This is a genomic window from Lederbergia sp. B243.17 (assembly GCF_057657925.1).
Genome location: NZ_JBWBKF010000038.1, coordinates 1 through 50,597 on the forward strand (window position 1 = coordinate 1; position 50,597 = coordinate 50,597).

Sequence of the window (50,597 nt, forward strand, 5' to 3'; positions counted from 1 at the left end):
ATTAACCATTATATGGTCTATTATAATAATTATCGTTATCAGTGGAATTTAAAAAAGATGACCCCTATTCAATATAGGAATCATCTTCAAACTGCTTAATCTCTTTTTTTATTGTGTCCTTGACATAGGTACCACTTTAGTCCAATCCGTTGTCTCAGTTCTTTTTCTTATATGCCGATAATGAACTTGCCGGATATCTGAAAGTGAACACCGGCAGCGCCCAGACCGAGGAGATGGGGAATGAAACGCTTGAGGTTGAGAGGATTTATATTCGAAGCAAATTCCAAAAACAAGGACTCGGCAAGTGCTTGCTCAATAAAGCGATAGAAATTGCATTGGAAAACAAGAAAGATAAAATCTGGCTCGGTGTTTGGGATCAAAATGAAAATGCGATCGCTTTTTATACAAAACTGGGTTTTGTCCAAACGGGGGCACATTCGTTTTATTTAGGCGATGACGAACAAATCGATTTGATCATGGTCAAATCGATTCAGTAAAACAAGAAAAGAGGCTTTCCAAAGCGAGCTTTCGGAATGCCTCTTTTCTCTGTTTTGTCTAAAGCTCCATCATTTCACCTTACCGTAGCGGCCGCCTCCGCCCCGTTCAAACTGGAGCGTGCCGCCCCTTGCTTGCATAATAAGGCCGGCGAGTGTTTCCTTCACAACCTCTTTCAATTCTTCTTCAGGGACACGGTGGAGGATGTTCATCTCGCTGCCGAAATGGGCATACAGCTTCTCCATTGTTTTTGGTCCGAGACCTGGGAGAAACTCGAGCGGCACTTGATGGACATACGGAGGACGGGATGGCGGTGTGGTGCCTGTTGCCAATTCGGCGATCCGCTCAGACACTCCCTGTGTCCATTTCTGTGATCCGCACACTGTGCAGCGTCCGTCTTCCACTGGCCCAAAGCATTCTTCGCATGCGGAGCGGTAGTATTTTCCGAGATATGGATTCAGCCCGTAATTCGCCACAATCTTGTTCCCACCCTCGCCTCGCAATGCTTTGGCAAGCGAACGGAAATCCGGCGATCCCAATTCGAACACCTGGTACTCACGCGCCAGCTTTGGCAAGGAATGGGCATCAGAATTGCTGACAAACGGGTAGCGGTGCAGCTCCTCAATGCCATCGGCCATCTCCGTATTGGAACTGAGGCCAAGCTCGATTGCATCAATCTTCTCCGGATCGAACACTTCCGCCAGCGACTCCTCTACCCCTTTTCCGTACAAACTTTTGAACGGGGTGAACACATGAGCAGGGATGAACAGGCCGCCAATCTCCTTCACCTTCGCCTGTACATTCCGGGCGGTTTCATAAATCCGCTGCGTGCTCAACCCGTTATTCTTCACCCGCTCCCCGAGCCACCGTGAAAAATCCTTCAAGGAAGCAAGTGTCGGGAAGTAGCCGAGCACATGCAGCGGACCGCGGCAATGCTCATCATTGATTTCGATTTCCACCCCTGGAATCAATGTCACTTTGCCTCTGTATCGGAACCCGCCTTCCTCAAGCTCAACAAGCTCTCCGCTTTCCAGTAATCCTTCAAGCTCCACAATCACTTCAGGAGAATGGCAGTCGATGACGCCGACGATGTCGAGACCCTTCGGAAAACGGGCCGCTTCCAAAATGTTTGTCAGCGTCAGATTCTTCGCTGCTGTGATTTTCACCGGTTTTCCCGTGAAGGTCCGGCCGATATGGATATGCAGATCGGCAAAATAGGCGGTCATCTCTGCTTCAATCCTTGCTGGCTTCTCAAATAGGCGACCGCATAGGCCGTTTTCGCATCCATAATCCTTTCCTGTTTAACGCACTTTTCCGCTTCTTCAAGCGTAAGTTCGAACAGATCGATGAATTCATCCTCATCCCCCTGGGCAGGAGTCTCCACCTTTTCAAGCTTTGTCGCGACATACACATGGAGAAGTTCGTCCGCGAACCCTGGAGATGTATAGAAGGAAATGAGATGCTCCAGTTTCCCGGCACGGTATCCTGTCTCTTCTTCGAGCTCACGTGCCGCAGTGATCTCTGGTTTTTCCCCCGGCTCAAGTTTCCCGGCCGGGATCTCAAGTATCGTCCGCTCAAGCGGCTTGCGGAACTGTTCGACGAAAATAATTTTCTCATCCTCGGTCAGGGCGATCAACGCGACTGCTCCCGGATGCTTGACGATTTCACGTTTCGCCTTATTCCCGTCAGGAAGCTCAACATCTTCCACTTGCAGTTTGATAACCTTCCCGTCATATATATCTTTTTTTCCGATTGTCTTTTCATAAAATTTATCCGCCATGGGCTGAGAGCCTCCTCTGAACTTTTCTACCGTATCATCTTACCACACCTCGTCCCGAACAATCCTTTTGTTTCCTCTCCCCCTTTTCCGGTAAAATAAGAATAGTGAAAGAAAGGCGGGATCTTAATTGAAAAAAAGGAAACTCGGCAATTCCGATCTTGAAGTATCCGTTTTGGGGCTCGGCTGCATGTCACTCGGGACAGATCGGGACAAAGCGGAAAAAATCATTGAAGCAGCGGTCGACAACGGCATCAACTATTTCGACACTGCTGATTTGTATGACTTTGGTGAAAATGAAAAAATCGTTGGAAGCACGCTTGCAGCAAAACGGGACAAGGTGATCATCGCGACAAAGGTCGGCAACCGTTTTAATGACATGAAAGAGGGATGGCGCTGGGATCCGTCGAAGAATTATATTAAAGAGGCGGTGAAAGATAGCCTCCGCCGTCTTCAAACCGACTATATCGACCTGTACCAGCTGCACGGCGGGACAATCGAGGACAATATCGAGGAAACGATCGAAGCGTTTGAAGAACTGAAGGATGAAGGGCTGATCCGATACTACGGCATCTCCTCAATCCGCCCGAATGTCATCCGCCAATATGCGGAGAAATCCTCGATCGTCAGCAATATGATGCAATACAATCCGCTCGACAGACGGCCTGAAGAGCTCTTCCCTTATCTTGAAGAACATCAAATTAGCGTCATAACAAGAGGATCTGTCGCCAAGGGATTACTGAGCGACAAGGTGCTTGATCGCATTTCCGAACAAGTGCCCGAGGAAGGGTATCTCGACTATACTCGAGATGAATTGATTGAACTGATCAGTTCCCTCGAAGCAAAGCTGATCCATGGGGGAAGGACGATGAACGAGCTTTCCCTGCAATACATCCTGAGCCATTCAGCCGTTGCCTGTGCGGTTACAGGAGCGAGCTCTGAAAATCAGCTTCTCGACAACATCCGCGCAGCAAACGCCGACCCGCTCTCCCTAGAGGAGAAGGTGCTGATGGAAAAACTGACGAAGCCATCGATTTACGAGCAGCACCGAAAGTAAGTGTCATGCCGGAGTCTATCACGTCTGGACTCCGGTCATTTTGTATGAGGAGGAACCGAAATAAACCGGATCTTACTAAGCAAGCTCACTTGTACCCTACTATTCATTTCGCTTGTTGTTTTTATCCAACTCAACAGCATTCCCCTGCTCGTTCTATGGACAGCTGTAGCAGCTTTGGCATTTGCAGCTTTGGGAAAAAGAGAAAAATCAATTGTGCTCTTTACAGCCTGTTTTGGCATTGGCTTCTATTTGTACATATACATCATCCCTGATTATATTCCAGATATGGCGTCAAGAGAGATGGGGATTTTTCTAAATAGAATGTCTCTGTCAGCCATCCTGCTTCCATTGGCTGCCTTCTCGCTTTTCTCCCATTTTCGCTTCAATGCATATTGGAGATCGCCCGAATGGAAATCGACGATTCGCCTGCCGTTCATTTGGTGGGGATTCCATCAAGCTCCTGTCTTCCTGTTTCTGATTATTGCAATAATGATTAACGTTATCGTCTTCCTTCCTTTTCTTTTTTTGCGTGAGTTAGGCCCGCTGAAAGAAGTCCTTATACTGGGTTTGTTATTTTCAATTCCAAATGCTTTTTTTGAAGAATTGATTTGGAGAGGCGTCCTGCTCACCCGCTTTTCTGAGCAATTGGGCGAAAAATGGGCTGTCCTGATCACAAGCCTGGGCTTCGGCCTGCAGCACTACTCACTCGGCTTTCCGTGGATCGTTTGCCTGTCTTTCGCCATTGGAGGACTGTTTTACGGAGGGATTACGGTCAAATCAAAAAGCATCTTCCCGGCGATGGGATGGCATCTTGCAATGAATTGTCTGATGGTGGCGAGCGGGATGGTGTTGGCGGATTGATTCCTCCTCATCCCGTTCTAAAGAAAGTTACCAATTTATGAATGACTTTTTCTATTTTTACTCGAATATTCATAAACAATATAACCAGCCAAATAGCCGATTGCAGCTCCTAAACTGACGCCTGTCAGCATTGAAACTGGAACAAACAAGCTTACAACGGTCCCTATGGCGCAACCAAAAAGCATTCCTAAGGGGATCAGACTGTCCAGCAAACTTTGCTCCTGCTGTGAATCCTTCCTGCCAAGTGTACCGTTATTGTATTTAGATTTTAGCCTGTACACGACAAATACTACGATCGCGCCAACGATCAGCAAAGGCAGAAGGACGCGGATGATTTCCATGAATGTTTCCATATTGTAGTCCCCTTTCTATTGATTTACTTCCATCTATGATTGCATTGATTAATAAGAATGTCAGCATAATCCCAAATTTTAATTTAATTATTTATAAATGCGTAAACTCGGTGAAAATGTGGTAAACTAAACATATACTAAAAGAGACCGGGTGCGCGAACACCCAGTCGTTTGCAGCTGACATCCGCAATGAGCGGTCGGCCAAAGGTAAAGAGTGTTTTAAAGAAGTAACCATCTCATCTACATGGACCGTAGCGGAGGATGGTTACTTTTTTCTATTGATGAACAGAGCAATAACCGCAACAATGGCTGTTACCATTGCTGCAAGAAGCATTCCAAATTGGAATAGCATATTTATTGACTCGTATGTCACCATAATATCACCCCCTTTCCCAAGGGAGTGCCAACCGTCCATCCGCTTTTATGCAGCTGCTTATACTAGTTTATCACGTTAGTATGAAAAATTAAGTAAAAAATCAAATTGCTTTCACATCTTTTGTTTTATGCTATGAAAAATAAACGATCTGCTTTCGCAGCTCGCTGCCTCAAAAGTCCAATCTCCATACACATTCATTTCCGAAAAACCCGCTCTCTGCAAGGATTCACGTATTTCTTCTTCTGTCCGGAACTTCAACTGCATTTTTTCATGGATAAGCACTTCATTTGTACGGGCATTTTTTACCGTTTCATAGAATGTGTAAATATCATCGACAAACCCATCGTATGTTGTCCATATTTCAAGCGGCTCGCCGTTCTCCTCATCCGTTGCGAGATCAGGTGTGTCATCCTTCTCCCACTGTTCCCAAACCTTTGCTGATGGATTCCGGGTGTCAAAAATGAAATGCCCTCCCGGTTTCAGCGCCCGATAAGCATCCTCAAGGACATGCTGCCAACTTTCATCCTTAAGAAATACTTGCGCAACATTTGCCGTCATGATCACGGCATCAAAGGCATCGGTTTCCAGGTCCGAACTGTCGCCAACGAGCCAGGTCACGTCACCCGGGTATTCTTTATTTCTCGCATACTCAATCGCTTCTTCATTCGGGTCAATGGCTGTAATACAGTAGCCCGCTTTCGCGAAATGGGCGGTCAATCTTCCCGTCCCACAGCCTAAATCCGCAACGTCTTGAACGTTTATTTTTTCTAAGAGGGCTAAAAAGAACTCATCATCCTTGGCCCACTGGTTAATTTGGTCATATACTAATGGAATCAATTATTTACCTGCTCTCAAAGATATTGTTATTAAATCGACTGTCATACTTATTCGGCATCATTTTTTTCCGGCAGCTTTTCTGAAAGCACCAAACAAAGTGTTGCTATCGGTCCAAGGAAAATGGAAAGCAAAAACCAATTCAAACCCGATCTGTTTTTTCCTTGTGCCAACCCCGCATTAATGAGCATGAGAGTGCCCCAACCAACAAAATATTCGTTATCCAAGCCAAATCCTCCTAATTATGCAGCATTCTTTTCAAAATCGAAAAATTTTGCTCCAGAAAAGCAGCATGTTTTTCGATTCCACGTCGTTTGCACCAGCCAATGCTGTTAAACGCATCGGTAAATTGATAGAAAGGCAAGACGACTTCTAAATCAATTAATGGCCGAATGGTATTATAGCCATCTTGATAGGAACGGTACAGGGCAGGATCGAAGCGTAGAAAATCACGGTACAGCTTCGTAAAATCAACTTCTGTAGAACCAAAGCGCACACTTTCAAAATCGATCGTTCCCGATACTTTGTCTCCATCAACAATGATATTGGCTGGACGGAAATCCATATGAACAAAGCTAGGTCCGTCTGAAGGGGGAAGCTGTTTTTTCATCTTCTCAAACTTTTCAATCGCCTGTCTGTACAAATCGTCATCCAAAACTTTCTTAACATCCTCAGCAAAGCTGGTAAATTGTCGTTCCACAAAATGGGACCAGTTCGGAAATTCATTTTGGATTCCGGTTAACTGCAACGCAGCAGGCGGCTGAATTTGATGCATGGAAGCATGAAGAACCCCGACCTGATATGCAACTGCCGGTGAAGCCTTGGGTGTCAGCGGCCGCCCTTTCAATTGGGACAATAAAAACGCTCCCGGACACTCCTCATCACCAGGCCAATAATCCAACAGTTCAGGAATGGAAACTCTATCTTTTAAAATTTTATAGGCTTCCAGCTCCCGCTGATACTTCAACTTTGTATAAGGTATTTTAATATAAACACCTTTCCCATTATGCAACGTGCATTGATAAACCGTTGAGCTATGGGAATCTTCAACCTCGTTCATAGATAGCATATTCAATTTGAATTGTTGAATGACTCGGTTTAACACCCAATCCCCCCTTTTCGTTATTGTGATATACGCTATTTCATCATCACACTTATTATGTAAAATTGATACAGTGCGGGCGCCAACAAACCGATTGCAAGGAAAAGAACCGCCGCTGTCTTTGACAGCTTAGCCATTCGTTCATTGTCCGATTTTACATGCTGAAAAAACGTCAGGGTATAATAAAAACAAAGTACGAAAGAAATCGGGGCGAGCATCCAAATCCATTTTTCCGCTCCCATTGCATATAGGTTATCCATTCAAACACTCCTCTCCTTTGATTTTTTTTCCCTTCGAGAAGAATCATGTAGAGCTTTTGTTTTCCTTCAGATTCAACCATCAACATATGCGTATCATTGTTGTTGGTTGAAAATATCTTTGTTCCGGCGGATAACTTAGTAGCGTAGAAGTTTTTGAAGTTCCAGATGGATGTTGTGGTTTTTTTCACTTCACCCAAATCCTACTTTTTTAAACTCACTTTCATTTATATGGTCTCGGGCCTCAACATGAATGTAGATTAAGTCATTATATTGCAGTATGTCCGCTTTCGGATTTTCCGTTAAAATAGATCGTGCAGTTGGGTTTCCAATGGACGATGAACATCCAACTAAGGTGAAAAGAATGATTAGAAAAGAGACGATAATATTCTTTTCCATAACCAAATACCTCCCGACTTATCCGATCCTCTAATATATTGAGAACTATGCTTTAGCAAAGTGCTTATATGGATTTGCTATAGTTTATTGCTCGGTCTAGCTGATAGAATTGTAATAAAATGAGGAAAAACTTAACCTAAAAGCGTTATCTTATCCTAATGTTAAAACCACACTATATCTACTTTGAGATGAAATTGGCTAAAGTCTAATATTTTTTTTTATACAAACAGAATATGCCTTTACAGAAAAAGCGATTACATTGGAACCCTTACTGTTATGTAGGTAGTCCATCAGTCAGAATACCTTTGCTCATCTTTACTTGTTCAATCATATGCCCAATATTACCTTCACCTGCAAATAAGGTCATGTCAAAAAAGTCTTGATTCAAATCTGACCAATACAATTCATTTTCATCTCCTGCTACAACTACATTACTTTTCAATTTGCCGACATAAACTTCAACGTAGCAACGTTGTATGTATTAATGAAAATCCATTAGGTGATGTAAAGTGATATTTTCTTTTGCAATATTTGTTTCCTCAAATAGCTCTCTATAAGCAGCTTCCATTCCTGTTTCTCCATTTTCGATCTTACCGCCAACCAGGTTACTTAATCCTTTATAAGGGTTCTTCAAACGTTTGCACATTAGCAATCTATCCATATCTTTATTGAATATCATCAGAACATTATATCCTTGCATCCGATCATCTCCATTTTTTTAGGTTTGAGCTATCCATGCTGCCCGCATTCCATTCAGACCCTTTTTATCTACAGATATTGAGATAGGCGAATCATATCTCTGCACTGGATGCCGTTTTCGTAAATTTCCTCCGGATAATGCCTGACGAAAAAGTCTAAATCGACGCCAGTAATTCTGAAGCCGCATTTTTGGTAAAGAGCCAGTTGTCCTATGCTTGAATTCCCCGTTCCAACCTCGATGGTTTTATAGCCTTTTTCCTTCGCCACCCTTACTGCATCCAGAACCAACCGTTTGCCTATGCCCCTGCCCTGTTGGCTTTCCGCGACCGCAACATTGACGAGTTCCACTGTCTCTGGCCTTGTTGGCAGCAATACATAGACTCCGATCGTCTGTTGGTTAATTTCCGCTATAAAACATTCGCCCCGCTCGACATATTCTTCTACTATTTCCTGTGAAGGATCGGCCAGCAACAATAGTTCGATTGGAAGGTTTTCTCCTTTTTTAACTTTCCGAATGTCCATTTTCATCTCTATGAATCCCTTCCAGATTTCGCTTCTCTAATTACAAGCGTTGTAAGATCGTAACATGGCACGCATGATGAATATCGTGTTCGAACCCTTTGTATTCACTCTCCAAGTACGTATAAAGTTCTTCTATTATAGTGGCTCTTTCTGTTTCCTGAAAACCGGATAGCCAAGACAAGGAACTTACCCTCAGGCATATGCCTTCTAATCAATTCGAGTGTATCAACAACAACTTTACTCGAAGAAAGAAAACCGGAATCCATCACAAGCAACGATCCATTTTCCTTAAGAATCCTTGTGATCTCGGCCAGAGTTTGATTCCTGTCGAACCAATGCCAGGCTCTTAGCACCGTCACAAAATCAAAGGCATTGTCGGGTAAAGAGGTTGCTTCGGCATAGGCATTAATATAGTCGACGCTGCCCCTTCTTTACTATCAATCTCTTTGGCTTCAGCCAGAAGCTCTTTCGATGGCTCCACTCCTACAACAGCTGCCCCTTCCTTATATAAAGCCCTTGAAAGTACCCCTGTCCCAGCCCCTAAATCTGCTGCTTTTTTCCCCTGTAACACAATGCCTCGCCGTTTTACCCCTTCTAAAAGTTCAGCAGGCAAATCATTCCGATATCTGGCATAACTTTCAGCGACATTCCCAAAATTAACGTTCATGTGCATTCCTCCTGCTACTTTTTGTTTTCCTAAAGAGAACAGGTTCTCCGTAAAAAAATACCGCACAGCAAGCGACTGTTATCGCAACTGTTGATAGGGTCGATGGGTATTTTACGATCCCTATCGCAAGAGCGATAATAAACATAGCTAAATGCAAGAAAAACCGGGGTTTTTTCATTTTTAGTTGCTCCTATCCATCTTCGTCAGTGCAGCCACATCCCCATGACAAACAACGACCAAAGGGATACAAAGAAACCGACAGCAGTATTGACTCAGAATAATTCGAAGTAAACTTTTCGTTTTTCTTTTTGAGTAATCATCAACCTGATCGTCATGACGAACACAAGAACAAACAGACTGATGCTTGTTACCGTAATCATTACAAGTGGTATGACCGGAGAAGCAAAGAACAGGAGAATTTCTAAAAAATACGCCAAAAATTGCGCGCACCACCCTAAAAATGCTCCCAGTAAAGTGATCAATAAAAGAAAATCAGGTTTATTTACCCTTTCCATCATACATCCTCACTTCCCATCGTTATTGCACACTGAAGGCCGTTTTAAGCAAGGTTGAAGGTTGAAAGAATTGCAGCTCGCATCCCAGTTTAAAGATAGTAATAGAACCGTAAGATCCTGAAATACAGGCTATTAATTTATTTTTCGTATGATGTCATTTTCTAAACGATATACTCTATTGCCCTCAATAGAGTGAAGATGTCCGTTTAAAAAGTAAGCACAAGCATCTTCATCTATACCGTAATATGCATGGTTATTAAATGTATTGGCCGCGTTTCGTAAATGTGATTCATCATTCCATTGCGTGAAGTGTACGGCAATCAATGCATCAGCTAGTAAACCCAATCCTTTTCTATATTGAAATTCCTTTTGTTCATTGTCTTTAGGGGAAATAATACAAAGTTCTGGACTTATTAAAGCACCTGCCGAAAACCCAGCAACTGGGATACCTAACTCATAGCATTCTTTTATTGTATTTGAAATTGCGCTCTCAACAATGTAATTAGCATATAAGTTCGTATTTCCTCCTCCAATAATGATACCTGAACTTTTTCTCAAACAATCGATAACTTTTTCTTTTGACGTTGAAGGAAGGGGTAGAAAATAGAATTTGTTTAATCCTAAACTTTCCAATGCCTGTGTATATCGGGGCATAAATTGTTCCCACCCCTCTCTCTCAACAAATAAAATAGAAACGGGAACACTTGTTGAAGCATTTATTACAAACTCTTTCGCCATATTTAACGTGAATGGAGGACCACCTCCAAAAAGAAACAGATGTTTATCCATAGTATCACCTTTGTTTATAGAATTTGAATTTTATCTAAAAACCGTCTAACTTCTTTTGGGGATTTCAATATAATGACTTTCTTTTCCGTCTGCATGTGATTCAATTTATTAAGTATCTCTGGAGTTTTCGTTTCAGGGTAGTTCCAGATCCATTTGAAAAACTCTGGATCAAATCTTTCTTCGCAGCCCTCTGCCATAACGGGTCTTGTTTTCTTTCGATACTTAATAATGCTATAGGTGAATAAAAAAAGGAAACCGAGATAAAATGGTAGTTTCTCTGTTTAACTCGCTGTCTTGTTGCATAACATTCGATTCTATATGAATTTAGTATGAAGTGTAAGTTTTTAAGGTTTTACCTTTTTACCATTATAAAATACCAATAGGGATCCAATAATCACGCAAACAAGTCCACCTAAACCAGTTGTTATAATTGATAGTTCTTCTTTAAAAAAGAAATGAATGATACTTAACAAAATAATATATATCCATCCAATAACATTGACCTTATTGAGTTTCATTCTGCCACCTCCATTAATGAATCGCTTTATTTCTGTTTTTCATTACTATGACTATCTATAAATAGGAACCAGCAAGGTACTTCGTTCTTATCTGTATGTGATAATTTATCGATATGTTTTAATAAATTGCTGAACGCTCATTTTCGCCCCTCAGAAAGGTATCAAATACCACAGTTACCTTTAACAGGGCCAAATACTTAAATTTATCGAAACGACTGCTTCTTTAGCACTATTCTGGTGGGATGTTGAAACAAAAAAAGACCGAGGAGCGTATTAGGAAATGAAAAAGATGTGATAAAGGGATGATCTATGATGAAGAGAGATTTATCAAAAAAAGCATGGTTGAAGTTCTACCTGACCATTGGCGCCTTTTCTGCGTTATGGTTTCTTCTATTTTACTTGATCAACAGATTGGCGAATAACATGGATGACGCTCTTTACTTCGGCACACCGATCAGTGCCTACATTACTTTTTTTCTTTGTGCGGCTCTCTTCGGGATTATATCACGGGGTATTTATTCTTCCATCCAAGAAGGAAAGCGCCAGAAATTCAAGCAGGAGGATTGGATTGGAACGAAAGCAATCTTGAAACGTGCCCGTATTCCAATTCTGATTTCACTGCCATTTCTCTATTTAGGATTGACAAATTTCATTGTGCTCACGGAAGAGGATATCGCTTTTCAACCCTATTGGAGTCTGAACAAAATAGAGTATTCATGGGAGAGCGACATTACAGCGGCAGTTGTAGATTACTCGATCAGCATTGATTCCGATTCACGGAAAGAATCCTTTGACGGGAAGTATATACTCCACTTTAACGATGGCAAAAGCATTGATCTGTGGGCTGATACATTCGAAGGTCATCTTGGGACCATCATGAAAGTCGACAAACTTGTCCGCAAGAAGAACATTCCTTTTTATGTAAACCGAGCGCCTTCAGAAGCCATGATCAATAAGTTCTTTTCTACTGATGCAGAGAATATACGAAAGCTTTATTACGAACGATGAGCAAAGAGAGCAGCAATTTGTTCCTGCTCTATTACTAGGCGATCCGGTACAACCACAATTGGATTGATGCTTATATCGGATTGTAGGTATTCATTTCTCACAGTTTTTCATTGCCTTTGCCTAATCCTTCGAGCACCATTGCAAGGCATTCGTAAAAAAGATCTTCTCTGCAGCTTGTTCATCAAATAGCTCGATCGTTACAAAGCACAATCAAGTATTCCGAAAAATCGATCACCGCGTTTACCCGCTCTTCGTCAGATTCGAAGAGTTTTGATGCGTCTTTATTTCGTATGTTCAATGCCTCTTTTATAATACTGTGCCACTCCTCTGGCAACTGCAGTAAACCATACTCACCTGCACCCGTTTTTGAGATAATATCGTTTCCTTTTAACGTGTAATATTGACGCAGCAAACCAAGGACGGTCCATTCAATTTCTTCATTGATGAGATGCTGGGGCAAATTCATTATTTGTTCTTTGGCATTTTTTATCACTTGAATACGATTCGCCCAATATGAATTCATATTGGCCAACACATACGACAGTAGTTGATCCGGTTGAATATCAATCTGAAATTCGACAGCATTGGGACCCACTATGTTGATCCCCTTTTCCTTGAAGATCCACCAAGTGACAGGATTGAAATTGAAATAAGGGCCGACTGTCAGCGTCCCATTATTGTAATATGGACATGTAGTATCATCATTATTGATCTTGCCCATGTCCTCCCAAGTCACATACACGCCATCCATCTCTGGCTTTGGATACTTTTTTGCCAGCTCAGCATGGATGAAAGATAAAGTCTCAGTATCTTCCCCGGTCAATCGGCGGCCAGTTACTGCGATAAAATCAATATCACTGGAGCCATCCACATAAGCCTGCAACGCAATCGAACCGTGAATATATAGTCCCTCAAGCTCACCGGGATAATGTTCGTTAAAAAGAGAAATATACTCGCTTAATACAGTTTCTACGGAATATGGTACGTTCAATAAAATCTCCTACTCTCTTAAAAAACATGAGAAAGCCCAGTCCTCCACTGAAAGTTTTTTTGATAATCCCCGTCTTCAAGCATTCCAGCTTACAAGTTCTGAATTCATGATATATTCCTATAATTATAAGCCACCACCAGATTCTTTTCCATTCGATTACCAACTAACACTAAGAAATACCCTTATAAAACAAGGGAGATTTCACCATACCACTTTTCCATCTTGGATCCTGTGGCTGGCAGAGGGGATATATTTGCTCTAATCTAGCAGCATCTATGTCAACTATGAGAACAATTTTTATGAAATCAGTTTAAGGTCTACATATTAACAAGGAGCATATTGATTTCGCTCTTTTTTTGTACCATAATATAACAGGGAAAAATAATCCATAATGTGAAAATACATACGGCATGAAAGGAAAGTGGAAAGGTTATGGCAGCAGAAGGAAGTTACACCATGGTAGTAAACAATCTAAACAAGACAATTGATATGACAGTGAGCGGAACATTTACGCCAGAGAAGGCACAAGCGTTCATCTCTGATTATCAAAGAAAGGTATCCAGCATTCCGGCAAATGAGTTCACTTTGAAGTTTGATTGCAGGGATTTGGAAGTTGTCACGCAGGATATGATTCCTAGTTTGATGAATTGCTTGGAAATGTACAAGCAGACTGGCTTTAAAAAAGTTGAGGTTGGTATCAAGCAAAGTCCTATTATTAAGATGCAGCTTAATAGATTGGGGCGTAATGCTGGGTTAACGAATATGGAAGTTGCAGAGATTTACTGACAAGTGATTGTAATTACATGAATGCAAAGGAAGTTCTAGTCGTAATAAGTGATGAAGTAGAACACCGGCTTGGACTGTTGAAGCAGTTAGCAAATAAATATAAAAGCCAAGTCGATTCTGATGCGTTTATCTAAATAAAAGCGAGTCGTGACAAATTAGGACGACTGTTAACCTAATTGAAGGGATTCGAAGAGGGCTTGAACTCGAAGGACCCTGGTTAACGTGAGCATTTTTATGTGAAACATGGCGAAGTGAGGCTCTCTAGAGCTTCACTTTTTCTATGTTATATTTTCCATCTCTCTATCTCCCAAGTCCATTTACTATTCTCTCCTTGTCTCAAGCAGAAATTATGTTTATTTATCAGTAAAAACATCAGGAGGCGCATTACAGCGATGACAAATATTAAAATTAGTGAAATAGAAGTTTATCACCCTACCAAAACCGAAGGGAACGAGTTCTATGTCAAACATTTTCTAGACAAAACCGGTAAAGATATTACCAACTTCTTAAACATGATGGGGAGAAAACAACGTTATTTGGTAGAGGGAACGGAAGAGAACTCTGCATCAATGGCTATCGAGGTTTCTCAGCGAGTCTTGAAACGTGCGGGGTTGACCGGGCAAGATATCGACATGATTGTTTTTTCTTCTCAGGTTCCTGAAACGACAGTCCCGACCAATGCGATTTTTGTCCACTCTGCTATTGGGGGTAAGAAGGATATGGTTATCTATGACATGAATGCCAACTGTGCCGGTATGACAATAGCGGTTGAGCAGGCTTCCCGGTATATGCTGTCGAGCCGGCACGTAAACCGAGCGCTTGTTGTTGGATCTGACTACCTTTCCTTGGTTGCAGACCCAGAAGATGCGATGACGTATGCCAATTTTGGTGATGCCGCTTCTGCAGTTATTTTAGAGAAGACGGATGAGGATACCGGATTCATTGATGCCATGTTCGAAGTGGATTCATCAAACCGAGACAACATCCGTTATCCGAAAGAAGGGCTTTCACAAGCATTAAGAGGGAATGGAAATGTAGATTCTATGCTGTGGCTTCCTTTTGATGGGAGCATGTCTTTGCCTTATACTTATGAAATGTTTGAGAAAATCTTAGAACGAAATGAACTCACTATCCATGATGTAGATCGTTTTTGTTTATCTCAATTTGCTCTGGCAAACATCAAGAAAATCCAGGAACATTTTGAGCTTCCGGATGAAAAAATGGTGTATGTAGGAGACCGCTATGGATATACCGGAACAAGCAGTCCATTTGTCGCTCTTTATGAAGGAATACAATCAGGAAAGATCAAACGAGGAGACCTTGTATTATTCTGGACAATCGGCGGAGGTCACGAGTTTATTACCATGCTTTATAAATACTAATATATATTGAAAAGAAGCTTGCCCGAGAAGGTGAGCTTTTTTAGTTGGCTCTCTGTTAAAGTATCTATCTTTTTTCAATCGCCATCCGCAAGTTCGAGATAACTCCAATAAGCAATACTAACGAACAAACCATTTTTTCAAAAGGCGTTCCAAACAATTGTTGTATAAATCCAAAAGACCAAAGTACAACAAAAAACCAACATATAACGGTTATTCCTCTTTTGTATTTATATAGTTTAATTCTACCCGCAATCAACGTAAAAACTACTCCAATAATAGAAATAACGATACTTATAACTGATATTGGTAGCTGTTCAGCGAATGATTCAGACCTTCCACCATTAACCCATGTGAATGGAATACTTTTGCTTATAATAAGAAAGTGGAATAAGATCGTCAAAGAGTAAAAAATAATTCCCATAAATACAGCCGTTTTCATATTCATTTTCCTGAGTTTTTCTAAAATAAAATCACCTCATTTTTATTCCTTTCTCATCCTCGAATGTAAACACTCGTCACTCCGCCTGATGTCCCCAGTTTTTTTGTCTAATCCAAACTACATATCCAATTCATCACAAGGAATACATAACGGGTCGGACAGTTTTCTCGCGAAGGTTGTTTTCCGCTTCCGATCGACCCGATAATATGTATCCTCTTCGGATGAATCCCTTCCATTAAATCCTCCACTCTTTATCTATATGTTCTACTTGAAACATTTCTTACAAGAACAACGCCATAAGTTCTTCATCATAATAGATATTGTTATATTTCAAAGCCCTTTTCTCTTTTCCATATACTTCAAATCCGCAAGAGGCATAGAGCTTTTTAGCAGAATCATTTGTAGTTACAACCGTTAAGTAAATCTGCTCGACCCCCTCCAACTCTTTTGCTTTTTCAATTGCTTTCGTAAGCAGTGCCCGGCCTAATCCCTCGCCGCGTTTTTCCGGTTTGATATACATCGCGGCAATCGTTGTGCGGTGGCGGAGCTTCACAATCTGCTCCCTAAATAAACTAACGACACCGACTAGCCTCTCCCCTTCAAATGCACCGAATGTAAAGCTGTCTACTGACGCCTCAAATCGGGTTTTATAGGTGTCTGCTGTTCTATTTTTCTCTTCTTCATATGTCGACCCAAAAGCATCCGGACGATCCTTAAGGGCTTCAAGCCTGATGGAAAGATACACCTCGGCATCATTTGGGTTTAGCTGTCTAATCTCCATTTTCGTTCCCCCCATGTTATACCCAGCTTGATAATGCTTTTATTGTAACACGATTATTCAGTCTTTTTATTCACCTTTTTCATTTTGCAGTTCGCATAAGAACAAAGCGAGAGTCCCAGATTGGCGACTCTCGCTTTTTCATTGTAAAATATCTCTTCTCTTCTCGCGTTTCCATAGGAATATGAGAAGGGCAATACAAACCAATACCAATACACTGTATAAAATGGGTGCAAGCCATTTTGGAGTCCAGATGAGTATCATTTTCGGCAACAGCGGGTTCAGGCCGAATATGAGGAAGCCGGCGATGCACGGAATTTGAATGCCGATCAGTGATACCATATTCGGAACCACGCTTGAAAAACTGATCGAGAGTGTCACAAATAAGAACCCAATCACGTAAATCGCAGCAACACAGAGCAAAATGAATTGCAAGAATGTCGGATCGAACCAAGATTCATTTGCGATAAATGTGTTGATGTGGACATTGAAAAACATCGACGTGTTATTCAAGGAATACAAGCTGAAATAGACCGCCAGCAAACCAGTGATTACGATAAAGGCGGCGATGTATCCTGCCAATAATTTCGTCTTGAACAGGTTCCGCCCCTTTTTCGTCGTGTATTGAAGCGGCAGAAGATCCCCCGAACGGTCCTTCAGCATTGTTGGGGAAACCATTAATACAACACTGAACAGGATCGCAACCCCAACATATGAAATGAAGTCTTTAAAATTTCTGATGACAATTTCTGTATATACACCGAACTTCTTTTGATCAATCAATTCCTCAAAACGATGTCTTTTGCTATCGGGCAGCACTTCGGGGATTGTATATCTCCTCTCGTAGAATTCAATCAACCGCTCTCGCTCTTGCAGCTCCCAAAAGAGATCAGGGTGATCTTCGGCAAAAAATAAATTGTTACGAAGACTCTCTTCCTCTTCGGAGGAGCTGTGCCAATCATACTCCTGAAAATCTTCGTACGAAACGATGCCTACTGCAGCAAACTCTTCTCTTGTCAGCAAAAATCGGTCTGCCTCTTCCACTTTTCCTTCGTACTCCTTTTTAAAGTCAGCGAACTCCTCTTCATCCATCGATTCGCCATACTTTCCAACCATCTCTACACCAAGATTATAAGAATAAATCCCACTGCCATTTGGGAAATTGGTAATATAAAACTCAATCAATAAGAAATAGAGGACGGCATTGACAAATAAAAGCAATAGCATCGCCTTCCAAGTAAAGATTTTCTTCACTTCATTCCATAAAATCCTCATTGCTGCACTCCTTACTACATATCAGTTTTTAAGAAACGTTTATACGAAAGTAAACAGATGACCGCCGCAATGATCGTCCAACAGCCGATGGTCACTGCTTCAAAGTTTTCGAACATGATCAGTCCGCTGCTGCCCATGAACGAAGAGCTTACCGCCAAGAGTAATGTCGGCAACGTGTAAGCGGAAACGAATAACAGGACCGAGGATTTTGGCATGAAGCTTGGCAGCAGCCACATCAGTATGAAGAGCGCAGCCATCAGAAAGAAACTGATGTAACTGTTTTTCGTTTTAATCGAAAGCGCAAACGTCAAAGCAGAAAACAACAAGAGGGCAATGAAAACGAGCGCGATAACACCGGCTAAAAAGGCACCGACAGATAAGTCCCACCACGCCACATAGGGGAAATTGTATTCCCAGTTGAATGCGCTGCTGATCGATGTTTTCCACACACGCGAGTAATCAAAGACAGTGAAATACGTGCCGAGCGTGATGGAAAATAGAAATACTGTACTCGCTGCTGATATTGCCAAAGACGCCAAGAGCTTGTCCTTCATCAGCTTCCTTCCGCGCTTTGTCGCAAACCCGACTAGATGGGTTTTGTTTTCAAACTCGTACGTCGTGATCAAGGCTGTCGTTAAGATGATCAGCAGCAACGCTTCCACGATGATATGGAGGAATACCGTTTTAAAGAGAAAGCTATGCATGAGGTATATTTTTCCGGCGAAAAACCATTGCTTATGCTCCTTGTTGTTGACCATCGCCGTAAACCGGTCTGCGAACTTTTCGCTTTCGTTCGCAAACATATCAGCCGCTTTGCCAGAGAGACCATACTTTTTTATTTCTGTATTGGCGAGGGACTCCAAGTCAATGGCCGCATAGTCTTTATCAATCGATTGAGCGATGCCAAAATACATTTCCTTCAACTGCAATCGATTAATGAACTTCCATTGTTCTTCGCTGTATCTATCTTGATCCTCAAATTTCAAGCCATCTAGAAAATCATAGACACTCTCAAACTTTTGCCCGGTCATTTCCGTTAAAACCGAAAGATCGGATTGTACATCCTTTTCAAATTGCTGCAGCGACGCATCGGTAATATCCCTGCCATACTTGTCAATGATTTCATTCGTCATTTTCAATTCTTCTTTGTGTCCGGATGAACTAATGATGACAAACAGATTAAACCCTAAAAAGAGGATGAGCAGGCCAATGAGGATCGGCGAAGTCATTGCCTTTTTGCATTCATACATGAAAATACGCATCATACTTCCCCTTCGATTTCATCACGGAATTCGTAAAGGAATACATCTTCTAATTGTGGTGGTACAGCAGTCCATTCAGCCTCTTTCGCCCCTTTATGAATGAAGCGGACGTACATATTCCCATACTCCTGTTTTTCCGATAGCAGGACATACTTCTTTCGGAATGCGTCCAGCTCTCCGTAAGGGATTGTCGTTTCAAACACATCCGAGTTCAATGTCGCGCAAATCACCTCGACCGAATCCTGATAAAGCAGCTGCTTGTCTCGAATCATAATGATTTCATTTGCAATCGTTTCGATATCCGATACGATATGCGTCGAGACGATGACAAGCCGATCCCGGGCGAGTTCGGTGAGCAAATGGCGGAATCTTGCTCTTTCTTTCGGGTCAAGGCCGGCTGTCGGCTCGTCCAAAATTAAGATTTTCGGATCGTTCAGCAAGGCTTGCGCGATGCCCACCCGCTGGATCATCCCGCCGGAGAATTTCTTCATTTTTTTATTGGCAACCTCCTGTAAGGCAACTGTTCCCAGCAATCGATCGATTTTTTCGAGTGCCTCCTGTTTTCCGATTCCTTTCAGAGCCGCCAAATAGAGCATATATTGCTTGGGTGTATAGTGTTTGTAATAGCCGAATTGCTGCGGCAGAAAGCCGAGCAGTTCGCGGTATTGTTCCTCCATTTCTAGAATGTTTTTCCCGTTATATTGAATTTCCCCTTCGCTCGGGGTGATCAATGTTGCCAACATTTTAATCAGCGTCGTCTTCCCGGCACCATTCGGGGCAAGCAGGCCATACAGACCCGTATTGAATTCCAAATTGATCCTTTGCAATGCTGTAAAATCTCCATAGCGCTTGCTGACATTTTTCACAACCAACATATTAAAATACCCCTTCCGACTGCTTGAAATCGAGTAGTTTTTTCAAATAGCTTATATAGATCATCAGAAATCCGAGCAGAACAGCCGCATAGACGAGTATCGGGATTTGGAGCAGCAGTCCGATATAAAAATCGTGATTCGATGATTTCAACATTAGGTTGCCGAGCATCCACACGGCAATCGTGACAGTCACAATCCCCTTCGTCCTCCGCTTCATCAAGGCGAGTGAAAGAATGAAAGAAAAGAGAAATAGTGACGTTCCGGAAAGAAGGAAAGCACGGAGAAAATGAATTTCTTCATACCTCATGGCGAGCAAGGCGATGGCTGCCGTATTCAGGACCATTGTTGTCGCGCTAAATGCTAGCAGCCGGAAAGCCATCACTTGATAGACATTGTACTTACATGCCATTTCAACGTCATAGGTTCCATTTTGTGTTTTATTCATATACGTGAAAACCGAGAATGCTAGAAATAGAATCGGCGACAAAAGAAAAACGAAGGCATAGAGATCCTGAATATCACCTGAGTACGGAGTGGCGAAAAAAAGACCATATAATCCGATGAGGATGCTCACTATGCAGCTAAGTTCCAATCGGTCTGAAAACAGATGCCTCCACCCCACTTGTTGAACGATGGAGCGCAAATAGGACGGAAATGACTCCTTTTTCACTAAGCCGTGTGAAACAATTTGGCTGATTTGCTCGGCGATGATGCTGTCATCCGGCATCGGGATGTTCAATTTATCTTTCTTCACAAGCTAGCGCCTCCCATTCTTTCCGAATCCATTTTAGTGTCGCATAATATCTCGTTTTGACCGTCGATAAAGGAATGGCTTCAATCGAGGCGATTTCACTCAACGTATATTCACCGAATAGCTTCAGGCGGATAATTTGCTGAGAATGTGAATCCAGCCGATTCACCAATGAATTAACAATCTCTAATTGCTCCTTATATTCGAGTGCATTTTCCAAGTTAAACTCATCTTCAAATTCTTCTTGCACCTCATCAATCGGCTGTGTGAATTGTGCATACCGATAATGTCTGGAGCGGAAGTAATCAACGACCCGATTTGAGGCCACCCGATACAGCCATGTGCGGAAAGACGCCTTTTTCGGGTCGTAGCTATGTATCGCTTGCAATACACCAACGAATAACTCCTGCGTCAAATCCAAAGACAATTCCGGATCCAATGTCTGCTTGTAATGGAATGCATACATCTCCTTATAATATTTCGTCACTAGCGAATTCGCCGAGGATTCCTTCGCATTCTTCTTTATTTGTTTGATCAAACGTAAGTCATTTTCCATTTATTCATCCCATGCTTTCCCAATATCATCGCCTATTGGTATATTCGTAGTTTGTTCATAGAAAGTTTTAGCATCTTCAAAAGTTTATTCCTTTTATGCTCTTGCATTACCTTGAATTGTATAGCAAATAGCAGGACAGTATCGTATTTTTGAAAGTTCGAATATAAAGATAGAAAAATAAAAGGGTTCTGCATATTAGTCATATCTAATATGCAGAACCCTTTCTTGTTTCACTATTTAGTAGCTATGTGAATCTCGATTTGACCATTAGGGTAATATTTTTCATAATCAAATGAATAAGCTCTCTTTAAATCTCCTCTATCTTCAAGCTCCCAAATCTGCTTCCAGGTGTTAAGTATTCCATTTTCATCTAAAATATCTACTTCAAAAGCCTCATATTTACTTGTATTTGGAATTTTAATTGTCGACGCGTTATCACTACTTTCTATTGCTACGCTCAATGTATACTCCCCTTTATAATCACTCTCATAATCATGATACAAACCATACGTAACCTCATCCTGATTTTGTAAAACACTTGATGCCCCTTTCCACAAATCTGTAATCTTTTGCATGATAGCCTCATCTTTAAAATTATTTGTTCTAACACTTTTAATAATCGTTAGGTTCATTATAAATAATCCTCCCAATATTTTATTTATATCTTTCAGCAATTCAACCCTCTTCTTCCATTCTTCTTTCCCATTAATTAAATTTCATTTTTTTACAATTATTTATTCAGTCTCATTTATATGTTTTTTCCATTTAGTAAGTGTTAGTTGTTCTCCCTCATAACTTTTTAAACTTTTGGCGTAAGCTACTTACCACATTCCAATAAAAGAGATACCCCTCTCCAAAGCGAAATTAAATCACTCCGAACCTTTCCAGCGCAAAAGAAATGCCGTCCTCACTGGATTTCTTTGTCACGAAGTCGGCAACCTTTTTTAAGTTCTCATTTCCGTTTCCCATTGCGATACCTAAACCGACCAGTTCCAACATATCAATATCGTTCTCCCCATCACTGAATGCAATGGCCTCACTCTTATCAAGATTAAAATAATCCAGCACTTTGATGATCGCTAAGGACTTTGATATGTCTTCTTGCAACACATTCAGAATATATGGGTGCCACCTTTTAAAGGTTAAATCGGGAAACCTTTCAACATATCTTATAAGGGTGTCATCGTCTGCGAAAAGGCACATTAAAAATAATTCATCTTCCAAAACCTTTTGATTGATCGGGGGATACTCGTTCAAAAACAGGGTTTCCTTCAGTGCTTTTAATACATTGTCATCTTTCATTCCATTCATGCTATAGCTCTCGGAGTAGTACGCTAATGCATTGTTTTGGGTATGGGCAAACTCAACAACTTCGTGCACGATTCTTTTATCCATCAGGACTTTATGTATAATTTCATTGTGGTGTTTTGCGTGCCCTCCATTTGCAGTAATGAAAGTATCGATTCCTAACGCTTTTATTTCGTCACACATCGATAATGGTCTGCCGGTCGCTGCTACGACTTGCAATCCTTTATCTTTTAACATTTTAATCGCTTTTTTTGTACTGTTTGAAATGCTTCCGTCCTCGAAGTTTGTAATCGTCCCATCAATATCAAAAAATACAATCTTATACCCCATTTAAAACAACCTTTCGATTAAATTAATGGTAAAATTCTATATAATCAAATATTATCACAGCATTGAAATGCAGGGCCGCTAAATCTATTGATGTTATATGAGTGGTTATGGCGGTAAGAGACGACTCGCCTGCCATCTTCGTACTGCTATAATGATAAAAAAAAGGGATGAGATGCGGAATGAAACTAGCTGGCAGAATTGCTTCTTTGGCAGGTTTGATCGTAGTTGTGTCATTTTTCGGGGTGCTGGGCAGCTTCATGTTTTTGTTAAGCGGGCACAGCGAATGGATACCTGTACTAATCGGAACATTACTCGGTTTTATTGTAATGGTTGGCTTGGCAATTTTTAAGATCAATCGGCGTTCCGTGTTCTACGGCATTCCGCTAGCGATCGTTGCGATCGGATTTCTAGTTGCGGCTCCCGAGCTCTATAAACTCACAAAGCCAGTCGTAGAGACAGCAGATGTCGACTTGTACGAATATGCACCAAATCAGCCGGATACGAAAGCGGTACAACTCGGCGGGCCAGCTTCCTTCGAGATCGAAGAGGATATACCGAAACTTGACGGAGCTACCGCTCTTTATCCGGTGTATGCTGCTTTTGCCCAAGCGGTCTATCCGCGAAAGGAATACGACCCTTACGATAGCGAAGTCATGTCAACCAGGACCGGGGAGGCGTATGAGAACCTGCTAAACGGTGATGTCGATATCATCTTCGCGGCTAGTCCGTCGGAAGAACAGCGCAAGCGTGCGGAGGAACGCGGCAAAGAACTCGTCCTCACCCCAATCGGGAAAGAGGCCTTCGTCTTCTTTGTCAATAAGAACAATCCGATCAAAGGGCTGACTCAGGAACAACTGCGCGACATCTACTCCGGCAAGGTGACGAATTGGAAAGAGGTCGGCGGAAAGCGAGCGAAAATCAGGGCATTCCAACGCTCCGCAGATAGCGGCAGCCAGACGGCACTCGAAGGGTTCATGGGCGACGTGCCCATTATGGAAGCACCGACTGAAGAAGTCGCCGATCTCATGAGCGGGATTATTACGAACGTAGCGGATTACCGAAACTATGACAGTGCCATCGGTTATACATTCCGTTTTTATTCGGAATCCATGGTCGGAAACAAAAATATCAGACTGCTGGCCGTCGACGGGAATGAACCGACTATCGAGAAGATCCGATCGGGGTCGTACCCGATCACACACGAATTTTATGCCATTACGGCAGGCACTGAAAATCCCAGTGCAGACCGCTTCATCGACTGGATTTTGTCCAAAGAAGGCCAGGAGATCGTGGAGAAGACAGGTTATGTCGGAATTGGCGCTGACAGGTCAAATTGATTTTGCGAAAGGTTGGGCAATTTAGATCGCAATCGAAAAAGGAGGAGAAAAATGGAATACCATGAAGGTTTTGAAGTAAAAATAGCTTCAAAAGACGACAGCCGTGTAATCATAAACATGTTAAAACAGATCGCTCAATGGATGAAAGAGAATAATATAAATCAGTGGAGGTTTCTATTGGACGGGGGTGATGATGAGGAGATTGAAAAAGCCATACTGGACCAAGAAACATACATTGTATTAAAAGATAATGATATTGTGGCTACATTCACGCTATTATCTGAACAAAGTGAGTGGGATAGCCATATTTGGGGAAGTGACAGTTCTTCAAAGTCGCTTTATTTACATAGACTTGCCATCCTCCCTGCCCATATGAAGAAAGGGTTAGGCAAAAGCATATTGTCTTGGATCCAAGACAATACTAGTGATAAAGAATATCTTAAGTTAGATTGTGTGGCAGACAATATGAAACTGAATCATTTTTATAAGTCCAATCGCTTTGAATTTCTCGGTGTAACCGATGGACATAGCAAGTATCAAAAGAGGATACAAAGAATATAAGTCAAAACGCTTGGAATCTTCCAAGCGTTTTAACCATTTAATGAGATGTCATCTGTATTCAAAGCACTCATTTCATTTTAAATCGAATTTGAAAATATCTACCTTTTCATTTCTATCATCTGAGACTGCGCCTACAAAAATCCAGCCCCTGTTTCTATAATATTCGGAAGCATGTTCAGTTCTCAGATAAAGTTCTTTATAACCTAAGTCCTTAACGACCTTTAAAGTTTCAGTTATGAGAGCTTGTCCTACACCTTTGCCACGATATTCAGGTTTTGTATATAAGGATGCAAGCCAGGGTTTGTAGATATCTTGTGTCTTTAAATCATTTTCAAAGATTGATATTGTTCCTAAACACTTTCCATCGTCTACTGCTATTAATGTAATGGGAAACTCATCCTTTTTAGTGTTTGAAAAGAAATTTTTCACCTCTTGAAAAGTAATTTTGCTATTTGTTTTTACCACAAACTCTTTATAAACCATATCTGCAACGTCTTCGATATAAGCGGATTGATTTGATAGAAAATCAATCATCATCTGTCACCCCCTGTTACTATCTACTTAAGTTCAAGAAAAGCGCCCTATCATCGGACTGCTGGCTCATTGTCATTTAAGGCAGGCAATAACATTCTCAACTCATTCAAATTATGTATGACCACATGAGCATGCACAAGTTCATCTTCCTGGGCAAAATCAAAATGACACCCGATTGAAATCAATCCGTTCTCTTTCGCTGCATTGATATCTGAAAGGCGGTCACCCACTACCACGCCGTGGACAATCCCGTATTTGTTTACTATCGTCTTAACCAAATCCGCTTTGTTCAATGAGTCAATTTCTTGTATGCTGAAGGTTTCGGTAATCCATCTATCCAAATGATAATGCTTCACGATTGCCTCTAAATATGCAGTTAAACCGTTGCTTGCTATGTAGATCGAATACCCATTCTCTTTTAAAAACTGCAAAACAGATTCGGCATGGGGATACAGCGCACCATTGCCCTTTTCTATATTCTCAATTAATCTTTCAAGAAAATACGCATCAGTGTATTTTCGCTCTCCATGGGAGTGTTCAGGCAATAATGCTTCCCACACTTTCGGCAATGGAACGCCCATGATTTCACGATACTTTTGAATGGGTGTCTCTCCACTCCATTTATGAATAGACCGTAAATGCGCAAACGTGCCCTCCAGTGATATTTCTAAAATTTTGTCAGTTTGAAACAGCGTCCCGTCCATATCAAAGATGATTGACTTTGCCATGCTTCTCCCTACTTCCATGTTCGATCCAGTTGATCCGAATAAAAATCTATCGCCTTTTTATAGCTAAGGATTTCTGGATCTTTTGTCGTTTCCGTTAAGCAGTTTAGCAGCAGCTCCATCGCTTTGCTGTGCTCGTTCAAATTATACAAAGTCATCGAGTAGAACGTTTGCATTGCCCGATTATCAGGAAATACTTCCATCCCCTTTTCAAATGTCCTTCTCGACTTCTCATATTCTCCTAACGTCCGATAGGTGCTGCCCAGTCCGATGAAAGCCCCCTCTAAATCCTTGGACGGCAATCCCAACTGGATCGCTTTTTCATAATAAGGGACAGCCTTCGCTTCTTCCCCTAAAAGGTCATAACTCCACGCACATTGATAATTTATCAATGGATGAGCCGGAAAGCTTTGCACCAATTTTATTAGAATGTCATTGGATTCTGTGTAATGACCCTTCTTTCGCAACTCGATCGCTCGGCCCAATTCTGTTTCCATCATTCTTCCCTCCAAGCTTCCATCGATTGATTGACGATTCCCAAAAGGCGATCCGTGTTCTCTGAGGAGACATTTTCGGATAATCTCGCCCCGGCGATGACAGGTGCCCACTGAAAAACATCCGACTTTGTAAGCCCGCTTTTTTCACAATAAAGCCGCAGATACTGCTCCGCCACATCGGCCGAAAATTGCGAATACAAAAGATACGACCGGTATACGTCCGCACGAATATCGCCTGAACTGGCATCCACCCAATCAATTACGGCCAAGTGGTCTTCTGCCTGAATCACATTGAACAAATGAAAATCGCCATGGCAAAGCCTGCTCTCATATGTGAACGAATCGAGCCTTTTTAACAAATAGTTTTTTTGCCTTTCGTCTAAAAATGGCCCGCTCTTAATTTGACGTTGTAGTTTGGCGGCCATTGGTTCCATCGCGTTGTCTGGACGAACTGCATGGATATTTATCTGCATATCGACCGACATATCCAAGTAGTACTCTGCTTTTCTTAGATCGTTGAAAAATAAATCTCCTAATGTGCTCCCACTGATGTATTCCATTCGTATCGCTTGCTTCCCGTTTATTTCGGTGACTTCAAATACCTCAGGTACCGGAAGTCCGCTTGCATAAGCAAACTTTTGCTTGTTTGCTTCTTTTCTCGCTTCCCCATCCGGCAGGAAGTCGTTATAAACCTTTATAGCCTCACTGCCGGACCGATAAATACTTGCCGTATTTCCTTTCGCGATCGGTTTGCCCAAATTCATTGGCATTGCTCCATTCTATAAGTATTGCAACATCAATGAGGCTGTTTCGCCACATCTTTCTGGAAGATTCCAACTAGCAGCATGATGAGCCCGATTAGGAACAGGGCAGGAAAAACATAGACCATAATAAAGGCGGACCAGCCGCTTTTCGTAATCCACGCCGCCATAAGCCCGATTGAAAAGGACAGAGCCGGTGAAATGGGAATCATCAGTAAGATCCCCCAAACGATCGCCTTTCTCTTTTTCGATTTGCCTTTGCTTAGCAGAAACGCTATATATACCCCTATTAATGAAATGAAAAGTCCAGTTGCAATTGCCATGTTGTTTCCCCTTTTCTATTGTATGATTTCATCACAGCGGTTTGGCGAGCAAAATTTCGTCATGAATGGGAATCCCGTCCTCGCTGTTTTCAGGGATTTCCGGTTTTCGTTTCCGAGCCTCATCCACCGCCCCAACATAAAGTTCTGCCAGGCGATATCCCCGCTTTTGGTAAAACGCCAAAGCGCGTATGTTATCGTTTGTCGTAATCAGTTTGACCCTCTTGCACTTTGCATCTTTTGCTTTTTTTTCCACCTGCTGCACTAAAAAAGTTCCAATCCCCTTGCCTTCTTCCACGCTATCCAAGGAAATGATTTCGCACTCATCCGCGCAGATAACGTATGTAATGTAACCAACAATCGTTTCTTTGTCATTCAACACCGCGAAGCCTTCCAAACTCGTACAATCAAAGACTCCGCTAGAGATCACCATCTCCGTGCTTCCCCAATGCTGGATGAAGAATTCGCTGACCTTGTCTTTTTGTAATTGATCGGCCTCTACCATTCTCATTTTCTCTTCCCCTTCTTGCTGAAAATCCGCACAACCCTGTTCCAGTATAATCCTTTTTGCGAGGAAAATGCTGCCATGAACATTTTTGGAGCATAAAAAAAGTGATCCGAGCTTTTAGTGATTGGGCGAAAAAAACGAACCATGACACGAAAAAACCCTTTGGAAAAGCATATCCAAAGGGAAAACAAGTACAGCTTATTCGGTGTCTTTTTTATTTGGCGTAAGAGCGGTTAAAAGTCCAATGAGATTTGGCAAGATGCTGAATATCAAAAACTTCCAGTTATTCGTGACGATTGAAAGCACCGTAAAAACAATGATGGACAAAACGACAGTGGTGACGCCGATCTTTACACGGGAAAGCTGCATCGGCGCCGAACCAGACATGCTGATGGCCAAAACCATGCCGCTAATTGCCCAACTTCCAAGATGCGCCAGAAGAAGGACTCCTAAAACCATTGCCGGGCTTAACTCGATCCCTAGCATGATCAACGTAAAGAAAACATATATCGTACCTAGTGTCACATACCAAGAGGTGGATCTCGCCTTCTGCCAAATATGATAGTATAACTCATCCAACCCTCTGTTTTTCTTCGCTTTCTTCCGGCCGAACCACCAGCCAAGAAGCCCGAAAATCGCTCCCCCGTACAAACCAATCATACCGCTGATCGATATTTCCATGCTCACATTCCCTCCTCTTCGAATAAAAACACTTCTTCGATTGTGCTGTCGAACGTTTTCGAAATGCTGTAGGCAAGTTCAATAGATGGATTGAATTTCCCTGACTCAATGGCAATGATGGATTGCCTGGACACGCCAACTTCCTTAGATAAATCTTCCTGCGTCATCTTTTTCAATTTCCGCAGTTCACGGATTCTGTTTTTCATATTGCCTCCTTCATAAGAGTAAAGTGCACTTTACATTTCTTAATAAGTAAAGTGTACTTTACATTAACCCGCATGTCAACTACACTTTACATTTTTCTTTTAAATAGGCTTTTTTTCGGAGTATGTGTTGATACCTCACTCCAACTGAATGGGAGCCAACGGAAGTAGTGATGGCCAACAACAAGTAACTGAAGTATCATGCTGAAGTCTCTTTTTGATATATAGAAGTTTCCTATGTGACCCTTGGAGGGGAGTTCGTCGGCGAAGGGCACATAGAACGCTTCTATGTTACTCTCGGAGCGGAGTGCGTCGGCGAAGGGCACATAGGACGCTTCTATGTTACTCTCGGAGGGGAGTGCGTCGGCGAAGGGCACATAGAACGCCTCTATGTGCCCCGTTGGATGAGCAGTGATGAATTTTTGTGTTTGTGCAAAAACAAACTGAGAGGTGAATATATCCACCTCTCTCGATGCAACTTTCATTCTTTTCCTTTTCGTTCTCGGGGCATGCTTTCATTTACATGTCCCCTTTATTCGCGGTCAACTCAATTTTTCAATTGCTTTACCCATTCCCCATCATTCCAAATAGCCGGGTTATCTATCGTTTGATTTTCTCCGCGATGGATGAAGTCATAACTGTCTTTCCCCTTCGTATACCAATCGACGATCACCAGCTTGCCGTTTACATTGCGGACAAGAAATTCCGTCGGTTCACTATAGCTGCCGATTATCTTATGAATTTCCGCAGGCAGGTTCAGATATAGATAGCCCCCCTCCTCATCGGCCATGTACTTCGCTTCCCATTCATGGATCTCAACCTCCTTCACCGGGTCCTTCGTATAAGCTGCATAGGTCCCATACTGAGAGCGGATTTTCTTTTCCGTATATCGTTTGAGGTGGCCGTTATCGATGAATGTGCTCAGCTCGATATCCGAGCCGTTCCATATTGCTTCATAATATTCGGTCAGCGCCCTAGCACACAGCTCATATGCCGTTTCGATATCTTGTTCGGATAACTCCCCTTCATTGTTAGCCAAATAGTCAGTTGAATCTTGTACTTCAACAGGGCTAGGCATTATTGTAGTGCCTTCTCCCGAGACGTTAGCTGTATTATTTTCAATTATTCCTTCAGCCTTCTGGCATCCACTCAATACGAATAAAAGCACTGCCAATAAATAAACAAGCTTCATCGCCATCCCTCACTTTTACCTTAGTAGCAACGGAAATTGCTGTGCATCCGATCTGGTTGGCCCCTTTACGGATATGGGTTCACTTCATCCCTTTCCAAGGCTCTTCCGTGCTTTCCAGCCAATGCGCCCACGCGCTGAAGCTGCCGTCAAACTGAAAATAAATCTGTTTGATTTCGGGAAATTTCTCAAAGGTTGCCGAATGAAGCGCATGGAACAAGGTTTGTGCCTGTGCACTTGCCGGACTTCCCGCCATGAAATCCTTAAAATCAACAACAACGGTTCCTTGCTCATCGATGGCCGCGCCGTTCAATGAGTCTTCATCTCCAAAGTTGATTTCACCCCTTCTGAAAAGCTGAAGAAGTTCTGCCTCCAACTCAGGAAAGGGTTTTCCAAAAGTTCGATAATCATAGCCGATTTCCACTTTCTCCAACTGCTCCTCAATCAAACGATCATATTCTGTTCCCAATGCGACTTCGTACACGCCAATATATTCCTTCTCAGGTATCATGAGAAAGATTTGGTTTCCCTCTGTCTGAATATACCTCTCCATTCTCTGGGGTTTGACGATAAATTTCTCTTCAGGGATGCGCACCCCCCCGAGCGTATCACCCTGCCGGTTTAGCGCTAACACATGTGTCTCTGAAACAGGAGTGTTGACGGGCGGCGTCACGGTCTGCATATAAATAATTTGATCCTCCGTCACCTGCTGTACTGCCAAATTGCCAAGCCCTAAATCGGAGAATATTTTATATTCGTCATGGTGTCCTTCCTCATTCAATTGCAGGACACTTTCCTTCCGATTGACCCGCTTCAATTGGTAGGATAGCTCTCTCTCCTCCAAAAAGTGTAAGTCAGCGAGGCTAGCAAACCGTTCTTGGTTTTGGCTGACCATCACTTCGCCGTTTCGTTCGATTAAGGAGTCGGGGAAAAACAGATCCAGGCCGGATAGATCATACGTCTCAGCTAACTCTCCATCTGATTTGTATTGGCACACGATATTTTCCGCAGTGTTTAGCACATAGATGTCCCCGCTTTTCGTCACCAAAATATCTTCTAGGCCGCCAATTATATTTGGGTTTTTTTGAATCGGGAAGGTTCTCGTCTTTCCGTCTTTTTTCCTGATTACGATCCGGGAGTTTGCATCATCCAATACATAGAGGGTATTCTTCTCGATGTCAAAACTGCTGACAGGATTCATCCACTCATTCCTCAAATCGGCTTTTCCGTATTCGATCGTATCCACCAATTGAATTTGTGAGAACTCTTCAATCTGGAATGGTTTCCCTGCCTCCCTCTGATGAACAAAGGAAGACACGAGTAGCGGCAATAGGAGGAGTACGGCAGCTGCTGTTAAGAGCGGGAATGCCTTAACCCTCCAGTTTTTCTTTGTTTCTTTCATTTGGAGACGGTGCTGTAACTGATTGACGAATTCCCGGTCTGGTTCTAAGTCGGTACGATTTTTAATAGGACTAAGCAGCTGTTTAGCCTCTTCGGTCGAAGCGACGGTCTTTTTCATCAATCTCCATCCCCTCCCATCCTTGAAGTTCCTTTTTTAACACCTTCACTGCCCGATGAAAATCGACCCGGACCTTTAACTCCGTACAATCCAAGATTAGCGCTGTTTCTTTTATCGTCAGCTCCTGAACCCCGCGCAGGATAAGCAAGCTGCGATAATGCGGCTTGATTTTCAACAGGGCATCTTGTACCTCCTACCACTGCTCCTTAATCAGCATGTGATCATCCAAAGATTCATTATGGGTTTGGTGCGCAAGGCTTTCCATTAGGCCAGACAATAACAATTTTCTTTTCTTTCTGCGCAAATGGTCGAATGCCGTATTCCTCGCTATCGAAAGCAGCCAATACTTGGCCCGGGAAGGATCCCTCAGCCTGTGAATCTCATTTATCGCTTTCAGGAATGTTTCCTGTGTAATATCCTCTGCATCTTGTTTATTGTTGGAAAAATATAATGAGAAATGATAAACATCCAAATGGAAACTCCTAAATAAGCTTTCTATATCTACCTCGCCATCCATTGGCCTCCCCCCTCAGTTAATAAGTCGAATTCCAAGCGATTTTGTTTCAAATTTTCATTAAAATCTTTCTTTTTTTACCTAAAATAGAAAAGACCCGCATGTAAAGTGCGGGTCTGGGGTGATTTCTATAAACTCCTGATTTTCCTCATATCAGTAATACCGTTACGACTTGGCTCCTTCCGATCCTGCCGCCCCTTTCAGCGGTGTAAAGATTGTGATGGCGAGCGCGATGACAGCCAGGATCGTCATGAAGTAGTATGCTTGCCCCGAAGCATAGATGGATGCAAGTGCTTTGATTCCCTCTGTAACACCTTGCGACATCAGTTCGGTTGCGTATTCTGTTGATCTTGACGTGAAAATCGTGACGACAACGGCTGTGCCAATCGCACCCGCCAGTTGGCGGACCGTATTGTTGACAGCAGTGCCGTGTGTGACGAGCTGTTTCGGCAATGCATTCAAGGCGGAGGTGCTCAGCGGCATCGTAATGAAGCTCAAGCCGATCCGCAAGAAAATGGTCCTGACCATCAAAAACGTATACGTCGTCGTAGCCGAAATATCCGTCACCACCCACATCGAAGGGATGACGAACAGTAAACCGATGATAAACAATGGTTTCGCACCGAAGCGGTCATACAGTTTCCCGGTGACCGGCGAAAGAAGCGCATTGATAATTGCACCGGGCAACAAGAGAAGACCAGCATCGAATGCGGTAAATCCGCGTCCGTCCTGTAAGTAGATCGGCAATAAAATCATGTCGGCGTAGAGCATCATCGTAACGATCACGTTAATAAGCGACGTCATTGTAAAGGTATGATTGGTAAAGACGCGCAGATTCAAAAGCGGATCGTCCGAACGCAATTGGCGGATGCTGAAGAGTGCCAGTATGAGTATGCCGCCAATAGTACCCGTTAAGACAAGCGCATCATCCCATCCATGGCTTCCCGCGTTGCTGAATCCGTATAGAACAAATCCAAATCCGACGGTAGAAAGCACGACGCTCCATACATCCAATTTGGCAGCGGCTCCCTCAGAGACGTTCACCAAATATTTCAATGCCAGCAAAATGACAATCGCTGCGAGCGGCAAAAGACCGATAAATAACCAGCGCCACGACACATATTCAATGATGAAGCCTGATAGAGTCGGCGCAATCGCTGGCGCAAAAATCATCGCGAGCCCTAATAGACCCATCGCACTCCCCCTTTTTTCAGGAGGAAAAATGATCATGGCAACGTTCATCATCAGTGGCATAATAATCCCTGCCCCCGCTGCCTGAATCATCCGTCCGGTTAATAAAACCGGAAAATTAGGTGCTGCCGCACAAAACAATGAGCCCACGAAAAGAAAAAGCATGGAGCTGATAAATAACTGACGCGTTGAAAAACGCTTCATCAAAAAGGCGGTAACCGGGATCAGCACGCCATTCACGAGCATGAAGCCCGTTGTCAGCCACTGCACAGTCGTCGCCTTCACATGAAATGTATCCATAAAATGACTGAGTGCCACGTTTAAAATCGTTTGGTTTAAAATCGAAAGAAATCCACCTAGTAATATTACAAATAGCAGTACCTTTTGATTAATCGGTTGTTTCATGAAGCTGATCGTCCTCCCTTTACTTTATCGACACTGTGACAATAAAATAGATTGTAGCAACAATCAAAAGCTTATACCACCGACAATTGGCGTCAAAACGTCAATTATGCGACAGAATAAAGGTCTATGTCGAAAAAAATAGAGATAATAGACAGGAGTGGATTACATGTCTGCAAAAAAAGAAGACCCTCGCGCCATCCGTTCCAAACGGTTGCTGAAGGAAGCAGCGATCGCCTTATTAGCAGAAACGGGGAATACACAGGAACTAACGGTACAAAAAGTGGCCGCGCGGGCAGAACTGAATCGTGCTACCTTTTATTTGCACTATACAGATATGAGGGATTTATTGAGGCATGTCGTGTATGATGTATTCGACGACCTGTCCGAAAGTTTGTCGCCTTTGCTGGAGACAAAGCAGGCAGAGGCAGCTGATCAGATGCCTGCTATATTGGACTATTTTTATCAGCACCGTAGATATCTTTCCGTATTGATGCAAGAGAAAGGGTTCCGAACGAAACTCCATCAATTCATTGCAGAAAACGTGCAAGCGAGACGTGAATTTTTGCAGCGAGAACCAGAGCAACGATTATCAAAGGACATCATCGCTTCCTCCTTCGTCGGCATTCTATCCTGGTGGATCCAAAACGGCAGCGAGTACAGCTCCGACTTTATGGCAAGCCAGCTCTCTCTTTGGATCAGCAAGTGGCAATAGGCTCGGTCCCCACAATAAAAGAGGCGCCTTTCCAAGAAAGGCGCCCGTCAGTTTACTATCAAATTTTTCTTTGTGATTGTCTCCACTAACTGATCAATCGGCCCGCTGCATTTTTCCACATTTGATAGATGGTAAAATGTGCTCGTTGTTTCTGCATGATTGATATCGCCATCAGGTGAATGAAGATATATTTTTTTATCCAGAGCAAGGGCCATACCAAATTCAATATGGCTGCCTTTTCCAGCCGGCAATAATACAATAATGAAATCGGCCGCCAATACAGCCCCTTTTTCTTTGATTCCAATGTCCCTTAAGCTTTCAACAGTCTGGGCTCGATCGTTCTTTGTCCAATCATAGGTTTGAATATATCCCTTATTGATCAATTGCTCACTTACCTGGCGAACGGTCTCTATGTTTCTAAAGCTTGAGGCAACATAAAACTTATTTATTGAGATACCCCCCTCTCGGAAAAATATCTTTCTTTAAAACTTGAACTTAACTCGCTCCACACATCAAACGCATTGCCGTCTAAATCGTAAAAAACAAAATTCCTCCCAGAATGCCCTCTGTCTTCTATGTCCCCGACCTTTACCCCAAGCTCAGCAAATTTCCTATGTATCGCTTTTAAAGCAGCCAATCCATCCACTTCGAACGTTAAAGAAAAACGGTCCTTGCCATAACAATCAATGAAATTAGAGCTTTGATTTTCACTGGACTTCACAAGAAAAAAGCTCTGGTTTGCCAGATTAATAATCGCCTTGTCTTCATCTTGATAACTCAATTCCGCACCTAAATTATTCACATACCATGCTGCGGAATCTTTCACTCGGGACACCGGAATATAGGTTGTGCCCACCCGCCAAAGTTTATGGTCCATTTTTAAAATCCCCTTGTTTTTTATTAGTTTAAATGTTCCGTATACTCTTCGGCTAGTATACCATTTTTAAAGAAAAGCCGATCATGATAAAAACAAAAACACCAGTCATGAAAATCGACTGGTGTTTCCTTTATCCTGCGTTCTTCCGCAGCTCTTCATATATTAAGCGGGCCTCTTCTTTCGCCCGTTTCAGGTCTTTGCTGTAAACCGTGATCAATTTATTGTCGATTATGAAGTTCCACTGTCTCATCATGCTGTTCACCTTCCCCATGCTCTTTTCTGTACTTTGAATTTACCACAGATCGCATTGGGTTAAACCTGCTTGGTTGGCAGCTAGGATAAAATGGGCCGGTGTTTTTTTGTTGCCGTCTTGACCCAAACGCTATGCTCGAATGGTCGGCCAAGAATTGTTCTTCATCGACTGATTTCTATCCCGTAAAGCTTAATCGTCAGCAGTCTAAAATATTTCGCGATGTGAATTTTGTTTGTTCTTTTACCATTTCTTCGCATGAATCATCACCGCACCAACCAGCAAATATCCAACCAGGAATTGTCCCGTTTTGCTCCAATTCCGCTAGGTGTTGTGTTAAATCTTCCATCGTATCGATATGTGTGTGCTTTAGCTTTTTCAAAAAGATGGCTTTGCATCGTTTCCAGCTCTTTTCAATGCTTACACCAATCGATTCTACAGGCATAAAAACTTTTTTTGCATCCCTGCTTTCTATAACGCTTGATCATTTTCTAGTTCAATCCGTACGGGCACGCCTTTTGTGAAACTTGTTAGAATAGAGAACGTAATTTCTCTTTTATACTATTAATAATCCTTTGTCCTGTGTTGACTTCTATAAGCGTAATGTCCCACATCACGGCATTGATATTGGGATTTGGATCATCGTCAGTTAATTTTATCGTAAGTTCATTTACACCGCTTAAAGGAATTTGAAAAGAGATGACCTGATTCTCTCCACTTTTACCAGATAACCCAAGGGAATAAATTTCTGCGCCATCTGCGATCAATATTATATCACTTATCCCTTCTGCTTCTTTGAGTGGAGTTGTTTCATCTGGTATAGCAGCATAGCCTTCCATTTTTGTATACTTGCCATTTAAATGATATGTAAACTCATTATTTCTTGTATTTTTTCTACTGTACATATTGATTTGAGGATCAACCTTTTTTCGGTCTGCTGTAAAACTTAAAGGGGGGTCTTCCCACAGTACAATGCCATCTTGTAATCTAAGTTCATTCAGAGCTACAACATCGCCACCTCCATTTTCCAAATAATGATTGATGCCGCCAACAATGACAATGACTCCAATGGAAAGTATAAAGGCTGTTAAGATCATCCGACAGATCCCTTTAAATTTATTTCGATCATTACGCACTAACCGCTGTGCCCAAAATCCTACCGCTGCCCCTAATGTATTAATAATGATATCGTCAACATCAAAAGATCCTAAACGAGATAGCATTTGTAAGATTTCAAGAGTGGTAATAGACAGGATAAATAAGGTTATAAATCGAATGAAATTACAGCGAAACAGAAGCGGGATGACAATTCCAAAAGGTATAAATGCTGCGAAGTTGCCGAACTCAAAAAACCAAATTTGAAAATACCTTCCGGGAAAGTGTAAAGGTATCCCGTTAGGTATCAGATTATATCGCATGCTAGAATCTTGTGGAAAAGAAGCTCTATTGAAACCTATATACAAACAATAGAGGATCAAAACGGTATATAATGCTAACAGTATGATTGTGATTCTTCGTAACTTTCCTTGATACATAATTGTATCCTTTCTCTTCTTTAAAGCAGCTGCTTCATTTACAACATCTCTCCGAAATTGATGTGTATACCACTCCATTTATCAATTATCGTTGAATATCAAACCTTTCGCGATATCTTCAAAACCGACTAGACGATCTAAGGGGAATATATTAATACGCTCGAGCAAACCAAACGGTGTGTTTTGCTTCTTTCCCACAATGAAGGCATGTTCGCTTTGTCGTGATTGGGTTAAATGGAATGTTTCGCGATGTGAATTTTGTTTGTTCTTTTACCATTTCTTCACATGTATCGTCGCCGCACCAGCCAGCTAAGATCCAGCCGGGAATAGTCCCGTTTTGCTCGGATTGCGCCAGATGTTGTTTTAAATCTTCCATCGTATCGATATGTGTGTGTGAATGCTCCTCACGGAAAGCTTTAGCTTTTTCAAAAAGACGGGTTTGCATCGTTTCCAGCTCTTTTCCAATGCTTTCAACAATCGATTCTAAAGGCACGGAAACTTTCTCCTCTGCATCGCGAGCTTTTAGTAGCGCTTGATCATTTTCTAAATCCCGTGGACCCAGTTCAACACGTACAGGCACGCCTTTTAACTCCCATTCGTTGAATTTATAACCTGGTGATTGATCAGAATCATCAAGACGAACGCGAATTCCTTTCGCTTTTAAAGCTGCAAAGATTTCATCTAGTTTCTCCACAATCGCAGGGTTCTTTTTCCATGGACCGACCGGAATCAAAACAACTTGTGTCGGGGCAATTTTTGGCGGTAATACAAGACCTTGTTCATCACCATGAACCATGATCACAGAACCGATTAAACGGGTGGACGTCCCCCAAGATGTAGTATGAACATATTCGTGTTTGTTTTCTTTCGTTAAATACTTGATGTCAAAGGCTTCCGCAAATTTTGTACCTAAGTAATGTGAAGTACCTGCTTGTACGGCTTTTCCATCTTTCATCATCGCTTCAATGGAAAATGTATCAACAGCTCCAGCAAAGCGTTCTAATGGAGTCTTTTGACCATCATATACTGGAATCGCAAGTAATCCTTCCACGACCTCCTTATAAATCGTTAACATTTGCATCGTTTCCTGACGCGCTTCTTCTTCATCCGTATGAGCTGTATGGCCTTCTTGCCATAAAAATTCTGAGGTTCGGATAAAGGGAAGAGTTTTCTTTTCCCAGCGGAATACGTTAGCCCATTGATTAATTAAAACCGGGAGATCCCGATAGCTATTGATCCAGTTAGAATACAAATGTCCAATCATTGTTTCTGAAGTTGGACGAAGTGCTAATCGTTCTTCCAATTTCTCTCCTGCCGCTTCTGTTACCCAAGGAAGCTCTGGTGAGAATCCTTCAATATGATCCTTTTCCTTTTGAAAGAAGGATTCCGGAATTAACATCGGAAAGTATGCATTCCGATGACCCGTTTCTTTAAATCGTTTATCCATCTCTTCTTGAATATGTTCCCAAATCTCATAGCCATCTGGTTTAAAAGCGATACAACCACGAACTGGGGTGTAATCCATTAAATCAGCTTTTTGAATCGTATCAATATACCATTTTGAAAAGTCGTTTACTTTTTGTGACATGCCTTTTCCTCCTGAGAAAGTAAAATAACAAAATAAAAAAGTCATAAAGAGTCCTAGAAAGGACGTCTTTATGACGCGGTACCACCTTTATTCGACATTAATAATAACTATTAAGTCCTCTAAACGTTTGTAACGAAACGACTCGGTTAGTTTTTATCTAACACCTCCGTGATAGGGTTTCAATAAGGAGAGGTGATATAGCTTTCAGCCAAGGCTATATTTTCTGTTTCACAATCCTTATTTACTTGGTCACATCATTGGTTACATATTTTGGAATTACGATATCAAAAGTTACTTCAAATAGTTATTTTATACACATGTAACATTATATATAACATGCTCTTTTTTTATTATCAACCATAAAATAAACGTCGTTCACTACTTTGCCCGCAAAACCAGCAGATTGCCAATTAACCATAGAGCCAATGTGGAAGCAAGCAGGATGATGGCCCCCATCCAAACCGTCACACCTGCATTGTTAAGTGTTACCGCCAGTTCCCCATTTGCAATCTTGGCTGGATGCAAGAAAGTGAAAGGAAAATATTGGGCGGAACGCTGATAGAACTCGGTGCTGATGAAATAGCCGCCGAGAGAAACGATTAGCGTCAGGGCTACAGCACCAAACCGGTTCAAGAACAGGCCGAGAACATGTGAAAGTGTGAGAATAAAGATCAATCCAAGACAAAATAGCATAATTGCCTGGAGGACGTATTCTCCCATCGGAATGAAATGAAAGCCCATCCATTGTGATTGAAAGCCTGTATACCCCTCGGCTTCGGCAACCGAAGTGGTATCGTAGAACAGCACCGGGTACATCCAGTCTCCAAAACGATCAAACAAGGTTCCGAGCAAAAGAGCGAAGGTAAATACTCCCAAGCTCGTCAGCAGGGAGATGCTGAGAGCAGACAGCCATTTTGCCTGGTAGATCGATGAAAGCGAGACAGGTTGTGTGCGCAAAAGGCAGATGGTCGGATTCTTCCCTCTTTCCATTGCCAGGCCGCCGCCAAATAGGAAAAAGAGCAAAATGATCATAACGAAGACATAGTGGTTCACAAATAAAGAATAAAGGCCAAATAGCCCGCTGCTGTCCACTTTTTTGTGGTTTTCGGCCTTCACTTCCTCCGCTTTTATCTCCTTTTCATCTCTAGAAGAAAACGGAGTGAGTATTAACTCCCCTGTAAATACCGGCTGCAGTTTGTATTTCATCAGCCAATTCTTTTCTTCGATACTCGCATCCAGAGCCATTTGACCGATGAAAGACGCCGCATAATTGCCCAGTAATCCTGTATCAAATTCATCATTATACCTTCTGTCCACAAATTGCTGATACTGGTAAAATGGAAGCCAATTCCCGTCCTGGTATTCGAGGTAGGCCCTTTTTGCCAGCCGCACCTCCTCTTCCAGTATGCTGATTGCTTTTTCTTTTTCCTCTTGGAAAAAATAAGCCTCCGGGTGATCAGTCTCCATTCCCCTAATAATACGCAAGATATCAAGCTCGGAATCCATATTGTCGAGCTTATGCAAATACGCCTCTTTCAGCGCTTTTGATTCGATAGAAGAGTGAACAAAGTGGAAGCCGGCCAAAACCAAAAGTACAGCTGCTGCCTGCAGAAAATGCCCCCGTCTCCACGTCTTCCGCCATTCAAACAAAAGTAATTTTCGGATTGCAGCTCGTCTTTTGCCTGTCTCTCTGTCAGAAAACGGTCTGATGACTGTTTTGCCTCCGAACAACTCCAGATTCTTTTCCGGCAGACGGATAGCCAGGAAGAGAAGGAGTACAGCCCAGATAAGACTTGAGATCAATCCTGCCACTACTTCGTTTCCCGTCAGTTCCTGTGCTTCCGCCAAAGCCTGGATCGCAAAGAACGGATTCCATGGTTTTTCGATTGTACCGGATAGGCCGGCCAGCCCGAACATTCCCATGAAAGTGAGCGCGGTTCCCAATAACACACTGAATGAGCCTTTCAGCCAATTGCTGAGCAAAAAGACCAGGCTGAAGGCGAACAAACTGCTGCCGAAAAACAAGGTCGCTTTCCGAAGGAACAGGTCAAGGACAGTGATGGTGACAAAATGATCTGGGAAGACGATGATGAGCGGATAATCGAGATTGAGTCCGTAATCCGCAAACAAGAGCGGGATGACCATCCCAATCAGAAACACCAAGCCGATCAGGAATCCGGCACTGATGGCGGCACTGAAATATTTTGCCGCGTACAGCTTCCACTTCGGAATCGGCTGCGTCCTCAGCAGTGACCATGTATTCTGCTCCCTTTCTCCCGAGACAACCGTGCCAAATAAAAGCACGGCAAGTGCCAAGCCCCACCATGAAAAGGACCAATCCGCAAGATGATTCATCACAAGTCCGGGAGAGAGCGCATATTGTTCATCATCATAGGCAAGCCGGCGCTCGACCATCCATTTGTTCTTTTCAATCGCCATTTCCCTTTCCATGCCTTGCAGGCTGGAAAATAGGCCTCCGTGGCTTTCATATTCACGGATTCCCTGCCAGAATTCCATCTCGATGACCGGCATCTCATCCCATCTGCTATTGTTAATGGCCACTTTCCACTGGGACAGGGAGGCGCCGATATTGCTGATGTCTTCCTTTTGCAGCTCCTGGCTTTCATCGGCCTTCCCTTCTCGGGAAAGCTCCTGAAGCATGTCTCTCGCACTCGAGATCTCTCTAATATACGGGATAATTCGTTCCTCTGCCCTGTCAGGGCGGGTTGCTTCCTGCTTTTGATTAAGGGTGAAAAGGCCAGAGCCCGCCAAAAGGACAATGATGAGCATCCATAAGAACTTCCATTGCTTCACCACTTTTTAAGTTCAAACGTCAGCAGCTTCCCCATCACTCTACTTCCTTTGCAAAAAGATGTCTGTACCTGCTTTCCGTTCCCATCTTCACTTTTTCGATGTCCATAATTTGCACCTGAGCCTCGTCAAGCTTTTTCGTCATCTCCGCCAATGAATGAAGGTCGTCCAATTTTATTTTCCCCTCCACTTTTTCAAAAGGAAATGAAAATTCTCGCAATACGTCTTCACCTTTTTCAGGCTGATCAAAGCTCACCAGATAATAAAGGATTTCATTTTGCCGGATATTTTCCTCGATGATCCGTCCATCCTTCAGGAAGAGAATGTCAGAAGTGACCTGGTCGATTTCCGGCAAGTTATGCGAGGAAACGAGAACTGTCTTCCCCTCTTTGTATAGTTCAAGCAGCAGCCTGCGGATTTTGATTGCACTTGTCGGATCAAGCCCGTTCAGCGGTTCATCAAGGATAAGCAGCTTCGGATCATTGACGATGGCCATCGCAACGAGCAAATGCTGCTTCATCCCGAGAGAATAATGGCCAACCTTTTTGTGCATATACCCGGTGATCCCCAGTCTTTCTGTTGCATCTGTGATTGCCTGTCTCGAAAGCCCCTGGATATCGGCGATAAATTGAAGGTGATCATAGCCCGTGAGATATTCGTACAAGACCGAATTGTCCTGCAGGAACGAGATTTCCTTAAAAAGGTCGGCATTCCGGTTCGATCTGCCAAGAATGAAGACATCCCCCTTATCGGGTTTCAGCAGGTTCGTAATCACATTCAGCAACGTCGACTTGCCGGAGCCATTTGGCCCGACCAGCGCCAAAATTTTCGGCTCGGCAATCTCTAATGAAATATCATTCAGCACCAGTGACTTCCCGTAAGACTTTGAAACTCCTTTTATGGACAGTATCATAGCGGCCTCCTCGTATAAGAGATAACCCTGCGGCGACAAATTGATCCCTTTTTAAAAACATCAAAAATATGTATCAATCAATTTGCCAAAATCATCTTTGTACAGCTTTTCAAATATCTCAATCCCTTGGTAAAAGCTTTTGTTATAGGTTTTGTCATCTTCAACTGTCCATGCGGTTGCCAGCACTGAGTGACAATATCCCCAAAGCAAGAGCCGCTCTTTGTTTAGATGAAGTTCTTCCGTGAAAATCTCTACTCGCTTTTGAATCACCTGAAAAGCATTCTGATCCGGGAGCTTATTTAACATGTATTGGATGAGATCATATTCAATCTCTCCGATTAGGCCCTTCGGATCAATCGCCGACCAGTCCCCTTCCCCAGATGAGAGCACGTTATAATGGTGAAAATCCCCATGAAGGAGAAAAGATCGTTCTGTTGTTTGAAGTAAATAGGTGAAGACTCTCAACGCCCTTTCGAGGGTTTGCTGGGAGATAGGCCCAACTCCATTGGGATGTTCATGCAAAATTTTCCGAAGCTCTTCTTCTCTTCCCTTGACCGTTGATATTCGGGTAGTAACCGGCGCAGGAATGGTCAGTTTTTTCATCACATTCGCGGCAAGCCGGCAAGCCTCCTCATCGTCTGCTAGTTCAGCCAAGGTATACCCGGGTGAAAGTTTTTGCAGAATGAGTACTCCTTTTTCCTTATCGTAGTCGATCAGTTGGACGATTCCTCTATCCTCAAACAGACGCAATGCTTCCAGCTCATTTAAAAAGTCCTTTCCCGGGATGCTGATCTTTACGACTACCTCTGTCGAATCTTCCATCGTAGCAGGTGCCACATAATTGATGGAAAGTGGATAGGGCACCTTTATCTTCAGCCCCCATTTTTGCTCGCAATATCGAATGATATCGGGTAAACTTTGCAACCATGATTCACCTTGTTCTTTAAAATATAAACGCACCGACCGAACAAAATGTTTTTGCAGCTCCATAATGAATATTCCTCTCAGACTGTATTTATCTTCTATATCTTTCGTCACCTATTCTTTGTATAACTTTGCATCATGTTCTTTGGTGCAGGAGCCGGTTTGAGCTTCTGTACATTAGTTCCCCTACTAAACTGACGTCTTGAGGAATTTTTTAGTTTCAAAATGGCCATCAAAACTTATCCGTGGCTTTTATATGAGAAACCAAAATACCCTACAAGAAGGGTTATAAAGTGCTATTCATGGAACCGGTATTTCACTACTATGGCTCCCTCATCCTCCGCAAAAACTGTTTCTTGGCTCACTCCAAAATTCCCTTCCTGATCGGCTTCTTGCTTTTTGAATATAACATATATTTCAAAATCTTCAATCAGACTTCCAATTTTACATCTGCCGCTAGCAAGCCTTGGGTCATATGTGATTCATCGTGCCAGCCCTCGTCGGACGTTAAGATCGGATTGGCTGCTCATGCTCTGGAAATTCCTAATTCTCGTATCGCGACTTCGCCTTCCCCCGAACGTCCCACTCCGGCCTCCTCTTTAAGCTTTTAATCTTTAAAACCGTTAAAACCCTATAAAAATCTTAATCATTCATAATCAACCATAAGAGGGTGTCCTTTCGGACCCTGGACCTGCTATATGATGGGCAGGAGTGATAAAAAATGGCAAAGCAAATAAAAATTGATATACATTGCGCTGAAAAAGTCGGTTTGAATGAAAGCATTTTACTTGGGTGGCTTGAAGACGAAATCCTCCTTTCAGGCGTATTGCTGGAAGGAACAAAGTGGATCCCGAAAACATACGTGGAATGGCAAGAGCTGCTTCCGTTTTGGTCGCTGTCAACAATTAAACGAATTTTCGCTTCGCTGGAGAAACAGGGGCTGATCCGGATTGAACAGCATGGAAGGCACCGGTATGACCGAACCAATTGGTACGCGCTGCTCGGCCCCGCCGAAGCAGATCGAACGGAGCAAGCGAACATCATAGAAACGGATGCCCCTGAGTCAGAGAAACAGGAAGATTCATTGTCCGAAGCGTGCCAGACGGTTAAAAACAAGATGAGAGCATTGAAATTTTTCCCGCTCCGCAAAGAGCAGCAGAAGGAACTGGAAGAAGCCTGCCGCCGTTTTCCGGTTGAAGGAATTATCGAAGCACTGGAAACAACCGCAGCCAAGTCGATTTTCGCCTGGAAGTATGCCTATAAAGTATTGGTGACGAGCACAGGAGAAGCCCGGCACCCGGCCCGGAACCGAAAGATCATTCGAACGGAAATGCTGCCGGACTGGTTTCATCAACAGGACGTGGAGTTCGAAGACACGGTCTGGACAGAGGATCTGCTGGAGAAAAAACAACGGTTGGAGGAAATTCAGTTAAAATATCGGGCCGCAGGAGAATAAATGGTGAAGGGCAACAAGTACCGAGGGAAATGTTCGTTGAAGCCATACTTGCCTAAACAAAAAGGAGCTTGCCTTTAAAGGCCGCTCCCCGTGATTCCGGTCATTTGTAGTTTTTCCAATTCATATCTGTCTCATTGAGCAGTTCTTCGAACGTTTTGTTCTTTTCGCGCTGTTTCCGCTCTTCGATTTTCCGTTTTTGTTCGGCGGCTTTTTGGTCTTCTTCTGCCTTCAGCATCTCGGTTTTGGCGAGCTGGAGTTTTTTCAGCACATCGCTGTCAAGGCCGTCTTTCAGCGTCAATGATCCGGTATCTTTCTCTTTTGCTTCCCGCTTGTTTTGTCTATGTTTGGCCATTTCTCTCTCTTCTCCTTGCGTATTAATAGGCATCATGGATAAGCCCGTCATCAACCAGCAGATCCGGCTCTGTCGATAAGACGATCTCCTCGACTGTAAAGCCTTTTGCCACTTCCTTCAGGACGAGGCCGTTCTTTGTTACATCAATGACGGCCCGCTCGGTGATGATCCGATCGACAACCCGTTTGCCGGTGAGCGGCAGTCCACATTCACGGAGGATTTTGGCGGCTCCGTCTTTGTTGACGTGGTCCATAATGACAATGATTTTTCCGGCGCCGTGGACAAGGTCCATCGCACCACCCATCCCTTTTATCATTTTACCTGGAATCATCCAATTCGCCAAATCTCCTTTCTCTGACACTTCCATTCCGCCTATGATGGCGATATTCACGTGTCCGCCGCGGATCATCGCGAATGATTCTGCGCTGTCGAAATAAGCGGCTCCCGGAATTTCGGTTACCGTTTCTTTGCCGGCATTGATCAGGTCGGCATCGACTTCGGATTCCGCCGGGTAAGGCCCGATGCCAAGCAGACCGTTCTCCGATTGGAGAACGACCTGCTTATCCTCTTCTATAAAATTGGCGACGAGTGTCGGCATCCCGATTCCAAGATTGACATAGTCACCGCTTTTGATTTCTTTTTCCGCCCGCCTAGCAATTCTTTCCCTCGTTTTTGCTCTTTCACCCGCCATCAAGCACCCTCCTCTTTGCTGACGGTTCTTCGCTCGATCCTTTTCTCTTGTTCGCCCCGGATGAGATGCTGGACATAAATTCCTGGTGTGTGAATCGAATTCGAATCAAGCTCACCCGCCTCGTATATTTCTTCCGCCTCGGCAATCGTGACCTTCCCGGCCGCAGCCATCAGCGGGTTGAAATTACGTGCTGTTTTCCGGTAGATGAGGTTCCCCATCTTATCTGCTTTCCATGCCCGCACAATGCTGTAATCCGCCAAGAGTGCCTCTTCAAGGACATATTCCTTGTCACCGATCATCCGCGTTTCCTTTCCCTCTGCGATTGGCGTACCGACTCCGGCCGGGGTATAAAATGCCGGTATTCCTGCCCCGCCCGCACGAATTTTTTCCGCAAGCGTTCCCTGTGGAATGAGCTCCACCTCCAGTTCTCCCGCCAACACCTGCCGCTCGAACTCCTTGTTTTCACCGACATAGGAGCCGATCATCTTTTTGATCTGCTTGTTCTGGAGCAGAAGGCCGAGCCCCCAATCATCAATCCCGCAATTATTCGAGATGACGGTCAAATTCTTTACGCCTTTTTCCGCCAGAGCCAGGATAAGATTTTCAGGGATGCCGCATAGGCCGAAGCCTCCAACCATCAATGTCGCCCCGTCTTCAATTTTACGGACCGCTTCCCTAAAGGACGTATAGATTTTCTTCACTTTATCCCTCCTCCGCAATTTAGTAAACGCTTACATCTATTTAAATTTCGCCATTTGGCGCAAATACCCTTTTTTGCTTGGGCTTTTCACCGTCTGTCCATCGTTCCGCTTTCAATCGAGGCAGATTTTCCCTATAATAAGAGGAGAAAGATGAAACTTTTTGCTCATACAAGCGTATAACAGATGAATCGCACAGAATAGGAGCAGATGCAAATGAAACCCATCTATTCGTTTTTTCTTGGGATGGCAGCTACAGTGGAAACGATTCTTCTGTGGATCATCCTTGCTGCAGCAGCCGACATTACCGTATTGACCGCTTTCCTTCTTTCCCTCGGAGTAAGTGTAGTTTCGTTTTTTGGGGTAAAAGGAATATTAGATTATAAATTTCTTAAAAAGAACAGGTTGACCAGAAAAGAGTATGCGTATATCCAGAGGAACCTTGCCGATGCCAAGAAGAAGATCAGCCGCCTGCAGAAAGCCTTTCTCTCCGTCCGGACGATGGGGGCCTTCAAGCAGCTGTATGAGCTCAGCAAGCTGGCAAAAAGAATGTACTCCATCATCAAAAAGGACCCGCGCCGTTTTTTTCAGGCAGAGCGGTTTTTCTTCTATCATCTTGACTCGGTCGTCGAATTGTCGGAGCGTTACGCCCGTCTCGCCTCACAACCGGTCAAGAACGACCAGATTTACATTTCGCTAAAAGAGACGCAGAGCACGCTTGAGGATTTGAGCCATTCGATCAAAAAAGACATTTACCATGTGCTGGAAACAGACGTGGACGATCTCCGCTTTGAGCTGGACGTGGCCCGGCATTCGCTGAAAAAACTGGAATACAACCCTCTTGATGAGGAAAGGAGCACGAAGAATGACTGAACAAAATAAAGAATCCATCCTGAAAGAACCGGCAGGCGGCCTTGATGACCTGCTCGCCAATCCGTTCGGGCAAGAGGAACTGAACCTTCAGCCCCAGTTACAAACACAGGCTGCTGCATCACAGGCGCCTACCCGGCTTGTTGACACGTTGCCGGAGGAAAATCGCAAACGGGCACTTGACCTTGCCAAGCAGATCGACCCTGCCAACCATCAGGCGATCATCGGTTACGGAACACAGGCCCAGTCGCAGCTGACGAATTTTTCCGCTTCCATGCTCGATCATGTGCAGAACAAGGACATCGGTCCGATCGGCGACATTTTGGGCGACCTGATGGCCAAGCTCCAATCCGTCAATCCAGATGAGCTCGCACCCGAGAAAAAGAACTTTTTCTCAAAAATGTTCGGCAAAATCAATAACTCGATCCAAGAAGTCATGTCAAAGTACCAGAAGACTGGCGCTCAGATCGACCGGATCTCTGTGAAGCTGACCCAGTCGAAAAACGTTCTGCTGGAAGATTTGCAGGTGTTGGAACAATTATATGAGAAGAACAAGGAATACTTTCATGCCCTGAACATCTATATTGCAGCAGGGGAACTGAAAATCGAGGAATTGCGGACGACAACGATTCCTGAATTGAAGAAAAAAGCGGAGACTTCCGGTGACCAGATGGCCTACCAGGAAGTAAACGACATGATTCAGTTTGCCGACCGGCTCGAAAAGCGTCTGTACGACTTAAAGCTGAGCAGGCAGATTACGATCCAGAGTGCGCCGCAAATCCGGATGATCCAAAACACGAACCAGGCGCTCGCTGAAAAGATCCAGACGTCGATCATGACGGCGATTCCGCTCTGGAAAAATCAGATCGCGATCGCCCTCACCCTCATCCGCCAGCGCCAAGCTGTCGAAGCGCAAAAGCAGGTGTCCCAGACAACGAATGACCTGCTGCTGAAAAATGCTGAAATGCTGAAGACCAATACGATTGAAACGGCGCGTGAGAATGAACGGGGTCTTGTCGACATTGAAACGCTGAAGAAAACCCAGGCGAATCTGATTTCGACCTTGGAAGAAACGATCAAGATCCAGCAGGAAGGCCGCACGAAGCGTGCCCAAGCCGAGCAGGAACTGATCACGATGGAAAACGAATTGAAGCAGAAGCTGTTGAATATGAAATAATGGCGAAGCCGGACGAAAAGTCCGGCTTTTGCTATGATTAGTGGATTAAAAATCCTCCTGAATAGATAACGGGTTCGGTTGTTGAGGTATTGTAAATGATAAGCAAAAACACTCAGCAGATTAAACTGAGTGTTTTTTTGTATACATTACTATCCTTATTAACTACCACGCCCGTTAGTTTTACATCAAGCGTTACACAATAATTGCATATAATAAGGAATTATTTCTTACCTTTTCGTTCTAAAAGTATTGGCGCTATATTTAGAAAGATCGAAACAATTGTCAAAAACCATAATGCCTTTTCCATACCAGGCACAACATCCATTAAAGCCGACCAATCTTTAACTTTTACCCAATTAGATACAAGGCTATGTTCTGCACATAGTGTCAATGCCGTAAATGATAAGCCCATTGCCATCGCAAATTTATAATCTTTCCCTGTTTTATACATATAAAGATTCATAAAAGTTGCGACTATAGCAATCAGTCCGAATAGTAACCACATAATTGCACCCCCGATACTTTATCATATTTCGAAACCTTGAATAACCTCTCTTCTTATCATGTATAGTAGCACAAAGTCTCTAGAGGCTTTCAAATTTTTCAATTATTCTTATGGCGTTCTTGAAAAAGGTTCACATGATGAAAATGGTACAATAGAATTGGTAAGGAACTTTTTTAATTTTCCGCTATCAATCTCTTGATTTTATCCTATAATCAAATCTTCTATAAGGGGGAAATTGGGATGAACCTGCCGAAAAAAGCGACGATTATTGAAGTCGGACCGCGAGATGGGCTGCAAAACGAACCGCACTTCGTGGAAACCGCCACTAAGCTGCAATTTATCGAAAAACTCACCCTCTCCGGAATCAAAGAAATGGAGATCACCTCCTTCGTCTCTCCAAAATGGGTACCGCAGATGAAGGATGCAGCGGAGATCGCCGCCTGGTGCCCGGACCTTCTCCGCCCCATCGTCCTCGCCCCGAACCGGCGGGGAGCAGAGCGGGCCCTCGCATCCGGCTGCAGCTCCATCGCCGTCTTTGTCGGCGTCAGCGACTCTTTCAACCGAAAAAACATCAACAAAACGACGGCAGAGGCGATGACAGAACTCGAACCGCTAATGGCGGACTTGAAGCAGAAAGGTGTATTTATTCGTGCCTGCATCTCGACCTCTTTCTACTGCCCTTTTGAAGGCAAAATTTTGGAAGCGGATACAATAAAATTATGCCGGCAATTTGCAGATTTCGGCGTGGATGAATTGAGTGTAGCCGACACGATCGGCATGGCCGCACCGTCGGAAGCCTACTCCCTTTTTTCCCGGCTGAGGAAAGAGCTCCCGGATATATTATTGACTGCCCATTTCCATGACACGCGGAAAATGGGCCTGGCGAATATTTTCGCGGCTCTGCAAGCGGGCATCGACCGGTTCGACAGCTCGGCCGGCGGACTCGGCGGCTGCCCGTTCGCACCGGGAGCGACTGGGAATGTGGCGACGGAAGATGTCGTGTTCATGCTTGAGCAGATGGGGGTTCGTACCGGAGTCGATCTTGAAAAGCTTACGGAGGCGATCGATGTTGTCGCCGGGGTGCTGCCGCGTAAGATTGTGACGGGTTACTATAGGCTGGTGAACAGCTGAACAATGTAGCGATCATTTGGCATAAAACAGACTTATCTGGAACCCCTTAGAAAAAAACTAAAAAGAGGCTGGGACATAACTAGTCTCTAACCAAGAGAAAGGTGAAATTGAGCGAGTCAATTTCACCTTTCTCTTTTTGTTATTTATAAATTTAGGATCCGCTTGCTGTATGGGCCGTAAACTTACGTAAGTTCACGGCC

The 50,597-nt window shown here is 43.2% G+C and carries 64 protein-coding genes, 2 pseudogenes and 1 other annotated feature; of the genes and pseudogenes, 14 read left to right on the forward strand and 52 right to left on the reverse strand.

Features of this window, described 5'->3' with window-relative positions; translation table 11 throughout:
* The coding region (locus tag AC0TWI_RS06850; RefSeq protein ID WP_488124311.1) for an IS3 family transposase at window positions 1–99 on the forward strand (99 nt) is incomplete at its 5' end.
* 50 nt (window positions 100–149) lie between these two features.
* Entirely contained in the window at window positions 150–497 is a 348-nt protein-coding gene (locus tag AC0TWI_RS06855; protein WP_488125596.1) for a GNAT family N-acetyltransferase, read from the forward strand.
* Window positions 498–566: 69 nt separating this feature from the next.
* Here the strand turns inward: AC0TWI_RS06855 and AC0TWI_RS06860 are convergent, their stop codons facing one another.
* Both AC0TWI_RS06860 and AC0TWI_RS06865 read right to left on the reverse strand, forming a co-directional pair.
* Complete coding sequence (locus tag AC0TWI_RS06860; protein ID WP_488125597.1) at window positions 567–1,721, reverse strand: endonuclease Q family protein; 1,155 nt, start codon at window positions 1,719–1,721, stop codon at window positions 567–569.
* Window positions 1,718–2,275: an NUDIX hydrolase gene (locus AC0TWI_RS06865; RefSeq protein WP_488125598.1), complete on the reverse strand. Its 558-nt coding sequence runs from the start codon at window positions 2,273–2,275 to the stop codon at window positions 1,718–1,720. Before AC0TWI_RS06865 ends, AC0TWI_RS06860 begins: the two co-directional genes overlap by 4 nt.
* A gap of 127 nt (window positions 2,276–2,402) precedes the next feature.
* Here AC0TWI_RS06865 and AC0TWI_RS06870 point away from each other — a divergent pair, with 127 nt between their 5' ends.
* Both AC0TWI_RS06870 and AC0TWI_RS06875 read left to right on the forward strand, forming a co-directional pair.
* The gene (locus AC0TWI_RS06870; RefSeq protein WP_488125599.1) at window positions 2,403–3,329 is read left to right on the forward strand and encodes an aldo/keto reductase; all 927 of its coding nucleotides are present in this window, start codon (window positions 2,403–2,405) and stop codon (window positions 3,327–3,329) included.
* Window positions 3,330–3,503: 174 nt separating this feature from the next.
* Window positions 3,504–4,190, forward strand: a complete 687-nt coding sequence (locus AC0TWI_RS06875) for a CPBP family intramembrane glutamic endopeptidase (RefSeq protein WP_488125600.1) — start codon at window positions 3,504–3,506, stop codon at window positions 4,188–4,190.
* A 35-nt stretch (window positions 4,191–4,225) separates the two neighbouring features.
* Here the strand turns inward: AC0TWI_RS06875 and AC0TWI_RS06880 are convergent, their stop codons facing one another.
* The 14 genes and pseudogenes from AC0TWI_RS06880 to AC0TWI_RS06945 all read right to left on the reverse strand — a co-directional run bounded on the left by AC0TWI_RS06880 (window position 4,226) and on the right by AC0TWI_RS06945 (window position 11,221).
* Complete coding sequence (locus AC0TWI_RS06880; RefSeq protein ID WP_488125654.1) at window positions 4,226–4,531, reverse strand: hypothetical protein; 306 nt, start codon at window positions 4,529–4,531, stop codon at window positions 4,226–4,228.
* A gap of 277 nt (window positions 4,532–4,808) precedes the next feature.
* Complete coding sequence (locus AC0TWI_RS06885; RefSeq protein ID WP_488125601.1) at window positions 4,809–4,919, reverse strand: putative holin-like toxin; 111 nt, start codon at window positions 4,917–4,919, stop codon at window positions 4,809–4,811.
* A 111-nt stretch (window positions 4,920–5,030) separates the two neighbouring features.
* Window positions 5,031–5,756 (reverse strand): class I SAM-dependent methyltransferase, encoded by a 726-nt coding sequence (locus AC0TWI_RS06890; RefSeq protein WP_488125602.1) that lies wholly within the window; start codon window positions 5,754–5,756, stop codon window positions 5,031–5,033.
* A gap of 47 nt (window positions 5,757–5,803) precedes the next feature.
* A complete protein-coding gene (locus tag AC0TWI_RS06895) occupies window positions 5,804–5,980 on the reverse strand; it encodes a hypothetical protein (RefSeq protein ID WP_488125603.1) in 177 nt (58 codons plus the stop codon).
* Window positions 5,981–5,991: 11 nt separating this feature from the next.
* On the reverse strand, window positions 5,992–6,858 hold the full coding sequence (locus tag AC0TWI_RS06900; protein ID WP_488125604.1) for an aminoglycoside phosphotransferase family protein: 867 nt from the start codon (window positions 6,856–6,858) through the stop codon (window positions 5,992–5,994).
* A 32-nt stretch (window positions 6,859–6,890) separates the two neighbouring features.
* The gene (locus tag AC0TWI_RS06905) at window positions 6,891–7,115 is read right to left on the reverse strand and encodes a hypothetical protein (protein ID WP_488125605.1); all 225 of its coding nucleotides are present in this window, start codon (window positions 7,113–7,115) and stop codon (window positions 6,891–6,893) included.
* A gap of 189 nt (window positions 7,116–7,304) precedes the next feature.
* Complete coding sequence (locus AC0TWI_RS06910; protein WP_488125606.1) at window positions 7,305–7,511, reverse strand: hypothetical protein; 207 nt, start codon at window positions 7,509–7,511, stop codon at window positions 7,305–7,307.
* Window positions 7,512–7,992: 481 nt separating this feature from the next.
* Complete coding sequence (locus tag AC0TWI_RS06915) at window positions 7,993–8,211, reverse strand: NUDIX hydrolase (protein WP_488125607.1); 219 nt, start codon at window positions 8,209–8,211, stop codon at window positions 7,993–7,995.
* Window positions 8,212–8,279: 68 nt separating this feature from the next.
* Window positions 8,280–8,732 carry a GNAT family N-acetyltransferase gene (locus AC0TWI_RS06920; RefSeq protein ID WP_488125655.1) on the reverse strand — a complete coding sequence of 151 codons (453 nt, stop codon included), beginning with the start codon at window positions 8,730–8,732 and terminating at the stop codon, window positions 8,280–8,282.
* Window positions 8,733–9,000: 268 nt separating this feature from the next.
* Window positions 9,001–9,405, reverse strand: a pseudogene (locus AC0TWI_RS06925) (class I SAM-dependent methyltransferase); the annotation flags it as partial.
* A 266-nt stretch (window positions 9,406–9,671) separates the two neighbouring features.
* Window positions 9,672–9,914: a hypothetical protein gene (locus tag AC0TWI_RS06930; RefSeq protein WP_488125608.1), complete on the reverse strand. Its 243-nt coding sequence runs from the start codon at window positions 9,912–9,914 to the stop codon at window positions 9,672–9,674.
* Between the two features lie 132 nt (window positions 9,915–10,046).
* On the reverse strand, window positions 10,047–10,703 hold the full coding sequence (locus AC0TWI_RS06935) for a Type 1 glutamine amidotransferase-like domain-containing protein (protein ID WP_488125609.1): 657 nt from the start codon (window positions 10,701–10,703) through the stop codon (window positions 10,047–10,049).
* Between the two features lie 14 nt (window positions 10,704–10,717).
* A pseudogene (locus AC0TWI_RS06940) lies at window positions 10,718–10,933 on the reverse strand (P-loop NTPase family protein); the annotation flags it as partial.
* A gap of 114 nt (window positions 10,934–11,047) precedes the next feature.
* Window positions 11,048–11,221 (reverse strand): hypothetical protein, encoded by a 174-nt coding sequence (locus AC0TWI_RS06945; RefSeq protein ID WP_488125610.1) that lies wholly within the window; start codon window positions 11,219–11,221, stop codon window positions 11,048–11,050.
* A 312-nt stretch (window positions 11,222–11,533) separates the two neighbouring features.
* On the opposite strand from AC0TWI_RS06945, the gene AC0TWI_RS06950 reads away from it, so the two are divergent.
* Window positions 11,534–12,229: a hypothetical protein gene (locus AC0TWI_RS06950; RefSeq protein ID WP_488125611.1), complete on the forward strand. Its 696-nt coding sequence runs from the start codon at window positions 11,534–11,536 to the stop codon at window positions 12,227–12,229.
* Between the two features lie 181 nt (window positions 12,230–12,410).
* On the opposite strand, the gene AC0TWI_RS06955 is transcribed toward AC0TWI_RS06950, so the two are convergent.
* On the reverse strand, window positions 12,411–13,220 hold the full coding sequence (locus AC0TWI_RS06955; RefSeq protein WP_488125612.1) for an aminoglycoside adenylyltransferase domain-containing protein: 810 nt from the start codon (window positions 13,218–13,220) through the stop codon (window positions 12,411–12,413).
* Window positions 13,221–13,652: 432 nt separating this feature from the next.
* Between AC0TWI_RS06955 and AC0TWI_RS06960 the strand changes: the two genes are divergently transcribed.
* Together AC0TWI_RS06960 and AC0TWI_RS06965 are read left to right on the forward strand one after the other, a co-directional pair.
* Window positions 13,653–14,006: a hypothetical protein gene (locus tag AC0TWI_RS06960; protein WP_488125613.1), complete on the forward strand. Its 354-nt coding sequence runs from the start codon at window positions 13,653–13,655 to the stop codon at window positions 14,004–14,006.
* A 392-nt stretch (window positions 14,007–14,398) separates the two neighbouring features.
* Window positions 14,399–15,388, forward strand: a complete 990-nt coding sequence (locus AC0TWI_RS06965; protein ID WP_488125656.1) for a ketoacyl-ACP synthase III — start codon at window positions 14,399–14,401, stop codon at window positions 15,386–15,388.
* 64 nt (window positions 15,389–15,452) lie between these two features.
* On the opposite strand, the gene AC0TWI_RS06970 is transcribed toward AC0TWI_RS06965, so the two are convergent.
* The 9 genes from AC0TWI_RS06970 to AC0TWI_RS07010 form a co-directional block, all read right to left on the reverse strand.
* The gene (locus tag AC0TWI_RS06970) at window positions 15,453–15,827 is read right to left on the reverse strand and encodes a hypothetical protein (protein WP_488125614.1); all 375 of its coding nucleotides are present in this window, start codon (window positions 15,825–15,827) and stop codon (window positions 15,453–15,455) included.
* 280 nt (window positions 15,828–16,107) lie between these two features.
* Window positions 16,108–16,608 carry an N-acetyltransferase family protein gene (locus AC0TWI_RS06975; RefSeq protein WP_488125615.1) on the reverse strand — a complete coding sequence of 167 codons (501 nt, stop codon included), beginning with the start codon at window positions 16,606–16,608 and terminating at the stop codon, window positions 16,108–16,110.
* A 138-nt stretch (window positions 16,609–16,746) separates the two neighbouring features.
* Entirely contained in the window at window positions 16,747–17,880 is a 1,134-nt protein-coding gene (locus AC0TWI_RS06980; RefSeq protein WP_488125616.1) for a hypothetical protein, read from the reverse strand.
* Between the two features lie 14 nt (window positions 17,881–17,894).
* Complete coding sequence (locus AC0TWI_RS06985; RefSeq protein ID WP_488125617.1) at window positions 17,895–19,142, reverse strand: ABC-2 family transporter permease; 1,248 nt, start codon at window positions 19,140–19,142, stop codon at window positions 17,895–17,897.
* Complete coding sequence (locus AC0TWI_RS06990) at window positions 19,142–20,017, reverse strand: ABC transporter ATP-binding protein (protein WP_488125618.1); 876 nt, start codon at window positions 20,015–20,017, stop codon at window positions 19,142–19,144. Before AC0TWI_RS06990 ends, AC0TWI_RS06985 begins: the two co-directional genes overlap by 1 nt.
* A 1-nt stretch (window position 20,018) precedes the next feature.
* Complete coding sequence (locus tag AC0TWI_RS06995; protein WP_488125619.1) at window positions 20,019–20,771, reverse strand: hypothetical protein; 753 nt, start codon at window positions 20,769–20,771, stop codon at window positions 20,019–20,021.
* Window positions 20,758–21,324: an RNA polymerase sigma factor gene (locus AC0TWI_RS07000; RefSeq protein WP_488125620.1), complete on the reverse strand. Its 567-nt coding sequence runs from the start codon at window positions 21,322–21,324 to the stop codon at window positions 20,758–20,760. Before AC0TWI_RS07000 ends, AC0TWI_RS06995 begins: the two co-directional genes overlap by 14 nt.
* Before the next feature lie 233 nt (window positions 21,325–21,557).
* The gene (locus AC0TWI_RS07005) at window positions 21,558–21,956 is read right to left on the reverse strand and encodes a GyrI-like domain-containing protein (protein WP_488125621.1); all 399 of its coding nucleotides are present in this window, start codon (window positions 21,954–21,956) and stop codon (window positions 21,558–21,560) included.
* A 232-nt stretch (window positions 21,957–22,188) separates the two neighbouring features.
* Window positions 22,189–22,962: a Cof-type HAD-IIB family hydrolase gene (locus AC0TWI_RS07010; protein ID WP_488125622.1), complete on the reverse strand. Its 774-nt coding sequence runs from the start codon at window positions 22,960–22,962 to the stop codon at window positions 22,189–22,191.
* A gap of 179 nt (window positions 22,963–23,141) precedes the next feature.
* Between AC0TWI_RS07010 and AC0TWI_RS07015 the strand changes: the two genes are divergently transcribed.
* Window positions 23,142–24,299 (forward strand): PstS family phosphate ABC transporter substrate-binding protein, encoded by a 1,158-nt coding sequence (locus tag AC0TWI_RS07015; RefSeq protein WP_488125623.1) that lies wholly within the window; start codon window positions 23,142–23,144, stop codon window positions 24,297–24,299.
* A 51-nt stretch (window positions 24,300–24,350) separates the two neighbouring features.
* On the forward strand, window positions 24,351–24,860 hold the full coding sequence (locus tag AC0TWI_RS07020; protein WP_488125624.1) for a GNAT family N-acetyltransferase: 510 nt from the start codon (window positions 24,351–24,353) through the stop codon (window positions 24,858–24,860).
* 72 nt (window positions 24,861–24,932) lie between these two features.
* Here the strand turns inward: AC0TWI_RS07020 and AC0TWI_RS07025 are convergent, their stop codons facing one another.
* The 14 genes from AC0TWI_RS07025 to AC0TWI_RS07090 all read right to left on the reverse strand — a co-directional run bounded on the left by AC0TWI_RS07025 (window position 24,933) and on the right by AC0TWI_RS07090 (window position 33,907).
* Window positions 24,933–25,397: a GNAT family N-acetyltransferase gene (locus AC0TWI_RS07025; RefSeq protein ID WP_488125625.1), complete on the reverse strand. Its 465-nt coding sequence runs from the start codon at window positions 25,395–25,397 to the stop codon at window positions 24,933–24,935.
* 47 nt (window positions 25,398–25,444) lie between these two features.
* Window positions 25,445–26,122, reverse strand: a complete 678-nt coding sequence (locus AC0TWI_RS07030) for an HAD-IA family hydrolase (protein WP_488125626.1) — start codon at window positions 26,120–26,122, stop codon at window positions 25,445–25,447.
* Between the two features lie 8 nt (window positions 26,123–26,130).
* Window positions 26,131–26,616, reverse strand: a complete 486-nt coding sequence (locus AC0TWI_RS07035) for a tetratricopeptide repeat protein (protein ID WP_488125627.1) — start codon at window positions 26,614–26,616, stop codon at window positions 26,131–26,133.
* The gene (locus AC0TWI_RS07040) at window positions 26,616–27,380 is read right to left on the reverse strand and encodes a phosphotransferase family protein (protein ID WP_488125628.1); all 765 of its coding nucleotides are present in this window, start codon (window positions 27,378–27,380) and stop codon (window positions 26,616–26,618) included. The genes AC0TWI_RS07035 and AC0TWI_RS07040 overlap by 1 nt, the downstream gene beginning before the upstream one ends.
* Window positions 27,381–27,412: 32 nt before the next feature.
* On the reverse strand, window positions 27,413–27,700 hold the full coding sequence (locus AC0TWI_RS07045; RefSeq protein WP_488125629.1) for a hypothetical protein: 288 nt from the start codon (window positions 27,698–27,700) through the stop codon (window positions 27,413–27,415).
* 31 nt (window positions 27,701–27,731) lie between these two features.
* Window positions 27,732–28,208, reverse strand: coding sequence for a GNAT family N-acetyltransferase (locus AC0TWI_RS07050; RefSeq protein ID WP_488125630.1), 477 nt, complete (start codon window positions 28,206–28,208; stop codon window positions 27,732–27,734).
* A 195-nt stretch (window positions 28,209–28,403) separates the two neighbouring features.
* Entirely contained in the window at window positions 28,404–28,886 is a 483-nt protein-coding gene (locus AC0TWI_RS07055; protein WP_488125631.1) for a hypothetical protein, read from the reverse strand.
* Window positions 28,887–28,888: 2 nt separating this feature from the next.
* The gene (locus AC0TWI_RS07060) at window positions 28,889–29,092 is read right to left on the reverse strand and encodes a helix-turn-helix transcriptional regulator (RefSeq protein WP_488125632.1); all 204 of its coding nucleotides are present in this window, start codon (window positions 29,090–29,092) and stop codon (window positions 28,889–28,891) included.
* A gap of 86 nt (window positions 29,093–29,178) precedes the next feature.
* A complete protein-coding gene (locus tag AC0TWI_RS07065; RefSeq protein ID WP_488125633.1) occupies window positions 29,179–29,574 on the reverse strand; it encodes a hypothetical protein in 396 nt (131 codons plus the stop codon).
* Window positions 29,575–29,636: 62 nt separating this feature from the next.
* A complete protein-coding gene (locus AC0TWI_RS07070; RefSeq protein ID WP_488125634.1) occupies window positions 29,637–30,281 on the reverse strand; it encodes a hypothetical protein in 645 nt (214 codons plus the stop codon).
* A 79-nt stretch (window positions 30,282–30,360) separates the two neighbouring features.
* Entirely contained in the window at window positions 30,361–31,797 is a 1,437-nt protein-coding gene (locus AC0TWI_RS07075) for a hypothetical protein (protein WP_488125635.1), read from the reverse strand.
* Complete coding sequence (locus tag AC0TWI_RS07080; protein WP_488125657.1) at window positions 31,763–31,975, reverse strand: sigma factor-like helix-turn-helix DNA-binding protein; 213 nt, start codon at window positions 31,973–31,975, stop codon at window positions 31,763–31,765. Before AC0TWI_RS07080 ends, AC0TWI_RS07075 begins: the two co-directional genes overlap by 35 nt.
* Before the next feature lie 15 nt (window positions 31,976–31,990).
* Complete coding sequence (locus AC0TWI_RS07085) at window positions 31,991–32,314, reverse strand: RNA polymerase sigma factor (RefSeq protein WP_488125636.1); 324 nt, start codon at window positions 32,312–32,314, stop codon at window positions 31,991–31,993.
* Window positions 32,315–32,476: 162 nt separating this feature from the next.
* Window positions 32,477–33,907 carry a DHA2 family efflux MFS transporter permease subunit gene (locus AC0TWI_RS07090; RefSeq protein WP_488125637.1) on the reverse strand — a complete coding sequence of 477 codons (1,431 nt, stop codon included), beginning with the start codon at window positions 33,905–33,907 and terminating at the stop codon, window positions 32,477–32,479.
* 166 nt (window positions 33,908–34,073) lie between these two features.
* Here AC0TWI_RS07090 and AC0TWI_RS07095 point away from each other — a divergent pair, with 166 nt between their 5' ends.
* Window positions 34,074–34,619 (forward strand): TetR/AcrR family transcriptional regulator, encoded by a 546-nt coding sequence (locus tag AC0TWI_RS07095; protein ID WP_488125638.1) that lies wholly within the window; start codon window positions 34,074–34,076, stop codon window positions 34,617–34,619.
* 47 nt (window positions 34,620–34,666) lie between these two features.
* Here AC0TWI_RS07095 and AC0TWI_RS07100 read toward each other — a convergent pair whose 3' ends face one another.
* The 8 genes from AC0TWI_RS07100 to AC0TWI_RS07135 form a co-directional block, all read right to left on the reverse strand.
* Complete coding sequence (locus AC0TWI_RS07100) at window positions 34,667–35,068, reverse strand: group-specific protein (protein WP_488125658.1); 402 nt, start codon at window positions 35,066–35,068, stop codon at window positions 34,667–34,669.
* Window positions 35,065–35,496 (reverse strand): VOC family protein, encoded by a 432-nt coding sequence (locus AC0TWI_RS07105; RefSeq protein WP_488125639.1) that lies wholly within the window; start codon window positions 35,494–35,496, stop codon window positions 35,065–35,067. The genes AC0TWI_RS07100 and AC0TWI_RS07105 overlap by 4 nt, the downstream gene beginning before the upstream one ends.
* A 130-nt stretch (window positions 35,497–35,626) precedes the next feature.
* Window positions 35,627–35,749, reverse strand: a complete 123-nt coding sequence (locus AC0TWI_RS07110) for a hypothetical protein (RefSeq protein WP_488125640.1) — start codon at window positions 35,747–35,749, stop codon at window positions 35,627–35,629.
* A gap of 527 nt (window positions 35,750–36,276) precedes the next feature.
* On the reverse strand, window positions 36,277–37,359 hold the full coding sequence (locus AC0TWI_RS07115; RefSeq protein ID WP_488125641.1) for a VanZ family protein: 1,083 nt from the start codon (window positions 37,357–37,359) through the stop codon (window positions 36,277–36,279).
* 73 nt (window positions 37,360–37,432) lie between these two features.
* Window positions 37,433–38,869, reverse strand: coding sequence for a proline--tRNA ligase (proS, locus tag AC0TWI_RS07120; protein WP_488125642.1), 1,437 nt, complete (start codon window positions 38,867–38,869; stop codon window positions 37,433–37,435).
* Between the two features lie 55 nt (window positions 38,870–38,924).
* Window positions 38,925–39,136 (reverse strand) — a binding site (T-box leader).
* A gap of 111 nt (window positions 39,137–39,247) precedes the next feature.
* Window positions 39,248–41,686, reverse strand: a complete 2,439-nt coding sequence (locus tag AC0TWI_RS07125; RefSeq protein WP_488125643.1) for an ABC transporter permease subunit — start codon at window positions 41,684–41,686, stop codon at window positions 39,248–39,250.
* A gap of 31 nt (window positions 41,687–41,717) precedes the next feature.
* The gene (locus AC0TWI_RS07130) at window positions 41,718–42,593 is read right to left on the reverse strand and encodes an ABC transporter ATP-binding protein (RefSeq protein ID WP_488125644.1); all 876 of its coding nucleotides are present in this window, start codon (window positions 42,591–42,593) and stop codon (window positions 41,718–41,720) included.
* Window positions 42,594–42,653: 60 nt separating this feature from the next.
* Entirely contained in the window at window positions 42,654–43,517 is an 864-nt protein-coding gene (locus AC0TWI_RS07135; protein WP_488125645.1) for an aminoglycoside phosphotransferase family protein, read from the reverse strand.
* Window positions 43,518–44,238: 721 nt separating this feature from the next.
* Here AC0TWI_RS07135 and AC0TWI_RS07140 point away from each other — a divergent pair.
* A complete protein-coding gene (locus AC0TWI_RS07140; protein WP_488125646.1) occupies window positions 44,239–44,973 on the forward strand; it encodes a hypothetical protein in 735 nt (244 codons plus the stop codon).
* A 100-nt stretch (window positions 44,974–45,073) separates the two neighbouring features.
* Here AC0TWI_RS07140 and AC0TWI_RS07145 read toward each other — a convergent pair whose 3' ends face one another.
* Genes AC0TWI_RS07145 through AC0TWI_RS07155 form a run of 3 tightly spaced genes read right to left on the reverse strand, consistent with a single transcriptional unit; the run spans window position 45,074 to window position 46,717 of the window.
* Window positions 45,074–45,325, reverse strand: a complete 252-nt coding sequence (locus AC0TWI_RS07145) for a YqkE family protein (RefSeq protein WP_488125647.1) — start codon at window positions 45,323–45,325, stop codon at window positions 45,074–45,076.
* Window positions 45,326–45,347: 22 nt separating this feature from the next.
* On the reverse strand, window positions 45,348–46,016 hold the full coding sequence (locus AC0TWI_RS07150; RefSeq protein ID WP_488125648.1) for a 3-oxoacid CoA-transferase subunit B: 669 nt from the start codon (window positions 46,014–46,016) through the stop codon (window positions 45,348–45,350).
* Window positions 46,016–46,717, reverse strand: a complete 702-nt coding sequence (locus AC0TWI_RS07155; protein WP_488125649.1) for a CoA transferase subunit A — start codon at window positions 46,715–46,717, stop codon at window positions 46,016–46,018. The genes AC0TWI_RS07150 and AC0TWI_RS07155 overlap by 1 nt, the downstream gene beginning before the upstream one ends.
* Before the next feature lie 213 nt (window positions 46,718–46,930).
* On the opposite strand from AC0TWI_RS07155, the gene AC0TWI_RS07160 reads away from it, so the two are divergent.
* Complete coding sequence (locus tag AC0TWI_RS07160; protein ID WP_488125650.1) at window positions 46,931–47,587, forward strand: 5-bromo-4-chloroindolyl phosphate hydrolysis family protein; 657 nt, start codon at window positions 46,931–46,933, stop codon at window positions 47,585–47,587.
* Window positions 47,580–48,761, forward strand: a complete 1,182-nt coding sequence (locus AC0TWI_RS07165; RefSeq protein WP_488125651.1) for a toxic anion resistance protein — start codon at window positions 47,580–47,582, stop codon at window positions 48,759–48,761. The genes AC0TWI_RS07160 and AC0TWI_RS07165 overlap by 8 nt, the downstream gene beginning before the upstream one ends.
* A 220-nt stretch (window positions 48,762–48,981) precedes the next feature.
* Here AC0TWI_RS07165 and AC0TWI_RS07170 read toward each other — a convergent pair whose 3' ends face one another.
* A complete protein-coding gene (locus AC0TWI_RS07170) occupies window positions 48,982–49,266 on the reverse strand; it encodes a hypothetical protein (protein WP_488125652.1) in 285 nt (94 codons plus the stop codon).
* 240 nt (window positions 49,267–49,506) lie between these two features.
* On the opposite strand from AC0TWI_RS07170, the gene AC0TWI_RS07175 reads away from it, so the two are divergent.
* Entirely contained in the window at window positions 49,507–50,397 is an 891-nt protein-coding gene (locus tag AC0TWI_RS07175; RefSeq protein ID WP_488125653.1) for a hydroxymethylglutaryl-CoA lyase, read from the forward strand.
* The last annotated feature ends 200 nt before the right edge of the window (window positions 50,398–50,597 follow it).

Coding starts and splice junctions, on each gene's coding strand:
- AC0TWI_RS06945 (WP_488125610.1), bottom strand. CDS start 11,221: ATGAAACTCAATAAGGTCAATGTTATTGGATGGATATATATTATTTTG.
- AC0TWI_RS07020 (WP_488125624.1), top strand. CDS start 24,351: ATGGAATACCATGAAGGTTTTGAAGTAAAAATAGCTTCAAAAGACGAC.
- AC0TWI_RS07115 (WP_488125641.1), bottom strand. CDS start 37,359: ATGGAGTGGTATACACATCAATTTCGGAGAGATGTTGTAAATGAAGCA.
- AC0TWI_RS06990 (WP_488125618.1), bottom strand. CDS start 20,017: ATGTTGGTTGTGAAAAATGTCAGCAAGCGCTATGGAGATTTTACAGCA.
- AC0TWI_RS07145 (WP_488125647.1), bottom strand. CDS start 45,325: ATGGCCAAACATAGACAAAACAAGCGGGAAGCAAAAGAGAAAGATACC.
- AC0TWI_RS06970 (WP_488125614.1), bottom strand. CDS start 15,827: ATGAAAACGGCTGTATTTATGGGAATTATTTTTTACTCTTTGACGATC.
- AC0TWI_RS06880 (WP_488125654.1), bottom strand. CDS start 4,531: ATGGAAATCATCCGCGTCCTTCTGCCTTTGCTGATCGTTGGCGCGATC.
- AC0TWI_RS07040 (WP_488125628.1), bottom strand. CDS start 27,380: ATGAATTTGGGCAAACCGATCGCGAAAGGAAATACGGCAAGTATTTAT.
- AC0TWI_RS07010 (WP_488125622.1), bottom strand. CDS start 22,962: ATGGGGTATAAGATTGTATTTTTTGATATTGATGGGACGATTACAAAC.
- AC0TWI_RS07095 (WP_488125638.1), top strand. CDS start 34,074: ATGTCTGCAAAAAAAGAAGACCCTCGCGCCATCCGTTCCAAACGGTTG.
- AC0TWI_RS07070 (WP_488125634.1), bottom strand. CDS start 30,281: ATGAAGCTTGTTTATTTATTGGCAGTGCTTTTATTCGTATTGAGTGGA.
- AC0TWI_RS07065 (WP_488125633.1), bottom strand. CDS start 29,574: ATGAAAGTTGCATCGAGAGAGGTGGATATATTCACCTCTCAGTTTGTT.
- AC0TWI_RS07150 (WP_488125648.1), bottom strand. CDS start 46,016: ATGGCGGGTGAAAGAGCAAAAACGAGGGAAAGAATTGCTAGGCGGGCG.
- AC0TWI_RS07090 (WP_488125637.1), bottom strand. CDS start 33,907: ATGAAACAACCGATTAATCAAAAGGTACTGCTATTTGTAATATTACTA.
- AC0TWI_RS06930 (WP_488125608.1), bottom strand. CDS start 9,914: ATGGAAAGGGTAAATAAACCTGATTTTCTTTTATTGATCACTTTACTG.
- AC0TWI_RS07000 (WP_488125620.1), bottom strand. CDS start 21,324: ATGGAAAATGACTTACGTTTGATCAAACAAATAAAGAAGAATGCGAAG.
- AC0TWI_RS06905 (WP_488125605.1), bottom strand. CDS start 7,115: ATGGATAACCTATATGCAATGGGAGCGGAAAAATGGATTTGGATGCTC.
- AC0TWI_RS07165 (WP_488125651.1), top strand. CDS start 47,580: ATGACTGAACAAAATAAAGAATCCATCCTGAAAGAACCGGCAGGCGGC.
- AC0TWI_RS07130 (WP_488125644.1), bottom strand. CDS start 42,593: ATGATACTGTCCATAAAAGGAGTTTCAAAGTCTTACGGGAAGTCACTG.
- AC0TWI_RS06885 (WP_488125601.1), bottom strand. CDS start 4,919: ATGGTGACATACGAGTCAATAAATATGCTATTCCAATTTGGAATGCTT.
- AC0TWI_RS07025 (WP_488125625.1), bottom strand. CDS start 25,397: ATGATGATTGATTTTCTATCAAATCAATCCGCTTATATCGAAGACGTT.
- AC0TWI_RS06980 (WP_488125616.1), bottom strand. CDS start 17,880: ATGAGGATTTTATGGAATGAAGTGAAGAAAATCTTTACTTGGAAGGCG.
- AC0TWI_RS07140 (WP_488125646.1), top strand. CDS start 44,239: ATGGCAAAGCAAATAAAAATTGATATACATTGCGCTGAAAAAGTCGGT.
- AC0TWI_RS07160 (WP_488125650.1), top strand. CDS start 46,931: ATGAAACCCATCTATTCGTTTTTTCTTGGGATGGCAGCTACAGTGGAA.
- AC0TWI_RS07105 (WP_488125639.1), bottom strand. CDS start 35,496: ATGGACCATAAACTTTGGCGGGTGGGCACAACCTATATTCCGGTGTCC.
- AC0TWI_RS07005 (WP_488125621.1), bottom strand. CDS start 21,956: ATGAACCTAACGATTATTAAAAGTGTTAGAACAAATAATTTTAAAGAT.
- proS (WP_488125642.1), bottom strand. CDS start 38,869: ATGTCACAAAAAGTAAACGACTTTTCAAAATGGTATATTGATACGATT.
- AC0TWI_RS06985 (WP_488125617.1), bottom strand. CDS start 19,142: ATGCGTATTTTCATGTATGAATGCAAAAAGGCAATGACTTCGCCGATC.
- AC0TWI_RS07110 (WP_488125640.1), bottom strand. CDS start 35,749: ATGATGAGACAGTGGAACTTCATAATCGACAATAAATTGATCACGGTT.
- AC0TWI_RS06965 (WP_488125656.1), top strand. CDS start 14,399: ATGACAAATATTAAAATTAGTGAAATAGAAGTTTATCACCCTACCAAA.
- AC0TWI_RS07045 (WP_488125629.1), bottom strand. CDS start 27,700: ATGGCAATTGCAACTGGACTTTTCATTTCATTAATAGGGGTATATATA.
- AC0TWI_RS07170 (WP_488125652.1), bottom strand. CDS start 49,266: ATGTGGTTACTATTCGGACTGATTGCTATAGTCGCAACTTTTATGAAT.
- AC0TWI_RS07055 (WP_488125631.1), bottom strand. CDS start 28,886: ATGGAAATATCGATCAGCGGTATGATTGGTTTGTACGGGGGAGCGATT.
- AC0TWI_RS06860 (WP_488125597.1), bottom strand. CDS start 1,721: ATGACCGCCTATTTTGCCGATCTGCATATCCATATCGGCCGGACCTTC.
- AC0TWI_RS06865 (WP_488125598.1), bottom strand. CDS start 2,275: ATGGCGGATAAATTTTATGAAAAGACAATCGGAAAAAAAGATATATAT.
- AC0TWI_RS07050 (WP_488125630.1), bottom strand. CDS start 28,208: ATGAGAATGGTAGAGGCCGATCAATTACAAAAAGACAAGGTCAGCGAA.
- AC0TWI_RS07030 (WP_488125626.1), bottom strand. CDS start 26,122: ATGGCAAAGTCAATCATCTTTGATATGGACGGGACGCTGTTTCAAACT.
- AC0TWI_RS07015 (WP_488125623.1), top strand. CDS start 23,142: ATGAAACTAGCTGGCAGAATTGCTTCTTTGGCAGGTTTGATCGTAGTT.
- AC0TWI_RS07075 (WP_488125635.1), bottom strand. CDS start 31,797: ATGAAAAAGACCGTCGCTTCGACCGAAGAGGCTAAACAGCTGCTTAGT.
- AC0TWI_RS06910 (WP_488125606.1), bottom strand. CDS start 7,511: ATGGAAAAGAATATTATCGTCTCTTTTCTAATCATTCTTTTCACCTTA.
- AC0TWI_RS07060 (WP_488125632.1), bottom strand. CDS start 29,092: ATGAAAAACAGAATCCGTGAACTGCGGAAATTGAAAAAGATGACGCAG.
- AC0TWI_RS06935 (WP_488125609.1), bottom strand. CDS start 10,703: ATGGATAAACATCTGTTTCTTTTTGGAGGTGGTCCTCCATTCACGTTA.
- AC0TWI_RS06920 (WP_488125655.1), bottom strand. CDS start 8,732: ATGGACATTCGGAAAGTTAAAAAAGGAGAAAACCTTCCAATCGAACTA.
- AC0TWI_RS07035 (WP_488125627.1), bottom strand. CDS start 26,616: ATGGAAACAGAATTGGGCCGAGCGATCGAGTTGCGAAAGAAGGGTCAT.
- AC0TWI_RS06950 (WP_488125611.1), top strand. CDS start 11,534: ATGAAGAGAGATTTATCAAAAAAAGCATGGTTGAAGTTCTACCTGACC.
- AC0TWI_RS06975 (WP_488125615.1), bottom strand. CDS start 16,608: ATGGAGATTAGACAGCTAAACCCAAATGATGCCGAGGTGTATCTTTCC.
- AC0TWI_RS06915 (WP_488125607.1), bottom strand. CDS start 8,211: ATGCAAGGATATAATGTTCTGATGATATTCAATAAAGATATGGATAGA.
- AC0TWI_RS06960 (WP_488125613.1), top strand. CDS start 13,653: ATGGCAGCAGAAGGAAGTTACACCATGGTAGTAAACAATCTAAACAAG.
- AC0TWI_RS07085 (WP_488125636.1), bottom strand. CDS start 32,314: ATGGATGGCGAGGTAGATATAGAAAGCTTATTTAGGAGTTTCCATTTG.
- AC0TWI_RS07175 (WP_488125653.1), top strand. CDS start 49,507: ATGAACCTGCCGAAAAAAGCGACGATTATTGAAGTCGGACCGCGAGAT.